Annotated in this window: 46 protein-coding genes and 1 pseudogene; 25 read left to right on the forward strand and 22 right to left on the reverse strand. The window is 72.2% G+C overall.

From position 1 onward, the window contains the following. Positions 1 to 572: 572 nt before the first annotated feature. A complete protein-coding gene (locus tag CNQ36_RS22260; RefSeq protein ID WP_121547283.1) occupies positions 573 to 1397 on the reverse strand; it encodes a purine-nucleoside phosphorylase in 825 nt (274 codons plus the stop codon). Between the two features lie 91 nt (positions 1398 to 1488). After that, on the reverse strand, positions 1489 to 1929 hold the full coding sequence (locus CNQ36_RS22265; protein ID WP_004926589.1) for a gamma-glutamylcyclotransferase family protein: 441 nt from the start codon (positions 1927 to 1929) through the stop codon (positions 1489 to 1491). 96 nt (positions 1930 to 2025) lie between these two features. Here CNQ36_RS22265 and CNQ36_RS22270 point away from each other — a divergent pair, with 96 nt between their 5' ends. Continuing rightward, positions 2026 to 3474: an NAD(P)H-quinone dehydrogenase gene (locus CNQ36_RS22270; RefSeq protein WP_121547284.1), complete on the forward strand. Its 1449-nt coding sequence runs from the start codon at positions 2026 to 2028 to the stop codon at positions 3472 to 3474. Between the two features lie 146 nt (positions 3475 to 3620). Next, positions 3621 to 4586 carry a DeoR/GlpR family DNA-binding transcription regulator gene (locus CNQ36_RS22275; RefSeq protein ID WP_121547285.1) on the forward strand — a complete coding sequence of 322 codons (966 nt, stop codon included), beginning with the start codon at positions 3621 to 3623 and terminating at the stop codon, positions 4584 to 4586. A gap of 510 nt (positions 4587 to 5096) precedes the next feature. Here the strand turns inward: CNQ36_RS22275 and CNQ36_RS22285 are convergent. Beyond that, entirely contained in the window at positions 5097 to 6869 is a 1773-nt protein-coding gene (locus tag CNQ36_RS22285) for an acetyl/propionyl/methylcrotonyl-CoA carboxylase subunit alpha (RefSeq protein ID WP_121547287.1), read from the reverse strand. A gap of 364 nt (positions 6870 to 7233) precedes the next feature. Here CNQ36_RS22285 and CNQ36_RS22290 point away from each other — a divergent pair, with 364 nt between their 5' ends. After that, positions 7234 to 7761, forward strand: a complete 528-nt coding sequence (locus CNQ36_RS22290) for a hypothetical protein (RefSeq protein WP_121547288.1) — start codon at positions 7234 to 7236, stop codon at positions 7759 to 7761. Here the strand turns inward: CNQ36_RS22290 and CNQ36_RS22295 are convergent. The 4 genes from CNQ36_RS22295 to CNQ36_RS22305 all read right to left on the reverse strand — a co-directional run bounded on the left by CNQ36_RS22295 (position 7733) and on the right by CNQ36_RS22305 (position 10468). Beyond that, positions 7733 to 8350, reverse strand: coding sequence for a Maf family protein (locus CNQ36_RS22295; RefSeq protein WP_121547289.1), 618 nt, complete (start codon positions 8348 to 8350; stop codon positions 7733 to 7735). The genes CNQ36_RS22290 and CNQ36_RS22295 overlap by 29 nt on opposite strands. A gap of 66 nt (positions 8351 to 8416) precedes the next feature. After that, positions 8417 to 8545 carry a morphogenic membrane protein MmpB gene (gene mmpB / locus CNQ36_RS35605; RefSeq protein ID WP_260868447.1) on the reverse strand — a complete coding sequence of 43 codons (129 nt, stop codon included), beginning with the start codon at positions 8543 to 8545 and terminating at the stop codon, positions 8417 to 8419. A gap of 107 nt (positions 8546 to 8652) precedes the next feature. Then, entirely contained in the window at positions 8653 to 8862 is a 210-nt protein-coding gene (locus CNQ36_RS22300; protein WP_121547290.1) for an acyl-CoA carboxylase epsilon subunit, read from the reverse strand. Between the two features lie 16 nt (positions 8863 to 8878). Continuing rightward, complete coding sequence (locus CNQ36_RS22305; protein WP_004926570.1) at positions 8879 to 10468, reverse strand: acyl-CoA carboxylase subunit beta; 1590 nt, start codon at positions 10466 to 10468, stop codon at positions 8879 to 8881. A 110-nt stretch (positions 10469 to 10578) separates the two neighbouring features. Between CNQ36_RS22305 and CNQ36_RS22310 the strand changes: the two genes are divergently transcribed. Both CNQ36_RS22310 and CNQ36_RS22315 read left to right on the forward strand, forming a co-directional pair. Continuing rightward, entirely contained in the window at positions 10579 to 11448 is an 870-nt protein-coding gene (locus CNQ36_RS22310) for a biotin--[acetyl-CoA-carboxylase] ligase (RefSeq protein WP_121547291.1), read from the forward strand. A gap of 768 nt (positions 11449 to 12216) precedes the next feature. Continuing rightward, positions 12217 to 13323, forward strand: coding sequence for an adenylate/guanylate cyclase domain-containing protein (locus tag CNQ36_RS22315; protein ID WP_004926567.1), 1107 nt, complete (start codon positions 12217 to 12219; stop codon positions 13321 to 13323). Here CNQ36_RS22315 and CNQ36_RS34815 read toward each other — a convergent pair. Beyond that, positions 13320 to 13904 carry a hypothetical protein gene (locus tag CNQ36_RS34815; protein ID WP_163013329.1) on the reverse strand — a complete coding sequence of 195 codons (585 nt, stop codon included), beginning with the start codon at positions 13902 to 13904 and terminating at the stop codon, positions 13320 to 13322. The two genes, CNQ36_RS22315 and CNQ36_RS34815, sit on opposite strands and share 4 nt — an antisense overlap. A gap of 216 nt (positions 13905 to 14120) precedes the next feature. On the opposite strand from CNQ36_RS34815, the gene CNQ36_RS22325 reads away from it, so the two are divergent. From CNQ36_RS22325 to hutH, 3 genes are all read left to right on the forward strand, one after another. After that, positions 14121 to 14921 (forward strand): enoyl-CoA hydratase/isomerase family protein, encoded by an 801-nt coding sequence (locus CNQ36_RS22325; RefSeq protein ID WP_121547293.1) that lies wholly within the window; start codon positions 14121 to 14123, stop codon positions 14919 to 14921. A gap of 56 nt (positions 14922 to 14977) precedes the next feature. After that, positions 14978 to 16144: a GGDEF domain-containing protein gene (locus CNQ36_RS22330; protein WP_163013330.1), complete on the forward strand. Its 1167-nt coding sequence runs from the start codon at positions 14978 to 14980 to the stop codon at positions 16142 to 16144. Positions 16145 to 16219: 75 nt separating this feature from the next. Beyond that, positions 16220 to 17758 carry a histidine ammonia-lyase gene (gene hutH / locus CNQ36_RS22335; RefSeq protein WP_121547294.1) on the forward strand — a complete coding sequence of 513 codons (1539 nt, stop codon included), beginning with the start codon at positions 16220 to 16222 and terminating at the stop codon, positions 17756 to 17758. 45 nt (positions 17759 to 17803) lie between these two features. On the opposite strand, the gene CNQ36_RS22340 is transcribed toward hutH, so the two are convergent. Further along, complete coding sequence (locus tag CNQ36_RS22340; protein ID WP_004926551.1) at positions 17804 to 18118, reverse strand: hypothetical protein; 315 nt, start codon at positions 18116 to 18118, stop codon at positions 17804 to 17806. A 110-nt stretch (positions 18119 to 18228) separates the two neighbouring features. On the opposite strand from CNQ36_RS22340, the gene CNQ36_RS22345 reads away from it, so the two are divergent. The 5 genes from CNQ36_RS22345 (at position 18229) to CNQ36_RS22365 (ending at position 26021) form a co-directional block, all read left to right on the forward strand. Further along, on the forward strand, positions 18229 to 18585 hold the full coding sequence (locus CNQ36_RS22345; protein WP_121547295.1) for a hypothetical protein: 357 nt from the start codon (positions 18229 to 18231) through the stop codon (positions 18583 to 18585). Positions 18586 to 18822: 237 nt separating this feature from the next. Continuing rightward, positions 18823 to 20073 (forward strand): L,D-transpeptidase, encoded by a 1251-nt coding sequence (locus tag CNQ36_RS22350; RefSeq protein ID WP_040908533.1) that lies wholly within the window; start codon positions 18823 to 18825, stop codon positions 20071 to 20073. 179 nt (positions 20074 to 20252) lie between these two features. After that, on the forward strand, positions 20253 to 21719 hold the full coding sequence (locus CNQ36_RS22355) for an ABC transporter permease (RefSeq protein ID WP_121547296.1): 1467 nt from the start codon (positions 20253 to 20255) through the stop codon (positions 21717 to 21719). Between the two features lie 79 nt (positions 21720 to 21798). Beyond that, on the forward strand, positions 21799 to 22482 hold the full coding sequence (locus CNQ36_RS22360; protein ID WP_004926540.1) for an ABC transporter ATP-binding protein: 684 nt from the start codon (positions 21799 to 21801) through the stop codon (positions 22480 to 22482). A gap of 281 nt (positions 22483 to 22763) precedes the next feature. Further along, positions 22764 to 26021 carry a S8 family peptidase gene (locus CNQ36_RS22365; protein WP_228313146.1) on the forward strand — a complete coding sequence of 1086 codons (3258 nt, stop codon included), beginning with the start codon at positions 22764 to 22766 and terminating at the stop codon, positions 26019 to 26021. 52 nt (positions 26022 to 26073) lie between these two features. Here the strand turns inward: CNQ36_RS22365 and CNQ36_RS22370 are convergent, their stop codons facing one another. Beyond that, complete coding sequence (locus CNQ36_RS22370) at positions 26074 to 26985, reverse strand: helix-turn-helix transcriptional regulator (RefSeq protein WP_004926534.1); 912 nt, start codon at positions 26983 to 26985, stop codon at positions 26074 to 26076. Positions 26986 to 27158: 173 nt separating this feature from the next. Here CNQ36_RS22370 and CNQ36_RS22375 point away from each other — a divergent pair, with 173 nt between their 5' ends. Further along, positions 27159 to 28202 (forward strand): NAD(P)-dependent alcohol dehydrogenase, encoded by a 1044-nt coding sequence (locus CNQ36_RS22375; RefSeq protein WP_121547298.1) that lies wholly within the window; start codon positions 27159 to 27161, stop codon positions 28200 to 28202. A 78-nt stretch (positions 28203 to 28280) separates the two neighbouring features. On the opposite strand, the gene CNQ36_RS22380 is transcribed toward CNQ36_RS22375, so the two are convergent. From CNQ36_RS22380 to CNQ36_RS22390, 3 genes are all read right to left on the reverse strand, one after another. Beyond that, positions 28281 to 28964 (reverse strand): SAVMC3_10250 family protein, encoded by a 684-nt coding sequence (locus tag CNQ36_RS22380; RefSeq protein WP_163013331.1) that lies wholly within the window; start codon positions 28962 to 28964, stop codon positions 28281 to 28283. Positions 28965 to 28998: 34 nt separating this feature from the next. Further along, positions 28999 to 30258 carry a translation initiation factor IF-2 N-terminal domain-containing protein gene (locus CNQ36_RS22385; protein ID WP_121547300.1) on the reverse strand — a complete coding sequence of 420 codons (1260 nt, stop codon included), beginning with the start codon at positions 30256 to 30258 and terminating at the stop codon, positions 28999 to 29001. Between the two features lie 131 nt (positions 30259 to 30389). Further along, on the reverse strand, positions 30390 to 31508 hold the full coding sequence (locus tag CNQ36_RS22390; RefSeq protein ID WP_004926520.1) for a hypothetical protein: 1119 nt from the start codon (positions 31506 to 31508) through the stop codon (positions 30390 to 30392). 142 nt (positions 31509 to 31650) lie between these two features. Between CNQ36_RS22390 and CNQ36_RS22395 the strand changes: the two genes are divergently transcribed. Further along, on the forward strand, positions 31651 to 32808 hold the full coding sequence (locus CNQ36_RS22395) for a cystathionine gamma-synthase (protein ID WP_121548551.1): 1158 nt from the start codon (positions 31651 to 31653) through the stop codon (positions 32806 to 32808). 7 nt (positions 32809 to 32815) lie between these two features. On the opposite strand, the gene CNQ36_RS35345 is transcribed toward CNQ36_RS22395, so the two are convergent. From CNQ36_RS35345 to CNQ36_RS22410, 3 genes are all read right to left on the reverse strand, one after another. Continuing rightward, positions 32816 to 33064 carry a hypothetical protein gene (locus tag CNQ36_RS35345; protein WP_121547301.1) on the reverse strand — a complete coding sequence of 83 codons (249 nt, stop codon included), beginning with the start codon at positions 33062 to 33064 and terminating at the stop codon, positions 32816 to 32818. Next, a complete protein-coding gene (locus CNQ36_RS22405; RefSeq protein ID WP_163013332.1) occupies positions 33061 to 33564 on the reverse strand; it encodes a sigma factor-like helix-turn-helix DNA-binding protein in 504 nt (167 codons plus the stop codon). The genes CNQ36_RS35345 and CNQ36_RS22405 overlap by 4 nt, the downstream gene beginning before the upstream one ends. A 141-nt stretch (positions 33565 to 33705) precedes the next feature. After that, a complete protein-coding gene (locus CNQ36_RS22410) occupies positions 33706 to 34200 on the reverse strand; it encodes a MarR family winged helix-turn-helix transcriptional regulator (RefSeq protein WP_040908531.1) in 495 nt (164 codons plus the stop codon). Between the two features lie 174 nt (positions 34201 to 34374). Between CNQ36_RS22410 and ilvA the strand changes: the two genes are divergently transcribed. The 3 genes from ilvA to CNQ36_RS22425 all read left to right on the forward strand — a co-directional run bounded on the left by ilvA (position 34375) and on the right by CNQ36_RS22425 (position 37687). Further along, positions 34375 to 35604, forward strand: coding sequence for a threonine ammonia-lyase (gene ilvA, locus CNQ36_RS22415; protein ID WP_004926502.1), 1230 nt, complete (start codon positions 34375 to 34377; stop codon positions 35602 to 35604). 188 nt (positions 35605 to 35792) lie between these two features. Then, entirely contained in the window at positions 35793 to 36845 is a 1053-nt protein-coding gene (locus CNQ36_RS22420) for an ATP-binding cassette domain-containing protein (protein WP_121547302.1), read from the forward strand. Beyond that, entirely contained in the window at positions 36842 to 37687 is an 846-nt protein-coding gene (locus CNQ36_RS22425) for an ABC transporter permease (protein WP_004926495.1), read from the forward strand. The genes CNQ36_RS22420 and CNQ36_RS22425 overlap by 4 nt, the downstream gene beginning before the upstream one ends. 58 nt (positions 37688 to 37745) lie before the next feature. Here the strand turns inward: CNQ36_RS22425 and greA are convergent, their stop codons facing one another. Together greA and CNQ36_RS22435 are read right to left on the reverse strand one after the other, a co-directional pair. Further along, positions 37746 to 38243, reverse strand: coding sequence for a transcription elongation factor GreA (gene greA, locus CNQ36_RS22430; protein WP_004926494.1), 498 nt, complete (start codon positions 38241 to 38243; stop codon positions 37746 to 37748). Positions 38244 to 38415: 172 nt separating this feature from the next. Continuing rightward, the gene (locus CNQ36_RS22435) at positions 38416 to 38814 is read right to left on the reverse strand and encodes a DUF4307 domain-containing protein (RefSeq protein WP_121547303.1); all 399 of its coding nucleotides are present in this window, start codon (positions 38812 to 38814) and stop codon (positions 38416 to 38418) included. Between the two features lie 147 nt (positions 38815 to 38961). Here CNQ36_RS22435 and mca point away from each other — a divergent pair, with 147 nt between their 5' ends. After that, entirely contained in the window at positions 38962 to 39843 is an 882-nt protein-coding gene (mca, locus tag CNQ36_RS22440; RefSeq protein WP_004926492.1) for a mycothiol conjugate amidase Mca, read from the forward strand. Then, a complete protein-coding gene (locus CNQ36_RS22445) occupies positions 39836 to 40090 on the forward strand; it encodes a hypothetical protein (protein WP_163013333.1) in 255 nt (84 codons plus the stop codon). The genes mca and CNQ36_RS22445 overlap by 8 nt, the downstream gene beginning before the upstream one ends. Positions 40091 to 40294: 204 nt before the next feature. Here CNQ36_RS22445 and CNQ36_RS22450 read toward each other — a convergent pair whose 3' ends face one another. The 4 genes from CNQ36_RS22450 to CNQ36_RS22465 form a co-directional block, all read right to left on the reverse strand. Next, positions 40295 to 43495, reverse strand: a complete 3201-nt coding sequence (locus CNQ36_RS22450; RefSeq protein ID WP_121547305.1) for a tetratricopeptide repeat protein — start codon at positions 43493 to 43495, stop codon at positions 40295 to 40297. Between the two features lie 95 nt (positions 43496 to 43590). Next, positions 43591 to 45570 carry a pentapeptide repeat-containing protein gene (locus CNQ36_RS22455; protein WP_121547306.1) on the reverse strand — a complete coding sequence of 660 codons (1980 nt, stop codon included), beginning with the start codon at positions 45568 to 45570 and terminating at the stop codon, positions 43591 to 43593. A 37-nt stretch (positions 45571 to 45607) separates the two neighbouring features. Beyond that, a complete protein-coding gene (locus tag CNQ36_RS22460; RefSeq protein WP_121547307.1) occupies positions 45608 to 46990 on the reverse strand; it encodes an esterase/lipase family protein in 1383 nt (460 codons plus the stop codon). Between the two features lie 45 nt (positions 46991 to 47035). Then, complete coding sequence (locus CNQ36_RS22465; protein WP_121547308.1) at positions 47036 to 51523, reverse strand: peptidase C14 caspase catalytic subunit p20; 4488 nt, start codon at positions 51521 to 51523, stop codon at positions 47036 to 47038. Positions 51524 to 51582: 59 nt separating this feature from the next. Between CNQ36_RS22465 and CNQ36_RS22470 the strand changes: the two genes are divergently transcribed. The 5 genes and pseudogenes from CNQ36_RS22470 (at position 51583) to CNQ36_RS22490 (ending at position 57085) form a co-directional block, all read left to right on the forward strand. Continuing rightward, positions 51583 to 52575 carry a hypothetical protein gene (locus CNQ36_RS22470; RefSeq protein WP_040906258.1) on the forward strand — a complete coding sequence of 331 codons (993 nt, stop codon included), beginning with the start codon at positions 51583 to 51585 and terminating at the stop codon, positions 52573 to 52575. A 79-nt stretch (positions 52576 to 52654) separates the two neighbouring features. Beyond that, positions 52655 to 52813 (forward strand): annotated as a pseudogene (locus CNQ36_RS22475) (DUF255 domain-containing protein); the annotation flags it as partial. A gap of 318 nt (positions 52814 to 53131) precedes the next feature. Next, positions 53132 to 54394, forward strand: coding sequence for an AAA family ATPase (locus CNQ36_RS22480; RefSeq protein WP_121547309.1), 1263 nt, complete (start codon positions 53132 to 53134; stop codon positions 54392 to 54394). Further along, positions 54384 to 55409, forward strand: a complete 1026-nt coding sequence (locus CNQ36_RS22485) for a hypothetical protein (protein ID WP_121547310.1) — start codon at positions 54384 to 54386, stop codon at positions 55407 to 55409. Before CNQ36_RS22480 ends, CNQ36_RS22485 begins: the two co-directional genes overlap by 11 nt. Before the next feature lie 2 nt (positions 55410 to 55411). Then, positions 55412 to 57085, forward strand: coding sequence for a DUF262 domain-containing protein (locus tag CNQ36_RS22490; protein WP_121547311.1), 1674 nt, complete (start codon positions 55412 to 55414; stop codon positions 57083 to 57085). Positions 57086 to 57188 lie beyond the last annotated feature (103 nt).

A 57188-nucleotide genomic window follows, 5' to 3' on the forward strand; every position in this document is an offset into this window, starting at 1 on the left:
CAAGCTGCCATGTGCACAGGGCGCGGACGCGCCAGCCACTGCGGGCGGCCACCCCCGCCCCGTCCCCTCCGCGCCGTGGGCGGCTGTCCGCCGCCCACGCCGCCCGCCTGCGGACAGCTGCACCCGCGCTCTTTGCAGGCAGCCGCACCCGCGCTCTTTGCAGGCAGCCGTACCCGCGCTCTTTGCAGGCAGCCGCACCCCGGCTTTCCGCGAGCAGCCGTACCTCGCACTCCGAACTCCGAACTCCGCGGGCAGTCGTACCGGCCGCTGGGGCGGCAGCCCACCCCCGCCCCGCCGCCCTCCGCGGGCAGTCGCACTCCCGTTCTCCGCGGGCAGTCGTGCCGCAGGGCGGCACGGGTGGGCGCGACGGCACCCCGTGGGCGCCGGGCTGCGCGACTCACCCCCGGCCCGCACCCACGCCGGGCAACCCGGCAGGCACCGGGCCGCAGGGCCGCTCCCGGCACACAGCGATGGGGGGCAACCTGCCGGGTGCCGGGCGGCGTGCGGCGTGCTGGGTGAGTGGCTGCGCGGGGCACCCGGACCGCACCGGCCCCGGCTCGGGCTGCCGCTGGCTACAGGCGACCGAGGACCTGCGCCAGCAGGGACCCCATCCGCGTCGCGGAGTCCCGCCCCGCCTGGAGGACCTCCTCGTGGTTGAGGGGCTCGCCCGTCATACCCGCGGCCAGGTTGGTGACCAGGGAGATCCCCAGCACCTCCGCCCCCGCCTCCCGCGCGGCGATCGCCTCGAGGACCGTCGACATGCCGACCAGGTCCGCCCCGATCACCCGGGCCATCCGGATCTCCGCCGGAGTCTCGTAGTGCGGGCCGGGGAACTGGGCGTAGACGCCCTCCTCCAGGCTGGGGTCGATCCCCTTGCACAGCGCCCGCAGCCGCGGGGAGTACAGGTCCGTGAGGTCGACGAAGTTCGCGCCGACGATCGGCGAGGTCGCGGTGAGGTTGATGTGGTCGCTGATCAGGACCGGCTGGCCGGGGCGCATCCCCGCGCGCAGACCCCCGCAGCCGTTCGTCAGGACGATCGTCTTCGCGCCCGCCGCCACGGCCGTACGGACGCCGTGGGCCACCGCGGCGACCCCGCGGCCCTCGTAGTAGTGGGTGCGGCCCAGGAACACCAGGGCCCGCTTCGCGCCGATGGCGTACGAGCGGACCGTGCCGCCGTGGCCCTCCACCACCGGCGGCGGGAAGCCGGGCAGCTCGGTGACCCGGAGCTCGGCCTCGGGCGTGCCGAGGGCGTCCACGGCCGGGGCCCAGCCGGAGCCCATCACGAGGGCGACGTCGTGGGTCTCGGCGCCCGTGAGTTCGCGCAGGCGCGCGGCGGCGGCGTCGGCGGCGGCGTAGGGGTCGCCCTGGATGTCGTCCGGAAGAAGAGAAGCGTTCACGCGATGAGGGTAGCCCGTATTCGCCTACGCGCGTAGATGTCGTTGCCGATGCGTTGGCCATCGTTGTCTTGTCGTTTCCGGCGGGCGGTTCTCAGCAGGGGCGCTTGCGCAGTTCCATCACGTAGTCGTGGGGCGCGCCCGCGGACTCCGCCGCGTCCGCGATCTCGCCCAGGTAGCGGGCCGAGGGGAGGCCGCCCTCGTAGCTGTTGAGGACGTACGTCCAGGCAGGCTCCTCGCCGTCCAGGGTGTGCACGCGCACCCGCGTGCGCCGGTAGAGGTCCAGGCCGGCCGCGCCCTCCCAGCGGTCCAGGGCCTCCTCGTCCATCGGCGCTATGTCGTACAGGGCCACGAAGACCTGCGAGATCGGGTCCTCGACGAGCGTGGCCAGCGCGCCCTCCCAGCCCATGTGCTCGCCGCCGAAGGTCAGCCGCCACCCGTTCAGCCAGCCGGTGGCGCGCAGCGGCGAGTGCGGGGCGCGGCGGGACATCAGCCGCGCGTCGAGATGGCCGGCGTACGCGGCGTAGAGCGACATGGGGGAAGGGTACGGCAGGGGGAGGCGGGCCACTCCGGTAACAGGGGGGCCACGGCTCGGGCCCCCGGGCGGTCGCACGCTGAGGTGTGCGGGACAATGGAGCATGTGACTCGGATCGTGATCATCGGTGGCGGACCCGGCGGATACGAAGCGGCGCTGGTCGCCGCTCAGCTCGGCGCGGAGGTGACCGTCGTCGACTGCGACGGTCTGGGCGGGGCGTCGGTGCTCACCGACTGCGTGCCGTCGAAGACCCTGATCGCCACGGCCGAGGTGATGACCACCTTCGACTCCTCGTACGAGGAGCTGGGCATCATCGTCGCCGACGACACCCCGCCCATGGAGCAGGCCGCCCGGGTGGTCGGCGTGGACCTGGGCAAGGTGAACCGGCGTGTGAAGCGCCTCGCGCTGGCCCAGTCGCACGACATCACCGCCTCCGTGACCCGGGCCGGCGCGCGCGTGCTGCGCGGGCGGGGCCGGCTGGAGGGCATGCAGGCGCTCGACGGCTCCCGGAAGGTCGTGGTGCGCGCCGCGGACGGCACCGAGGAGACGCTCACCGCGGACGCCGTGCTGATCGCGACCGGCGGGCACCCGCGCGAGCTGCCGGACGCCCGCCCCGACGGCGAGCGGATCCTCAACTGGACGCAGGTGTACGACCTGAACGAGCTCCCCGAGGAGCTCATCGTGGTCGGTTCCGGTGTCACGGGCGCCGAGTTCGCCGGCGCCTACCAGGCCCTCGGCTCGAAGGTGACGCTGGTGTCGTCGCGCGACCGGGTGCTGCCGGGCGAGGACCCGGACGCCGCCGCCGTGCTGGAGGACGTCTTCCGGCGGCGCGGCATGAACGTCATGGCGCGCTCGCGTGCGCAGTCCGCGAAGCGGGTCGGGGACCGGGTGGAGGTGACGCTCGCCGACGGCCGCGTCATCACCGGGTCACACTGCCTGATGGCCGTGGGCGCCATCCCGAACTCCGAGGGCATGGGCCTGGAGGAGGCCGGGGTCAGGCTGCGGGAGTCGGGCCACATCTGGACCGACAAGGTCTCCCGGACCACGGCTCCGGGTGTGTACGCCGCCGGTGACGTGACCGGCGTCTTCGCGCTGGCCTCGGTGGCGGCGATGCAGGGCCGTATCGCCATGTACCACTTCCTGGGCGACGCGGTGGCCCCGCTCAACCTCAAGACGGTCTCGTCGAACGTCTTCACCGACCCCGAGATCGCCACCGTCGGCTACTCGCAGGCCGACGTCGACGGCGGCAAGATCGACGCCCGCGTGGTGAAGCTGCCGCTGCTGCGCAATCCGCGCGCGAAGATGCAGGGCATCCGCGACGGCTTCGTCAAGATCTTCTGCCGCCCCGGCACCGGCATCGTGGTGGGCGGCGTGGTCGTCTCGCCCCGCGCCTCGGAACTCATCCACCCCATCTCGATCGCGGTCGACAACAACCTGACGGTGGAGCAGATCGCGAACGCCTTCACGGTCTACCCCTCGCTGTCGGGCTCCATCGCGGAGGTGGCGCGGCAGCTGCACACGCGGAAGGCGGACGGGGAGGCCTGACGGCCGGAAACGGCCCCCCGCCGGTCACGGGGCGTCGTCACTCGTACCTCAGCCCTATACCACCTGACATGGGGCTGCGCGAACAACTTCTGCTATTCAGCGCAAACTGCTGAAAGCAGACGGTCGTCGGCGTTACTGTCAGTTTCGTGTTCGCTGCAGAACGTCGCCAATTGATCCTCGAAATGGTGCGAGCGAACGGAGCCGTGTCGCTCCGTGAGCTCGCCCGCGTCGTCCAGACCTCCGAAGTGACCGTACGGCGGGACGTGCGCGCGCTGGAGGCAGAAGGACTCCTCGACCGCCGGCATGGCGGTGCGGTATTGCCGGGCGGTTTCACGCGAGAGTCCGGTTTTCCGCAGAAGTCACATCTCGCGACCGCCGAGAAGACCGCGATCGCCGACCTCGCCGCGAACCTGGTGGAAGAGGGCGAGGCCATCGTGGTCGGCGCGGGTACCACCACACAGGAGCTGGCCCGCCGGCTGGCCCGGGTGCCCGGACTGACGGTCGTCACCAACTCCCTCCTGGTCGCCCAGGCGTTGGCCCATGCCAACCGGGTGGAGGTCGTGATGACCGGCGGCACGCTCCGCGGCTCCAACTACGCCCTGGTCGGCAGCGGTGCCGAGCAGTCCCTGCAGGGACTGCGGGTGTCGCGGGCGTTCCTCTCCGGCAGCGGGCTCACCGCCGAGCGGGGGCTGTCCACGTCCAACATGCTGTCGGCGTCGGTCGACCGGGCGTTGGTGCAGGCCGCGGCGGAGGTGGTGGTCCTGGCGGACCACACCAAGCTCGGGACGGACACGATGTTCCAGACGGTGCCCACGGATCTGATCACGCGGCTGGTGACGGATGAGCCGCCCGCGCACGACGACCGGGCGGGGACGGAGCTTCAGGCGCTGGCCGATCAGGGTGTGCAGATCGCTGTCGCGGGGGCGGGGAACGAGGGGGGTTCGTCGGCGGGTGCGGCGGGCGGGCGTCAGCGCCGGGATGTTCCCCTTCCCGGGCCGCGGAGGCAGGGGCCTGGCGGGTTGCGGGCCGCTGTGGGGCTGGGGGCGGCGGGGGAAGCGGTGCAGGGGGCTGAGCGGGGGGCTGCGCGGGTTGCGGACCTGAGGAGACGCTGAGGCGTCGTCCGGGTTTCACCCCTGGCGGGGTGTGCGGCAGGGTGCGGTACGCGTACCCGGTGGGCTGTGTGCCGGGCGCGGCCCTGCGGCCCGGTGTTTGCCGGGTGCCCGGCGTGGGTGTGGGCCGGGGGTGTTGCGCAGCCCGGCGCTTGCGGGGTGCCGTCGCGCCCACCCGTGCCGCCCTGCGGCACGACTGCCCGCGGGAACGGCGGGGCGGCTGCGCGCGGAAACGGCGGGGCGGGGGTGGGCTGCTGCTCTGCGGCACGACTGCCCGCGGAGGGCGGAGTGCGGGGGTGCTGTCCGGAGGCTCGCGGGGGAGACGGCGGGTAGCCGTCCACGGCGCGGAGGGGGCGGGGTGGGGGTGGTCGCCCGCAGTGGCTGGCGCGTCCGCGCCGGGCCACTGCGTAGCGGGGGCAGTCGCGCCAGTCCGAGGACGGCCACCCCCACCCCGGCACCGACTCACCCACCGGCGTCAGGCGCTACGCCCACCCCCACCGGAGATCAGCCGCGTCAGTCCTTGATCTCGCAGATCGCCGCGCCGGACGTGACAGACGCTCCCACCTCAGCGCTCAGACCCTTGATCGTGCCCGACCGGTGCGCGTTGATGGGCTGCTCCATCTTCATGGCCTCCAGGACGACGACCAGGTCGCCCTCCTTGACCTCCTGCCCCTCCTCCACCGCGAGCTTCACGATGGTGCCCTGCATCGGAGAGGCGAGCGTGTCACCGGAAGCCACCGGACCGGACTTCTTCGCCGCCCGCCGCTTCGGCTTGGCGCCCGCCGCCAGCCCCGTACGGGCCAGCGACATCCCCAGCGAAGCCGGAAGCGAGACCTCCAGACGCTTGCCGCCGACCTCGACGACGACCGTCTCCCGGTCCGCCTCGTCCTCGGCGCCCGCGTCCACGGCGGCCGCGAACGGCTTGATCTCGTTGACGAACTCCGTCTCGATCCAGCGGGTGTGTACCGTGAACGGATCCGCAGAGCCCGTGAGCTCGGGAGCGAACGCCGGGTCCCTCACCACCGCGCGGTGGAACGGAATGGCCGTCGCCATGCCCTCGACCTGGAACTCGTTCAGCGCACGCGCCGCCCGCTCCAGTGCCTCCTTGCGCGTACGCCCGGTGACGATCAGCTTGGCCAGCAGCGAGTCCCACGCCGGCCCGATCACCGAGCCGGACTCCACACCCGCGTCCAGCCGCACACCCGGCCCCGACGGCGCGGCGAACGTCGTCACCGTGCCCGGCGCGGGCAGGAAGTTCCGCCCCGGGTCCTCACCGTTGATGCGGAACTCGAACGAGTGACCGCGCAGCACCGGGTCGCCGTACCCCAGCTCCTCACCGTCCGCGATCCGGAACATCTCCCGGACGAGGTCGATACCCGCGACCTCCTCGGTCACCGGGTGCTCCACCTGCAGACGCGTGTTGACCTCGAGGAACGAGATCGTGCCGTCGAGGCCCACCAGGAACTCGACGGTGCCGGCGCCGACGTAGCCGGCCTCCTTCAGGATGGCCTTCGACGCCGAGTACAGCTCGTCGACCTGCGCCTCGGACAGGAACGGCGCCGGGGCCTCCTCGACCAGCTTCTGGTGCCGCCGCTGGAGCGAGCAGTCACGCGTGGACACGACGACCACGTTGCCGTACTTGTCGGCCAGGCACTGCGTCTCCACGTGCCGCGGCTTGTCCAGGTAGCGCTCCACGAAGCACTCCCCGCGACCGAAGGCGGCGACCGCCTCGCGCACCGCGGAGTCGTACAGCTCCGGCACCTCTTCGAGGGTCCGGGCGACCTTCAGACCACGCCCGCCACCACCGAACGCGGCCTTGATGGCGATCGGCAGCCCGTGCTCCTCGGCGAAGGCGACGACCTCCTCCGCGCCGCTCACCGGATCGGGCGTGCCCGCCACCAGCGGAGCGCCCGCGCGCTGCGCGATGTGGCGGGCGGCGACCTTGTCGCCGAGGTCGCGGATGGCCTGCGGCGGCGGGCCGATCCAGATCAGGTCGGCGTCCAGTACCGCCTGGGCGAACTCGGCGTTCTCGGAGAGGAAGCCGTAGCCCGGGTGGATGGCGTCCGCGCCCGACTCCTTCGCGGCCTTCAGCACCTTGTCGATGTCGAGGTAACTGGTGGCCGGAGTGTCACCGCCCAGGGCGAACGCCTCATCCGCGGCGCGGACATGCAGAGCGTCCCGGTCCGGGTCGGCATAGACGGCAACGCTCGCGATTCCGGCATCCCGGCAGGCCCGGGCAACGCGGACAGCGATTTCGCCACGGTTGGCGATGAGCACCTTGCGCACGATTGAGGCTCCCTCCTTGAAACAAGCCGAGTTTAGGGACTGCCGACACGGCACATCGACCCGTCCCCCGTGGTGAGCTTGCCCACACGGAGCGTGATGCGAGGCTTGCTCGACCCGGGAAATCCCTTGTCGCACCTCGGTACGCAGGACTCCTCCCGAAAACCCTAGCCGTCCCGTGTGGTCAAGGTCTCTGTGAGAGCGTGCTGCGGCCCACTCGGTTTCTTTGTGGAGTCCCTACGAATGGCCCAATGATTCTTTGCCTTCCACGGGACCCTTGTCCCGAGGTTTACCCGTTAGTAGCCTTCGCGTCGGCCCGAACATACTCGGGGTAACCACAGTCGTGCTCGAAAGTGGGTGGGGGCCGGTGGCGCGCAGACCGGTGGCGTGGGTCGTGTCGCTCGTACTGTTCGCCGAGGCGCTCGGCGTGGCGGCGCTGAACTGGTTCCTGGGCGTCGTCGTCGACCGGCAGAACATGTCGCTGGCCGGGCTCGACCCGGACATGATGTCGACGTCCTCGAAGATCGGCGGGGTCGTCTTCGGACTCTACTTCGCCCTGTGCGGCCTGGTGGCCCTGCTGGTCGCCCTGCGCGACCGGGCGCCCGCCGGCCTCGGCAGGGTGCTGCTGATCAGCGCGGCGGTGGTGCACGCGCTGCTGGGCGCCGTCACCTGGGGGCTGGTCGGCTGGACGGCGTTCCTCTACATGGTCGTCGTGTTCGGGCTCGTCGTGCTGCTCCTGATGACGTACGACGGCCGTCCGGAGCAGCCTGCCGATGCCGCGCCCGGGGTGTCGCCCGGCGTCCCGCCCGGCGCCGCTCCCGGGGGCGGTGGCGCGGGCGGCGGCGCCGGTGGTGACGGTTCCCCGGTCACGCCCCCGGCGCCCACAACTCCGTGATGCCGACGCCGAGGCCCGAGAGCAGACGCCGGACCAGGGGCAGGCTGATGCCGATGACGTTGCCGTGGTCGCCGTCGATGCCGTCGATGAACGGGGCCGAGCGGCCGTCCAGGGTGAAGGCGCCGGCGACGTGCAGCGGTTCGCCCGAGGCGACGTAGGCGGCGACCTCCTCGTCGGTGGGCTCGCCGAAGCGGACCACCGTGGAGGCGGTGGCGGAGACGTAGCGGCCGCTGAGGGTGTCGTAGACGCAGTGGCCGGTCTGCAGGGTCCCCGCACGGCCCCGCATGGACTTCCAGCGCGCGGTGGCCTCCTCGGCGTCCGCGGGCTTGCCGAGGGCCTGGCCGTCCAGTTCCAGGACCGAGTCGCAGCCGATCACCAGGGCGCCCTTGACCTCGGGCTTCGCGGCGACGACGGACGCCTTCGCCTCGGCCAGGGCGAGCGCCAGCTCGGCGGGGGTGGGAGCGGTGACGGCGTCCTCGTCGACCCCGCTGACGATCACCTCGGGGTCCAGTCCGGCCTGCCGGAGCAGTCCGAGCCGGGCGGGGGACTGGGAGGCGAGCACGAGTCGGCGGCGCGGCTGATCTGTCATGCGGTCAGCGTATCGACGTCGCCCGGATGCCTCATCCGATGCCCGGCCGACGCCTCGCCCGGCGCCTCACCTCACGCCGATGACGAGCATGGCGAACACCATGGCCAGAGCCACCAGAACGCCCAGCCGCCGGAGCATGTCCTGCGTGTCCCGCAGGTCCTCGGGCGGCTCGTTGTCGGGGTCGGACCACAGCATGTCACCAGCGTGGGGCCTGGCAGGTGAAGGTGCCTGAGTACGCGTACTCAACTGGGGGCGTGGGGCCGTACCGAGGTACGGCCCCACGCCCCCAGGCGAGGGTCTCGCTAGGCCGGCCAGTACGTGCGCGACCAGGACACCGGGCCCGGGCGCGGGACGCTGTGCGCGGCGATCCGGGACGGGTCGGACCACGCGTCACGGGGCGCGGGCGCGCCGGACGGCTCGGCCGACGCCGCCGCGGCGCGCGCCCGGACCACCGCCAGTGCGGCGGCCAGCTCCTCCGGGGTGGGGTTGCCCCGTACGACCTTGATCGTCATGGTGGCTCCAACGGGCCTAGAGGGGGATGTTGCCGTGCTTCTTCGGAGGCAGGGATTCCCGCTTCGTACGCAGCTGACGCAGGCCGCGGACGATGTGCCGGCGGGTGTCCGACGGCATGATCACCGCGTCGACGTAACCGCGCTCGGCCGCGACGTACGGGTTGAGCAGGGCGTCCTCGTACTCCCGCATCAGGCGGGCGCGGGCCTCCTCGGGGTCGTCCGATTCGGCGATGGTGCGGCGGTGCAGGATGTTGACCGCGCCCTGCGCGCCCATCACCGCGATCTGGGCGGTCGGCCAGGCCAGGTTGAGGTCGGCGCCCAGGTGCTTGGAGCCCATGACGTCGTACGCGCCGCCGAACGCCTTGCGGGTGATGACCGTGATGAGGGGGACGGTGGCCTCGGCGTAGGCGAAGATCAACTTGGCGCCGCGGCGGATGATGCCGTCGTGCTCCTGGTCCACGCCGGGCAGGAAGCCGGGGACGTCGACGAAGGTGATGACCGGGATGTTGAAGGCGTCGCAGGTGCGGACGAAGCGGGCCGCCTTCTCGGACGCGGTGATGTCCAGACAGCCGGCGAACTGCATCGGCTGGTTGGCGACGATGCCGACGGGGTGCCCCTCGACGCGGCCGTAGCCGGTGAGGATGTTGGGCGCGAACAGGGGCTGCGTCTCGAAGAACTCGGCGTCGTCGAGGACGTGCTCGATGACGGCGTGCATGTCGTACGGCTGGTTCGCCGAGTCCGGGACGATCGTGTCGAGTTCGCGGTCCTCCTCGGTGACCGTGAGGTCCGCCTCCTCGGGGAAGACGGGGGGCTCGGAGAGGTTGTTGGAGGGGAGGTAGGAGAGGAGCTGCTTGACGTACTCGATCGCGTCCTTCTCGTCGCCGGCCATGTGGTGGGCGACGCCGGAGGCGGTGTTGTGGGTGCGGGCGCCGCCGAGTTCCTCGAAGCCGACGTCCTCGCCGGTGACGGTCTTGATGACGTCGGGTCCGGTGATGAACATGTGGGACGTCTGGTCGACCATGATCGTGAAGTCGGTGATCGCGGGGGAGTAGACCGCGCCGCCCGCGCAGGGGCCGACGACCAGGCTGATCTGCGGGATCACGCCGGAGGCGTGGGTGTTGCGGCGGAAGATCTCGCCGTACGCGCCGAGGGAGGCCACGCCCTCCTGGATGCGGGCGCCTCCGGAGTCGTTGATGCCGATGACGGGGCAGCCGGTCTTGAGGGCGAAGTCCATCACCTTGACGATCTTCTGGCCGTAGACCTCGCCGAGGGCTCCGCCGAAGACGGTGAAATCCTGGGAGAAGACGGCGACCGGGCGGCCGTCGACGGTGCCGTAGCCGGTGACGACGCCGTCGCCGTAGGGGCGGTTGGCGTCGAGGCCGAAGTTTGTGGAGCGGTGCCGGGCGAACTCGTCCAGTTCGACGAAGGAGCCCTCGTCGAGCAGGAGGTCGATCCGCTCACGTGCCGTCAGCTTGCCCTTGGCGTGCTGCTTCTCCACGGCGCGTGCGGAGCCGGCGTGCGTCGCCTCTTCGATACGACGCTGGAGATCCGCGAGCTTGCCCGCGGTCGTGTGAATGTCAGGCTGCTGCTCTTCCGGCTCGGACATCGGGATGCGGCTCCCTGCCTGCTCAAAAGGGGGGACGGTTACTCATCCGTAGCGTAGTGGGGGGCCTGGGGATCGGCAGTGCGGTGTTTCCCACACCTAGTGTGGGTTGCATGACGCCCCGAGATGCCTCTGAATCCCCTCGCAACCGGTGGTCCGACCTGGACCGGCCGCCGCTCAACGTGACCGCCCTGCGGCGGGGGCTGGTGCGGGAGGGGTCGTTGTGGCGGGAGGTGGACGTGGTGCAGAGCACCGGGTCGACGAACTCGGACCTGGTGGCGCGTGCCGGTGGGGGGCGGGAGGTGGCGGAGGGGGTTGTTCTCGTCGCCGAGGAGCAGACCGCCGCCCGGGGGCGTCTTGACCGGCGGTGGACCGCTCCTGCCCGGTCGGGGCTGTTCTTCTCCGTGCTGCTGCGGCCGGCGGAGGTGCCGGTGGCGCGGTGGGGGTGGCTGCCGCTGCTCACCGGGGTGGCGGTGGCGACCGGGCTGTCCCGGGCGGCGGGTGTCGACACGGCGCTGAAGTGGCCGAACGATCTGCTGGTCACCGTGGGCGGTGAGGAGCGCAAGGCGGGCGGGATCCTGGCCGAGCGGGCCGGTGACGACGGGGTGGTCGTCGGGGTCGGGATCAATGTGAGCCTGCGGGCCGATGAGCTGCCGGTGCCTACGGCGGGGTCGCTGGCGCTGGCCGGGGCGGTGAGCACGGACCGGGATCCGTTGTTGCGGGGGGTGCTGCGGGCGCTGGAGGACTGGTACGGGCGGTGGCGTGGTGCGGGAGGCGACGCGGGGGCGTGCGGGCTCCAGGAGACGTACGCGGCGGGGTGCGCGACGCTCGGGCGGGTGGTGCGGGCGGAGTTGCCGGGGGATCGGGAGCTGGTGGGGGAGGCGGTCGCGGTGGACGGGGACGGGCGGCTGGTGCTGGCCACGGGGGAGGGTGTGCAGGAGCCGGTGGGGGCGGGGGACATCGTTCATCTGCGGGGGCGGTGATGTGCGCCTGATGGTGGTGGGTGGGGCGGGGCCGGGTCGGGGGTGGCCGTCCTCGGACTGGCGCGACTGTGCCCGCTGGAATGCGTCGGGGGCGCGGACGCGCCAGCCACTGCGGGCGGCCACCCCCGCCCCGTCCCCTCCACGCCGTCAGCGGCCATCCGCCACACACGGCCGCCAGCACCTCAGCTTCCGCCCTCCACGGCCAGCACATCCGCTTCCGCCTTCCGCGGCCAGCACATCCGCTTCCGCCTTCCGCGGGCAGCCGCCGCCCCGCCGCCCTGCGCGGGCAGCATCACCGCTTCCGCGCTCCGCGGGCAGCCGCCGCTCCGCCCTGCCGCGCTCCGCGGGCAGCCGCCACTCCGCCCCGCCCCGCCCCGCTCCGCGGGCAGCCGCGCCGCCGCTCTCCGCGGGCAGTCGTGCCGCTGGGGCGGCACGGGTGGGCGCGACGGCACCCCGTGGGCGCCGGGCTGCGCAATCTCCCCCCGGCCCACACCCGCGAGGGGCGCCGGGCTGCGCGAACCCGCCCCCGGCCCGCACCCGCGAGGGGCGCCGGGCTGCGCGAACCCGCCCCCGGACCGCACCCACGAGGGGCGCCCGTGCGGCGCAGGGCACCGGGTTGCACGCACCCCCCGCCGGGCGGAACGTGGCCCCGGGTGGGACACCTCGCGCACCCCACCCCCGGCCCAACCTGACCAAGTGAGCTGGCGCACACCTGCCGTAGAGTTGAGCCCGGTCGATACCTGGCCATGGCAGATCGGAAGGGCACGCGTGACCGTCGACGACTCGGGTTCCACGGACGCGCAGGGCGCCGGCGAGGATCCGCTTGCCCTGCGCCTCGAACAGCTCATCCTGGGCGCCGAGCGCCGTTACACACCGTTCCAGGCCGCGCGCAGCGCCGGCGTCACCATGGAACTCGCCACCCGTTTCTGGCGGGCGATGGGTTTCGCCGACGTGGGCCAGGCCAAGGCCCTCACCGAGGCGGACGTACTCGCACTGCGCCGCCTCGCCGGTCTGGTGGAGGCGGGGCTGCTCAGCGAGGCCATGGCGGTACAGGTGGCCCGGTCCACCGGACAGACCACCGCACGGCTGGCCGAGTGGCAGATCGACTCCTTCCTGGAGGGGTTGACCGAGCCGCCCGAGCCGGGCATGACCCGTACCGAGGTGACGTACCCGATCGTCGAACTGCTCCTGCCCGAGCTGGAGGAGTTCCTCGTGTACGTCTGGCGGCGCCAGCTCGCCGCCTCGGCCGGGCGGGTCGTGCAGGGCGCCGATGACGAGGAGATGGTCGACCGGCGGCTGGCCGTCGCCTTCGCGGACCTCGTGGGCTTCACGCGGCTGACCAGGCGGATGGAGGAGGAGGAACTCGGCGAGCTCGTCGAGGCCTTCGAGACCACCGCCGCCGATCTGGTCGCCGCACGGGGTGGACGGCTCATCAAGACGCTGGGCGACGAGGTGCTCTACGCGGCCGACGACGCCGGTACGGCCGCCGAGATCGCGATGCTGCTGATCGAGACCATGGCGAACGACGAGACCATGCCGGAGCTGCGAGTGGGCATGGCGTTCGGCACGGTGACCACCCGGATGGGCGATGTCTTCGGTACGACCGTGAACCTGGCGTCCCGGCTCACCTCCATAGCCCCCCGTGATGCCGTGCTGGTCGACAGCGCGTTCGCCGAGGAGCTGATCCGGAACGGGGACGCCCCTGCCTCCGAGTCGGCGGCGGCCGAGGCTGTCGCGGCGGCGGAGAAGGAGGGCGAGGAGCCGCCTGGCTACCGGTTCGCGCTCCAGCCGATGTGGCAGCGGCCCGTGCGTGGTCTGGGTGTGGTGGAGCCGTGGCTGCTCAACCGCCGGAACGGGGCTTCCTCCGCCCCTTAGCGCTGGTCGCCGCCTATGCAGAGTCCGATGATCGGTACGCACAGGCGAGGGTCCGGAGTGGCCGCGGGATCGTCCGGTGGGTGGGGTGCGGGTGGTTGCCCGTCGGACGGTGGGGTCGGCTTCGGGGTGTTCGACGGGCGGGATGTGGTCGGGCGGGGCTGCCCGCTCGGGGTGGTGCTGTGGGGTGGTGCGGGTTCCCGGGTGGGTGGGTCCGGGGTGGTGGTGGAGGGTCGGAGTGTGGGGGTGGCCGGTCCGGGTGGGGTGAGGGGGATCGGGTTCTTGCCGCCCAGGGCGGTGGGGGAGGACGGGCTCGCGTCGGGGGTGGGGGACGCGGTGGGTTGTTCGGTCTCGGACGGGGTGGTGGCCGGGGTGGTGGGCGTGCTGGTGCGGGTGGGGAGGGGGCCTGCCTCTGTGCTGGTGTCGCCCTGGAGGGTGGCCAGGTGGAGCAGGGTTGCGGTGCCTGCGGCCAGGGTCAGGACGCCCGCGGCCGGCAGGGCCTTGCGGGGGCGGGGCTTGCGGTGGCGGCCGCGCAGGTGGAAGCGGCGGGACGGTGGCTCGTCGGTGGGTGTGGTCCGTGGCATCGCGATTCCCTCCCCCTGCGTGCGCGCCCCCGGCGCGCCGCGGTGTGCGCACGGTATGGCGCTCCCGTGGGCGGTGGGGCGGGAGTGGGTGGGATGTCACTCGAACGGGTGGACGGGGGGTGACGGGGGAACCGGGCGTGCGCCCTTTTCTCCGGTGGGCGTCGGCTGCGATGATCGGGGCGAGTGCAGTTAACCCGCGTTAACCGGAGGGCGTCGATGAGTGAGCAACGGTTCGGGGAGTTCGTGCTGGTGCGCCGGCACGAGCGGGGGCATGTCGCGGAGCTCGTCCTCGACCGGCCCAAGGCTATGAACGCCGTGTCGACCGGGATGGCCCGCTCCCTCGCCGGCGCCTGTGCGGCGCTGGGGGAGGACCGGAGCGTGCGGGCGGTGGTGCTGACCTCCTCGCACGAGCGGGCGTTCTGCGTGGGCGCCGACCTCAAGGAGCGGAACTCGTTCACCGACGCCGATCTGATGCGTCAGCGGCCGGTGGCCCGCGGGGCGTACACGGGGGTGCTCGAGCTGCCGGTGCCCACGGTCGCCGCGGTGCACGGGTTCGCCCTCGGGGGCGGGTTCGAGCTGGCCCTGTCGTGCGACGTGATCGTGGCGGACCGTACGGCGGTGATGGGGCTGCCCGAGGTGTCCGTCGGGGTGATCCCGGGCGGGGGAGGCACCCAGTTGCTGCCCCGGCGGGTGGGGGCGGCGCGGGCCGCCGAGCTGATCTTCACGGCGCGGCGGGTGGAGGCCGCCGAGGCACGGGAGCTGGGGCTGGTCGACGAGCTGGTGGAGCAGGGGAAGGACCGGGAGGAGGCGCTGGCCATGGCCTCCCGGATCGCCGCCCACTCGCCGGTGGGGCTGCGGGCCGCCAAGCGGGCGCTGCGGCTGGGGCACGGGCTGGATCTCGCCGCCGGGCTCGAGGTCGAGGACGCGGCCTGGCGGTCGGTGGCGTTCTCGGGCGACCGGGCGGAGGGGGTGGCCGCGTTCAACGAGAAGCGCAGGCCGGAGTGGCCCGGGGAGTAGGCCCCGTTCGCGCCCTTGATATCCCGGTTGGTCCTGAATCTCCTTAATCTGGAGAGATGGGTGAGGACAGCCGGCTGGCGGCCGTGGTGGCGCTGGCCCAGGGCATGGCAGCCGCGCACAGCTCCCGGGGCGCCTGGCGGGCCGCGGCCCGCGGCGCCTGCCGGGCGCTGGGCGGGACCTTCGCGGCGCTGTCGGTGTGGGAGCGGGAGCTCGGACGGCTGCGTGTGCTGGTGAACGTCGGGGAGCTGGCCGAGGGGGAGGAGGAGTTCCCCGAGGACGAGTCGTATCCGGTGTACCAGTTCGCGGAGATCACCGAGTTCCTGCACGAGCGGTGGGCGGGGGGCGGTGAGCCCGACGCCTGGGTGGAGACGGCGGAGGGGCCCCCGCCCGGCCGGGCGGGCTACCGCCATCAGCGGGTCGCCGCGCTGCGGCGGCGCGGGCGCGGGTGCTGTGTGGTCGCCCCGATCGTGCTGCACGGGCGGGCGTGGGGCGAGCTGTATGTGGCCCGGCCGGTTGGCGCGCCCGTCTTCGGCCGGGGTGACGCCGACTTCGCCACGGTGCTGGCCGCCGTGGTGGCCGCCGGGATCGCGCAGGCCGAGCGGCTGGAGGAGGCCCGCCGGCTGGCGTACACGGACGCGCTGACCGGGCTGGCCAACCGGCGCGCCGTGGACGCCCGGCTCGACGAGGCGGTCGAGTGCCACCGGCGGGACGGGGCCGTCGTCAGCCTGGTGGTCTGCGACCTGAACGGGCTGAAGCGGGTCAACGACACACAGGGCCATGCCGTGGGGGACCGGCTGCTGGAGCGGTTCGGGATGGTGCTGTCGCTGTGCGGGGCCATGCTGCCGGGGGCGCTGGCGGCGCGGCTCGGCGGGGACGAGTTCTGTCTGCTGGCGGTGGGGCCGTCCGCCGACGAGGTGGTCAAGGCCGCCGACGAGGTCTGCCGCCGGGCGGTGGAGCTGGGGATCGGGGACGGTGTCGCGTGCGGGGTGGCGTCCACCGAGGACCCCGTCGGGCCGGTGCGCTCGGCCCGCCGGCTGTTTCGGCTGGCGGACGCGGCGCAGTACCGGGCCAAGGCGGAGCGTGCCGAGCACCCCGTGGTGGCCGGGCGGGAGGGGCCGGGCGATCCCGTCGTGCGGCTCGCGGACGAACCCTCGCGGGCGGCGGACGGGGAGCGGCGCCGTTTCCGGGGCCGGCACTCCCCGGAGCGCCCGGAGCCGGGGTGACGTGGCGGTAAGGGGTGAGGTGGGCGACCGGTGGTGACATCATTGAATTCAGTGCGTACGCTCCTGAATATGGATATGCACACTGTGGTGGTGGGGACCTCCGGCGTGACCGCGTCCGACGTGCTCGCCGTGGCGCGCGGCGGCGCCCGCGTCGACCTGTCCGCGGAGGCGGTGGCCGCCCTCGCCGCGTCCCGCGAGATCGTGGACGCGCTGGCCGCCAAGCCCGAACCCGTGTACGGGGTGAGCACCGGCTTCGGCGCCCTGGCGACCCGGCACATCAGCCCCGAGCTGCGTACGCAGCTGCAGCGCAACATCGTCCGCTCGCACGCCGCGGGGATGGGGCCGCGGGTGGAGCGGGAGGTCGTCCGCGCCCTGATGTTCCTGCGGCTCAAGACGGTCTGCTCCGGACACACCGGCGTCCGGCCTGAGGTGGCCCGGACCATGGCCGACGTGCTGAACGCCGGGATCACCCCGGTCGTGCACGAGTACGGCTCCCTCGGCTGCTCCGGCGATCTGGCCCCGCTGTCCCACTGCGCCCTCGCGCTGATGGGCGAGGGCGAGGCGGAGGGGCCCGACGGCGTCGTGCGGCCCGCCGGCGAGCTGCTCGCCGAGCACGGCATCCGGCCCGTCGTGCTGCGCGAGAAGGAGGGCCTCGCCCTCCTCAACGGCACCGACGGCATGCTCGGCATGCTGGTCATGGCCCTCGCCGACCTCGACATCCTCTACAAGTCGGCCGACGTCACGGCCGCCCTCAGCCTGGAGGCGCTGCTCGGCACCGACCGGGTCCTCGCCCCCGAGCTGCACGCCATCCGCCCGCACCCCGGACAGGCCGCCAGCGCCGCCAACATGCTGGCCGTGCTGAAGGGTTCGGGGCTGACGGGACATCACCAGGACGACGCGCCCCGCGTCCAGGACGCCTACTCGGTGCGCTGCGCCCCGCAGGTCGCCGGCGCCGGACGGGACACCCTGGCCCACGCCCGGCTGGTCGCCGAGCGCGAACTCGCCTCCGCCGTCGACAACCCGGTGGTGCTGCCCGACGGCCGGGTGGAGTCGAACGGCAACTTCCACGGGGCCCCGGTCGCGTATGTGCTGGACTTCCTGGCCATCGCCGTCGCCGATCTCGCCTCCATCGCCGAGCGCCGCACCGACCGGCTGCTGGACAAGAACCGCAGCCACGGGCTGCCGCCGTTCCTCGCCGACGACGCGGGCGTCGACTCCGGCCTGATGATCGCCCAGTACACCCAGGCCGCCCTGGTCAGCGAGTTGAAGCGGCTCGCCGTACCGGCGTCGGCGGACTCGATCCCGTCCTCCGCGATGCAGGAGGACCACGTCTCCATGGGCTGGTCGGCGGCGCGCAAGCTGCGGACGGCGGTCGACAACCTCACCCGGGTCGTCGCCGTGGAGCTGTACACGGCCACCCGGGCCGTGGAGCTGCGCGAGGGGCTGACCCCGGCGCCGGCCACCCGGGCGGCCGTCGAGGCCCTGCGGGCGGCGGGTGCGGCCGGACCCGGCCCGGACCGTCACCTCGCGCCCGACCTGGCGGCGGCGGACGCGTTCGTCCGGGACGGGCGGCTGGTGGCGGCCGTCGAGACGGTCACCGGGCCGCTGAACTGAACCCTGCGGGGCCCGGCGGCAGTTCCCGCCGGGCCCCGGAGCGCTTCAGAACCCCAGGCGTTCCCGGCGCACCGAATAGACCACGAAGCCGGCGCCCAGCGCGAGGAAGCCGGTGCCGCCGACGATGTACGGCGTGCTGTCGAAGCTGCCGGTGTCCGCGAGGCGCACGTCCTCACCCGGACCGTCGACGGACGTCGACATGACTCTCGCCTGCTGCGTGACCTGCGGGGACGGGCTCGCCGAGACCGTGGCGGCCATCGGTGTGTTCGAGGTCGCGTTGGCGGACGGGACGAACCACAGGGCGCACAGCAGCGTGCCCGCGGCGGTGGCGGTCAGCAACGGACGGAGCGCGGATGACACGGAATATCGATCCCCTTGTGGCGCTGGCGAATTGGCCGTGTGGGGGCGATGTTAGTGAAAGGCGCGGGTCACAGGAAAGTCACGGGAGCCGGGGGCCGTACGCTCCGGGCATGAGCACTCCAGAGACATCACGTTTTGTACGGGTTCGGGTGGAGATCGTCCTCGAGGTCGACGACGAGGACGCGGTGGCCAAGGCCGCGTTGGACAGGATCGCGGCGGACGGCGATATGCCGGACGCCGAACGGGTACACGCCGAGAACGCTGTGACGGAGGACACCGCGGAGGCCCTCGCCCATCTGGTGGACCCCTTTGCCCTGGTGGGAGAGGTCCCGGGCGCGGAACTGCTGCAGGCCTCCTGGAGCAGCGAGGAGATCGACTACGACCCGGACTCGCCGGAATGGGATCTCGACGACGATGATGACGACGAGTCCGACGACGGCGACGACGGGGCGGACCGGACCGGCTGAGGCGGCTTGGGGAAATCGTGACCCCGGGCGGCAACCGCCGCCCGGGGTCACGGCGTCTCAAGCGGCGCACGGACCGGCACCCTCACCGTGCGCCCCGGCGGACGTGGCGAGCCCCACACTTACGGGCCGTGGGGAACGGGGGGACCCGGTCGTAGCGTTGAAGGTTGTGACGAGGTCCTCCGGCTTCGGGCCGGGGACTCGTGGGGTTGGGATTCGGCAACGATGGAGAAGCGTGTGATGACGGACGGTAAGCGGCGCAGGAGTCTGGCGGCCGCGTCCGCTCTGCTCGGCGGAGTGCTGGTGCTCTCGGCGTGTTCCGGCGGTGACGGCGGTTCGGCCGGCGACGACGGCAAGGACACGTCACAGGCGCAGGTCGACGAGGCCGCGGCGAAGAAGTCCTCCGAGGCCCAGATCAAGATCACGCCGAAGGACGGCTCGAACAACGCCTCCATCAACAACTCGGCCGCCGTGACCGTGGCCAAGGGCACGCTCACCGAGGTGAAGATGACCACCGCGGACGGCACCGCCGTCTCGGGTGAGATATCCGCCGACAAGAAGAGCTGGAAGCCCAGCGCGCAGCTGGAGCGGGCCACCACCTACAAGCTGACGGCCACCGCCGAGGACGCCAAGGGCCTCGCCGCCCACGAGAACGCGTCGTTCACCACGGTCGCCCCGGACAACAGCTTCATCGGCTCCTTCACCCCGGACGACGGCACCACGGTCGGTGTCGGCATGCCGGTGTCGATCAACTTCGACAAGGCGATCACCAACAAGGCCGACGTGCAGAAGGGCATCACCGTCTCCTCCAGCAGCGGCCAGGAGGTCGCCTGCCACTGGTTCAACGCCAACCGCATGGACTGCCGGCCCGACGAGTACTGGCAGGAGGGCTCCACCGTCACCCTGAAGCTGGCGCTCGACGGGGTCCAGGGCGCCGAGGGCGTCTACGGCGTCCAGCAGAAGACGGTCACCTTCAAGATCGGCCGCAACCAGGTCACGTACGTCGACGCCAAGACCAAGCAGATGAAGATCACGCAGGACGGCAAGACCGTCCGCACGATCCCGATCTCGGCCGGCTCGCCCGACAACAAGACGTACGAGGGCCAGATGGTGATCTCCGAGAAGTTCAAGGAGACCCGGATGAACGGCGCGACGGTCGGCTTCACCGACGACGACGGCAAGGGCGAGTACGACATCAAGGACGTGCCGCACGCCATGCGGCTGAGCACCTCCGGCACCTTCATCCACGGCAACTACTGGGGCGCCAAGTCCATCTTCGGCAGCGTCAACACCAGCCACGGCTGCGTGGGTCTGCAGGACGCCAAGGGAGCCGGCGACCCGAACATGCCGGGCGCCTGGTTCTACAACAACTCGATCATCGGTGACGTGGTCGTCGTCCAGAACACCGGCGACAAGACCATCGCCCCGGACAACGGCCTCAACGGCTGGAACATGAGCTGGGAGCAGTGGAAGGCGGGCTCGGCCGTCTGACGCCAGCCGCGCACGCGGCGCCCCGTCCCACCACCCCGGCCGATGCCGCCGTCCGCCCCCTCGGGGGGAGCGGGCGGCGGCATCGGCGTTCTCCGGGCGGCCGACGCCCCGGCGGTCTTCTCATGCGGCTCTTATCCCGGGCTTAACACTTCATCACGGACCGTCCCTAGCTTGCCGCCATGTTCTTCACCTACCTGAGGCGCGAGCTGCGCCGCCGCAGAAAGGCGGCCCTCGTCGTCGCCTCCGGCCTCGCACTGGGCATCGCGCTGGTCGTCGTGGTCAGCTCCGTGTCCTCCGGCATGAGCAAGGCGCAGGAGAAGGTCCTGCAGTCCCTGTACGGGCTCGGCACGGACATGACGGTCACCAAGGCCGCCGGGGCCCAACAGACCGGCGAACGCCCCCGCTTCGAGTTCGACGCCCAGGACGACGACTCCGGCGAGGAGCAGAGCAGCGACCGCGTCATGGTGCAGGGCTTCCAGACCCTGGCGAGCTCCACCGTGGGCAAGGTCGGCGAACAGGACGGTGTCGCCGACGCGGTGGGCGGGCTGAGCCTCCAGGTCATGAAGGTGAGCGGCGAGTTCACCCGGGGTCAGTTCCAGCAGGGCGGCCAGGGCGGCGAGGGCGGTCAGGGCGGCGGTCCCGGGGCCGGCGGCCAGTCCGCGCCGGAGGGCCGGGTCGAGGGCGGTGGCGCGAGCTTCGACGTCAACAGCTACTCCGTCTACGGCACCGACGTCACCGAGCCCGCCCTCGGTCCGCTGACCTCCTCCGAGATCACCGACGGGCGCGCCTTCAAGGCGACCGAGACCGACGCGAAGGTCGCGGTCGCCGACTCCGCCTACGCCAAGGAGAAGGAGCTCGAGACCGGTGACACCGTCACCGTCAAGGGCACCAAGTACAAGGTCATCGGCATCGCCACCGCCTCCAGCGGGGACGCGGCGGCCAACCTCTACCTTCCGCTGAAGCAGGCGCAGACCCTCGCCGACGCCAAGGACAAGGTCACCACGATCTACGTCAAGGCGACCGACTCCCAGCGGATCGACAGCGTCAAGTCCGGTATCCAGAAGAACATTTCCGGTACGACCGTCACGACCTCCGCCGACCTCGCGGACACCGTCTCCGGCTCCCTGTCCACCGCCTCCTCGCTCGCCGCCGGCGTCGGCAAGTGGCTCTCGGTCGTGGTGCTGGTGGCCGCGTTCCTCGTCGCCGGCCTGCTCACCTCCTCGGCGGTCTCCCGCCGGGTGCGCGAGTTCGGCACGCTCAAGGCGCTGGGCTGGAAGTCCGGCCGGGTCACCCGGCAGGTGCTCGGCGAGTCGATGGTGCACGGTCTGGTCGGCGGTGTCCTCGGCATCGCGCTGGGCCTGGCGGGCGCGTACGCCGTGACCGCGGTCAGCCCCACCCTGCAGGCCCAGCTCGGCGGCGGCGGTGGTGGCGGCATGGGCGGCGGTCCCGGAGGCGGCGGCACGGGCGGGCCCGGCCGGCAGGCCGCCGCCAGGACCCTCGACGTGGCGCTCACCGCGCCGGTCAGCGTCACCACCCTCGCCCTCGCGGTCGGCCTCGCGGTGGCCGGAGGTCTCGTCGCCGGCGCCTTCGGCGGCTGGCGCGCCTCCCGGCTGCGGCCGGCCGACGCGCTGCGCCGCGTCGAGTAACCCCCGTCCGGCAACCGGCCCCGGGGCCCGCCCGCGACGGGCGGGCCCCCACCCCCGTACGCGATCCAGGAGCAGACCCATGTACGAACTCAGAGGCGTCACCCGGCGCTACACGCGAGGCAAGGAGACCGTCAACGCCCTCGACGGCATCGACCTGACCATCCCCGACGGCGACCGGCTCGTCATCCAGGGCCCCACCGGCGGCGGCAAGTCCACGCTGCTGCAGATGCTGGGCGGGCTGGACCGGCCCAGTTCCGGCGAGATCGTCCTGGACGGCACCGACCTGGCCGCGCTGCCCGAGGCGAGGCTCACCCGGGTCCGCAGCGAGAGCATCGGCTTCGTCTTCCAGTCGTTCAACCTGATTCCCACGCTCACCGCGCAGGAGAACGTCGAGACCGCGCTCGTCCCGCTCGGCGTGAAGGCCGGGCAGCGGCGGGAGAAGGCCGCCGAGGCGCTGGCGTCGGTCGGCCTGGGCGAGCGGCTCGGGCACCTGCCCGGCGAGATGTCCGGCGGTCAGCAGCAGCGGGTGGCCATCGCGCGGGCGCTGGTGAAGGAGCCGAAGGTGCTGCTCGCCGACGAACCCACCGGAAACCTCGACGAGTCGATGCGCGACGAGATCATGGACGTGCTGATCCGCATGTGGAAGGAACTGGGTCTCACCTTCGTCATGGTCACCCATGACTCGGCCATCGCGAAGGCCGCGCCGCGGCTGGCGACGATCCGCAAGGGGCGGATCACCGTGAAGGAGAACACCCGCGCCTGACGAGAAGGACGCCAACCCCGCGGTTGTGTAACGGAGTTCCGGCGGAGGTATTACAGCCTCCCGTCGACTTCGGCACCCTTTCCGGTGTCCCTTGAGACGCTTGATCACCCCTCGGCATACTTCGTGATCCGGGGGGTGCGCGCATGCGTACGAGACCACCCCCGGCCGGGTGATGTCGAGTTCGCCCGGCGACTTCGCTAGGGGGAACCTTGCGCAGACAAGTGAAGAGAGCGTGCGTGGGCACGGTCGCCGCGGCCGCCGCCGTGGCGCTCGCCGCGGGCATGGCCGGCCCGGCGTCGGCGAACGGGGAGGGAACGGCCGCCGCCGCGGCCTCGAAGGCGTCCGCGCCGAAGGCCAAGCACCGGATCACGCTGATCACCGGTGACCGGGTCGCGGTGGACGGCAAGGGCCGCGTGGTCGGCCTGGAGCGGGCCGAGGGCCGGGAGCACATACCCGTCCAGGTCCGCAGGAGCGGCGGACACACCCTCGTGGTGCCGGCGGACGCCGCCCGGCTGATCGCGAGCGGCAAGCTGGACCAGCGGCTCTTCGACATCACCGAGCTCAACAAGGCCAGGACCCGCAGCTCCCAGAAGCAGGGCCTGAAGGTCATCGTCGGCTACAAGGGCACCGCCCAGGCCACCAAGGCCGACGTCCGCGACGCGGGTACGGTCCGCCGGACCCTGAAGACCCTGAACGCGGACGCGGTGCAGACCCCGCACGAGGCGACGCCGCAGCTGTGGGACGCCGTCACCAACGGCGACCGCACCGCCTCCGGCGTCGCCCACGTCTGGCTCGACGGCGTCCGCAAGGCCGGCCTCGACAAGTCGGTGGCGCAGATCGGCACGCCCAAGGCGTGGGCGGCCGGTTACGACGGCAAGGGCGTCCGGATCGCCGTCCTGGACACCGGTGTCGACGCCACCCACGCGGACCTGAAGGGCCAGGTGACCGCGTCGAAGAACTTCACCTCCGCGGCCACCGCCGGCGACAAGGTCGGCCACGGCACCCATGTCGCGTCCATCGCGGCCGGCACGGGCGCCAAGTCCGGCGGCAAGTACAAGGGTGTCGCGCCGGGCGCCAAGATCCTCAACGGCAAGGTCCTCGACGACTCCGGATTCGGCGACGACTCCGGCATCCTCGCGGGCATGGAGTGGGCGGCCGCGCAGGGCGCGGACGTCGTCAACATGAGCCTGGGCGGCGGTGACACGCCCGAGATCGACCCGCTGGAGGCGGCGGTCAACAAGCTGTCCGCCGAGAAGGGCGTCCTGTTCGCCATCGCGGCCGGCAACGAGGGCCCGCAGTCGATCGGTTCGCCCGGCAGCGCGGACGCCGCCCTCACCGTCGGCGCCGTCGACGACAAGGACAAGCTCGCCGACTTCTCCTCCACCGGCCCCCGCGTCGGCGACGGCGCCCTCAAGCCGGACGTCACCGCTCCCGGCGTGGACATCACGGCCGCCTCGGCGAAGGGCAACGAGATCGCCAAGGAGGTCGGCGAGAGCCCGGCCGGCTACATGTCCATCTCCGGTACGTCGATGGCGACCCCGCACGTCGCGGGCGCGGCGGCGATCCTGAAGCAGCAGCACCCGGAGTGGACGTACACGGAGCTGAAGGGCGCGCTCACCGGCTCCACCAAGGACGGCAAGTACACGCCGTTCGAGCAGGGTTCGGGCCGGATCCAGGTCGACAAGGCGATCAAGCAGACGGTGATCGCCGAACCGGTGTCGCTGAGCTTCGGTGTGCAGCAGTGGCCGCACACCGACGACAAGCCGGACACCCGGCAGCTCACCTACCGCAACCTGGGCACCCAGGACGTCACGCTGAAGCTGACGTCGACCGCCACCGGCCCGAAGGGCAAGGCGGCCCCGGCCGGCTTCTTCACCCTCGGCGCCACCACGGTGACGGTCCCCGCGGGCGGCAAGGCCGCCGTCGACCTCACCGTCGACACCCGGCTGGGCGGCACGGCCGACGGCGCGTACTCGGCGTACGTGGTCGCGACGGGCGGCGGGCAGACCGTGCGCACGGCGGCCGCCGTGCAGCGCGAGGCCGAGTCGTACGACGTGACGCTGAAGTTCCTCGACCGCGCCGGCAAGCCGGCCGTCAACTACGTGGCCGGCCTGGCCGGTCTCTCCGGCCTGGGCGCCGACCGGTACTACCAGCCCTACGACCCGGACGGCACCGTCACCGTGCGCGTCCCCAAGGGCGGTTACGTCCTGGACACCGGGATCTTCGTCAGCGCGGACCCGGAGAAGTACGAGGGCGCCGACTGGCTCGCCCAGCCCAAGCTGAACGTCACCAAGAACACGACGGTCACGCTGGACGCCCGCAAGGCCAAGCCGGTCAGCATCACCGTGCCGGAGAAGTCGGCCAAGCCGGAGTTCGCCTCCGCCGACTACACCGTCGAGACGAAGAACTCGGCCTTCGCCTTCGGCTGGTGGCTGGACTCGTACGACAACTTCCGGTCCGCGCACCTCGGTCCCGAGATCACCGACGGCTCGCTGAGCCAGCAGTGGGACGCCCACTGGACCAAGGGCTCCAAGGAGCAGTACGACACCGTCAGCGGCGCCAAGGTCAAGAAGGTCGCCACCGGCTACACCCGGCACTACAAGGCGGGCGACCTCGCCACCGTGAAGGTCGGCATGGGCGCCGCGGCGAGCGGCAAGAAGGGCTCCGTCGGCGCCATGGGCATGCTGCCCGGCAGCATGAGCGGCTCCGCGATCGCCATTCCGCAGAAGCTGCCCGGCACCCGCACGCTGCACCTGTCCACCGCGGGCGGCGTGAGGTGGGACCTCGACTTCGAGCAGCAGGGCGGCGTCGACGAGGACGGCTGGCCGGTCGGCGACGCCGGCTACCTCATCGGTTCCGAGAAGGCCTACAAGGCGGGCAAGTCGTACAAGGAGACCGTGAACACGGCGGTCTTCGGGCCGCGGATCACCTCGGACTACGGCATCTTCCGTGAGGGCAACAGCATCTCCGGGCTCCTCCCGCTGTTCGCCGACGGCAAGGGCCACCTGGGCTCCTCGGTGTACACCTCGGTCACCACCAGCCTCTACCGCAACGGCAAGAAGGTCGGCTCGCACAGCGACCCGCTGGAGGGGGAGAAGGAGTTCAAGGTCCCGTCCGCGGACGCCTCCTACAAGCTGACCACCTCGGTCAAGCGCAGCGTCAAGGTCGCGGCCGCGTCCACGCGGATCGACGCGAGCTGGACCTTCCGCTCCAAGAAGACCACCGGCCTCAAGCAGCTGCCCGCCTCCACCGTCCGCTTCAACGCGGCCACCGGACTGGACAGCAAGGTGACGGCCGGCAAGAAGGCCACCGTCCCGGTCTCCGTGGAGGGCGCCGCCAAGGGCAAGAACCTCAAGTCCCTGTCGGTGTACGTCTCCTACGACTACGGCAAGACCTGGAAGAAGACCACGGTCAAGGGCGGGAAGATCACCGTCAAGAACCCGGCGAAGGGGAAGGCCATCTCCTTCCACGCCAAGATCGCCGACAAGAAGGGCAACAAGTCGACGATCTCGATCTACAACGCCTACTACGGCAAGTAGGCGCTGAACGCACGGCCCGCCGGGAGCACCGCTCCCGGCGGGCCGTGCCGCGTCAGCCGGCCGACGCGGACGTCCCCGACCGCCTCGCGTCGGCGCCCCAGCTGCCCAGCAGCCGCAGCGCCTCGGCCGACGGGGTGTCCGGCTCCGCGAAGTACGTGACCAGCGACTGCCCGCTGTCGTCCCCGGAGGGGCGGAACGACTCCCAGAGCAGGGTCAGCTCCCCGACCAGCGGATGCCTCAGGCGCTTCACGCCGTGGCTCTTCTCCTTGACGTCGTGCGCCGCCCACAGCCTGCGGAACTCCTCGCTCTTCACGGAGAGCTCGCCGACCAGGGCGGACAGCTGCGGGTCCTCCGGATGCAGGCCCGCGTCCATGCGCAGATAGGCCACCATGTCGGCCGCCTTCTGGTCCCACTCCACGAACAGCTCCCGGTGGTCCGGGTTCAGGAACACCAGCCGCGCCCAGTTCCGCTCCTGCGCCGGAAGTTTCTCCCAGTCGCCGAAGACCGCCGCCGCCATCCCGTTCCAGGCGAGGATCTCCGAGCGCCGGCCCACGACGTACGCCGGGACCGTGTCCATCGACGCCAGCAGGTGCCGCAGCGCCGGGCGGGGCCTGTCGGTCCGGGCCGCCGGCTTCCTCCGCTGCCGCTTCGGCTTCGCCAGATGCGTGAGATGGGTCCGCTCGGCGTCGGTGAGACGCAGGGCACGCGCGATCGAGTCCAGCACCTCCACCGAGACGTTCTGCCCGTTGCCTTGCTCCAGGCGCGTGTAGTACGCGACGGACACCCCGGCGAGCTGCGCCAGCTCCTCGCGGCGCAGGCCGGGCACCCGGCGGTGCCGTCCGAAGTCCGGCAGGCCCATGTCCTGCGGCTTCAGCCGGGCCCGCCGGGTGCGCAGGAACTCGCTCAGTTCCGCTCGCGGGTCCAGACCGCCGGGGCCCGTCGGTGAGGTGTGCTGCTCGTCCATGTGTCCAGTATTCCCGGTCGTACGCACAACAGCCTGTCCCCGCCAGTGGTACGCACGGCCAACGTAGGCAGAGCCGTGGGCTGGGTGAATGTCCGCGGACGTCGCAGGCTGGAGGCTGCTCCCGGCCGGACAGAAGGCGGCCGGGCGTACCACCCCACGAGGAGAGCCCCGCCATGACCACTGTTGCCGCGTACGCCGCACCCGCCGCCAAGGCTCCGCTGGAGCGGACGACCATCGAGCGGCGCGAGGTCGGCGAGCACGACGTGCTGATCGACATCCGGTTCGCCGGGATCTGCCACTCCGACATCCACCAGGCCCGCGAGGGCTGGGGCGACGCCATCTTCCCGATGGTCCCCGGCCACGAGATCGCCGGCGTGGTCTCCGAGGTCGGGCCCGGTGTCACGGCGTTCCGGGCGGGCGACCGGGTGGGCGTCGGCTGCATGGTCGACTCCTGCCGCGAGTGCGAGAACTGCCGGGCCGGCCGGGAGCAGTACTGCACCGGCGGCGGCATGGTCGGCACCTACAACGCCCTGGGCAAGGACGGCGAGCCGACCTACGGCGGCTACTCGCAGAAGATCGTCGTCGACGAGAACTACGTCGTCCGCATCCCCGACGGCCTCCCGCTCGACGTGGCCGCCCCGCTGCTGTGCGCCGGCATCACCACCTACTCCCCGCTGAAGCGCTGGGGCGCCGGTCCCGGCAAGAAGGTCGCGGTGCTCGGCATGGGCGGCCTCGGCCACATGGGCGTCAAGATCGCGCACGCGCTGGGCGCCGAGGTGACGGTGCTCTCGCAGTCCCTGCGCAAGAAGGACGACGGCCTGAAGCTGGGCGCCGACCACTACCGGGCCACCAGCGACCCGAAGACCTTCGAGGAGCTGCGCGGGAGCTTCGACCTCATCCTGTCGACCGTGTCGGCCCCGCTGGACTTCGACGCCTACCTGTCCCTGCTGAGGACGGAGGGCACGCTGGCCAACGTCGGCGCCCCCGAGGAGCCGGTCTCCCTCAACCTCTTCTCGGTGCTCGGCGGCGGCAAGACCCTCGCCGGATCCATGATCGGCGGCATCGCCGAGACCCAGGAGATGCTGGACTTCTGCGCCGAGCACGGCATCGGCGCGGAGATCGAGCTGATCGACGCGGCCGGGATCAACGAGGCGTACGAGCGGGTCCTGAACAGCGACGTCCGCTACCGCTTCGTCATCGACACGGCGACGATCTGACGCCCGGCGCCGCCCCCGCCGCCCCCGCCTCCCCCCGGGCCCGGGGGGAGGCGGGGGCGAGCGCGCTCCGGGGCGGGCTCAGCCGTCGCCGTACTCCACGTACAGCGGGCTGGCCACGATCAGTCCCGTGCCGCCGCGGCTGGTGAACCCGGTGGTGACGCGCGCGTAGCCGCGCATGGCCGCCGCGGTCTCCGGGTGCGTCTGTCCGTCGATGCGCTCCAGCAGGCCGCGCAGCGCCGTGATCAGCGACGGACGCCGTCCGTCCACGCCGGCGCCGAGGTCGTCGGAGAGGGCGGCCAGCAGTGCGCCGGGGGCGCTGGCATGGGTGCCGAGGAGGTTGCGCACCAGCGCGCCGGACTCCGGGGTCCCCTCGGTGACGCGCGGCAGCAGTCCCGTGATCAGGTGCTCCGCGGAGCCGTGCAGCAGCAGCCGCACGGGCCGGTCCGGGGCCGGGGTGTCCGCGAAGAACACCATGGCGGGATCGACGGTGTCCAGGGCGAAGTAGTTCAACGGCGCCTCGAAGGCCACCCATTGACCCGGCCGCAGGCCCTCCTCCGCGTACCAGCGGGCCGACTCCTCGACACGGCGCACGACCCGCGTCAGGTGTCTGCCCCTGAGGTCGGGGCCGGTGCCGGCCGGGGGGTCCACCTCCATGCCGCCGAAGGGCGTCGAGAAGCTGACCCGCTGGCGGGGCCAGGCGGACCGGAGTCCGGACAGGAACTGCGAGAGTTTCCGGTCGGACAGGTAGATCACTTCCTGCACTCCTGCTCCGTTCGTCAGAAGCCGAGGGGCCGTTTCACACGTCCTGCAGTCCGAGGAACTCGAACGCCGCCGTCGGCAGCAGTTCCGACGGCCGGTACATCCCGTCCGGTCCCGGTTCCATGTCACGCGCGATCCGGCGCAGCAGTTCCCCGAGTTCGGGGCGGACCGCGGGGTCCCGGCGCAGGCACTGCGCGACCACGCCGGCGAACTCCTCCGGCACGCCGGTCAGGTCGGGCTCCTCGGACTGCATGCGGATCATGGTGCGGACGGGGTCGCCGCCCGGGTAGGGGCTGCGTCCGGTGGCGGCGAAGACCAGCACCGCGCCCAGCGCGTACACGTCGCTCGCGGGCGTCACCTTCCGGGCGTCCTCCGCCTGCTCCGGCGACATGTACGCGGGGGTGCCCAGCGTGGTGTGGGCGACCGTCAGCTTGCTCGCCGCGACCGCGGCCGCCAGGGCGAGACCGAAGTCGATCACCCGCAGCCCGTCGACGCCGACCAGGACGTTGGACGGCTTGAGGTCCCGGTGGACGATCGCGGCGGCGTGCACGGACCGCAGCGCCTCGGCCAGCTGGGCGGCGACCCAGCGCAGGGCCCGCAGCGGCAGCGGACCGCACGCGTCGACGAAGTCCTGGAGGGAGGGCGCCGAGACGTAGGCCGTGGCCAGCCAGGGGATGTCCCCGGTGGTGTCCGCGTCCACCACCGGTGGTGCGTAGAACCCGTTCACGCCCCGGGCCGCGGCGACCTCCCGCTGGAAGCGTCTGCGGAACTCCGGGTCGTCGGCCAGCTCCTCCTTGACGACCTTGATCGCGAGCAGTCGGCCGGCCGGCGTCTGGCCCAGGAACACCCGGCCCATGGAACCGCTGCCGATCCGCCGCAGCACGGTGTAGGGCCCCACCGTCCGAGGGTCGAAGGACTGCAGGGGCTTCCAGCGGGAGGTGGGGTCCCACTCGTGGTGCTGCGGCCGGAGCACCGAGCCCGGCGGAGGGTTCCCCGCGGGCCGTCCGGGCCGGGGGAGGACGAAACGCTGCTCCGGCATGCGCTCGGGCGCGTACTCCACGGCGCCGGACACGGGATGCCCGGCGGTCACCGGTCCGGCGTCCGGGTCCGTGGCGAGCGCCCGGACGGTCCTGGCGGAGCCGGCGCCGAGCGCGTCCTTCAGCCTGCGGGCGACGGGCGCCTCGACCGTGGACGCGGCCGACCGCACGACCTCGCCGAGCTCCCGCATCCTGGCCATGACGACCTGGTCCTCGACCCCGAGCTCCCTGGCCAGTTCGTAGACCCGTACTTTCGGCACACTCGACTCCTCGACCGGAGGCCCGGCTCGTGTTCGCAGGAGTCAAGACTATGTGGCCGGACGGGGCATTCTCCGGACGGACGCGGGGGCGTCGCGCGGGTGTTGGCGCTCGGTGCGCGGTCGGTGCGCGCTCAGTGCGGCAGGGTCGCCGGGCTGCCGCCGTTCGCCTCGTACCCGGCCACCGCCAGGGCGCGGTGGACGGCGAACACGGCGGCCGGGTCGGGGGACAGCGTCCAGGGGAGGGCGCCGACATGGCCGTCGACCTGTATGAGCTGGCTCATGGCCTCCGCCCAGCGCTCGCCGCGGACCAGGAAGAAGATCAGCAGGTGCCGCACGTGCGCCGACATCGGGTCGTCGGGGCGGGCGGAGTGCACCGCGTGCAGCGCGCCGTGCACCGCCTTGGTGACGACCTCGCTCTGGTGGAAGCCGGAGACCAGGTTCACCTCGGGGAGGTGCTCGAACACCGCGAAGAGCGGCATGGCCGCGAGGAGGGAGCCCTGGGGCGCCCGCGCCGCCGCGGCCTCCGCGAACGCGTACGCCTGCTGCCGCGAGCCGTGCCACTTCTCGCACCAGTAGTGCAGCGCGGCCAGATGCGCCCCCATGTGGGCCGGGGCGCGGTCCAGGATCTTCAGCCAGACCTGCTCGAAGTCCGGCTGGGAGTAGCCCAGTCCACGGGCCACCGACAGCTCCACGATGTACGGGATCGGGTCACCGGGGGCGAGCAGCGCCGCGTCGCCGCACGCGGCCTTCGCCTCCTCCATGATGATCCGGAACTCGTCCGTCCCGGGCGCCGCCGTCCGCCACGCCTGCTGCACCAGGAACTCGGCGTGCACCGCCGCGCCGCCCGCGTCCTTGGGCGCCTCGGTCCGCCACACCCGCAGCCACTGACCGCCCGGCGCCTCGCTCACCCCGCCGGGCCGCTGGGCCAGCTCCAGCGAGGCCGCTCCCGCGAACGCCTGGACGCGCTGCCAGCGCACCTCGCTGCCCGCGTCCGTGCCGGCCAGCAGCTGCTGCGCCGCCCGGTAGTCCTGCGTGCGCTGCACCAGCTCCAGGACGTCCAGCAGGTCCTGGTCGGGGCCGGGCATGCGGATGTCCAGCTCCTCCTCGCGGGCGAAGCCGTAGTCCGCCGGGTCCGCGGCGTCCGGGTGGCCGGCGGGGACCTGCGTGATCGCCCCGCGCCTGCGCCTCAGGTACGGCACCACCACGAAGCCGAGCATGACGAGCGCGATCAGGACCCAGAGAATCTCCATGTCACAAGCGAACCAGACCGCGCCGACAATTGGCCAACCCGGTGCCGCACCTGTGGAAAACCTCCCGCGTCCGCACCCCGCCGCCCGTCCGGCCCCCTCCGCGTCCGTCATCCGCACCGTGGGCGCACTACCCTCGGTGCCCATGAGCGACAGGCACATCAGTGAGCACTTCGAGACGCTCGCGATCCACGCGGGCAACACCGCCGACCCCCTGACGGGCGCGGTCGTACCGCCCATCTACCAGGTGTCGACCTACAAGCAGGACGGCGTCGGCGGGCTGCGCGGCGGCTACGAGTACAGCCGCAGCGCCAATCCGACCAGGACCGCGCTGGAGGAGAACCTCGCCGCCCTGGAGGGCGGCCGTCGCGGACTGGCGTTCGCGTCCGGACTGGCGGCCGAGGACTGCCTGTTGCGTACGCTGCTGAGCCCCGGCGACCACGTGGTGATCCCGAACGACGCGTACGGCGGCACGTTCCGCCTCTTCGCCAAGGTGGTCTCCCGCTGGGGCGTGGAGTGGTCGGTGGCCGACACCAGCGACCCGGCCGCCGTCCGCGCCGCCCTCACCCCCCGGACCAAGGCGGTGTGGGTGGAGACCCCCTCCAACCCGCTGCTCGGCATCACCGACATCGCCGCCGTGGCCCAGATCGCCCGGGACGCGGGCGCCCGGCTCGTCGTCGACAACACCTTCGCCACGCCCTACCTCCAGCAGCCGCTGGCGCTCGGCGCGGACGTCGTCGTGCACTCCCTGACCAAGTACATGGGCGGCCACTCGGACGTCGTCGGCGGCGCGCTGATCACCGGCGACGCGGAGCTGGGCGAGGAGCTGGCCTTCCACCAGAACGCCATGGGCGCGGTCGCCGGGCCCTTCGACTCCTGGCTGGTGCTGCGCGGCACCAAGACCCTCTCGGTCCGCATGGACCGGCACAGCGAGAACGCCACGAGGATCGCCGACATGCTGACCCGTCACGCGCGCGTGACGAGCGTCCTGTACCCGGGGCTGCCCGACCACCCCGGTCACGAGGTCGCCGCCAAGCAGATGCGGGCCTTCGGCGGCATGGTCTCCTTCCGCGTGGAGGGCGGCGAGGAGGCGGCCGTCGAGGTCTGCAACCGCGCCAAGGTGTTCACGCTCGGCGAGTCCCTGGGCGGCGTCGAGTCGCTGATCGAGCACCCCGGCCGGATGACGCACGCGTCCGCGGCCGGTTCCGCGCTGGAGGTCCCGGCCGACCTGGTGCGCCTGTCGGTGGGCATCGAGAACGTCGACGACCTGCTCGAGGACCTTCAGCAGGCGCTCGGCCGGTAGTCCCCGGTCACCAGCCCGTGAGCGGTGGAGTCGTCTCCGACGGCGGCTCCACCCACGGGCGGGCGGTCAGCGCCCACACCACGAACGCCACGGCCACCGCCAGCGACAGCAGCCACAGCGCGCGGCGGGCGAGCGTCCTGCGGCGCAGGACGCGGGCGCCGCGCCGCACGGCGTCCGCGTGGAGCTCGGGCGGCAGGGGCGGCGGCGACTGCTCCAGCATCCGCCGTACGGTCGCCTCGCGCTTCATCCGGGTCATGACGGCACCGCCTCGACGCCGCCCACCGCGGGGGCGGCCTTGGGCGGAGGGCGCAGCATGGCGGCCATCGCGCGGTTGAAGACGCTCCGTACGCGCTCCGCGGGCAGGCCGAGCAGCGCCGCCGTCTGCTCCTCGGCGACCCCCTCGTGCAGCCGCAGCACCAGGACCAGGCGTTCCTGGGGGGTGAGGCGGGCCAGCGGTCCTCCGGTCCGGGCGTGGAGGCGGAGCAGGCCGCCGCGGCGGTGCCAGGCGCCGCCCGCGAAGCGGGTCGCCAGGTACTGGCGGGTGTGGTCGTAGGGGTCCTCGCCGTGCAGGCGGTCCCAGCCGGCGTAGGTGTGCGCGAGCGCCAGGGTCAGCAGGCGCCGGGCGCGCGGGTTGGCGGCGCGGGGCTCGGCGGTGAGCAGCGTCGCGGTGTGCAGCAGGCGTCCGCCCGCGCCCGCCACGTACGCCTCGAACTCGCGGGCGCGGAGGTCGTCGCGGGACGTGTGCCGTGGTCGCAATCCGCGCCTCCCGTCGCCCGTGCGAGAGCCGGTCCCCGGCCGTGTCCGACGGGACCCCCGTCTCATATCAGGCCAGGTCGGCCCCCGCGGTCAAGAGCCGCGCACGTGGCGGCGGTTCCCCGGCCGGCCGCGGTGCGGCGGTCAGGAGGCGGGGCGGTCCTCCGGACCCGCCGACATCCGGGCGGACAGCGCGCTGTTGAAGCGCGTCAGGAGCGCGCAGAACGTCTCGCGCTCCTCCGGGGCCCAGTCCTGGGTCAGGTCGGCCATCAACTGACGCCGTGAGGAGCGCACTTCGTCCAGGCGGGTCTGCCCGCGCGGGGAGAGCTGGAGCACGACCGCGCGGCCGTCCTCGGGGTGGGAGGTCCGCTTGACCAGGCCGGTGTCCACGAGCGGAGCCACCTGCCGGGTGACCGTCGAGGAGTCGATGCCCATGCTCGCGGCGAGCGCCTTGACGCCCATCGGGCCTTCCTTGTCGAGGCGGTTGAGCAGCAGGTACGCGGCGCGGTCCATCGAGGTGCGCACCTGGCCGACACCGCCGAGCCGGGTCTGTTCGGCACGGCGGGCGAACAACGCCACCTCGTGCTGCAGCGTGTCGAGAAGACCGGTGTCACCGACGGCCGTCAGGTCCGTCCTCATGTCCATCGACATGTCGGGTGTTGTGGGCATGACCGGGGGCTCACTTCGTGGAGGGCTGCCAATTGGGGGACAGGTTACGCGGCCGGACGGCGGGCCGTACCGGCGCTGCGCAAACCCGGGTCCGCGGGTTGGTCACACCGGTCGCCTCCGGCGGTGAACTGCGATGCTGGAGTCATGGGCTACAGCACGGCTGACTCCTTGCGGACCGTCACGCTCGACGATGTGCGAGGCGCTCAGAAGATGCTCTCGGGTGTGGCACGGACGACCGCCATGGAGGGCAGCAGATACCTGTCCCGCCGGGTGGGCACCCCGGTGCACCTGAAGTGCGAGAACCTCCAGCGCACGGGGTCCTTCAAGCTGCGCGGCGCGTACGTCCGGATCGCCGGGCTGCTGCCGGAGGAGCGGGCCGCCGGGGTCGTCGCGGCGAGCGCGGGCAACCACGCGCAGGGCGTCGCGCTGGCGTCGTCGCTGCTCGGGGTGCGGTCCACGGTGTTCATGCCGAGGGGCGCCCCGCTGCCGAAGATCAGCGCGACCCGGGAGTACGGCGCGCAGGTGCGCCTGCACGGCCAGGTGGTCGACGAGACGCTGGCCGCGGCGACGGACTACGCGTACGAGACGGGCGCGGTGTTCATCCACCCGTTCGACCACCCGGACATCATCGCGGGCCAGGGCACGGTGGGCCTGGAGATCCTCGAGCAGTGCCCCGAGGTGCGCACGATCGTGGTGGGTGTCGGCGGGGGCGGGCTGGCCGCCGGGATCGCGGTGGCGGTGAAGGCGCTGCGGCCGGACGTGCGGATCGTCGGTGTGCAGGCGGCGGGCGCGGCGGCGTATCCGCCCTCGCTGGCGGCCGGGCGCGCGGTCTCGGTGCGCCACCCGGTGACGATGGCCGACGGGATCAAGGTGGGGCGGCCCGGGGACGTGCCGTTCGGGATCGTCCGTGAGCTGGTCGACGAGGTGCTCACGGTCACCGAGGACGAGCTGTCGGCCGCGCTGCTGCTCTGTCTGGAGCGGGCCAAGCTGGTCGTCGAGCCGGCCGGGGCGAGCCCGGTGGCGGCGCTGCTGAGCCGGCCCGGGGCCTTCGAGGGGCCGGTCGTCGCGGTGCTGTCCGGCGGCAACGTGGACCCGGTGCTGATGGAGCGGGTGCTACGGCACGGGATGGCCGCGCAGGGCCGCTACCTGGCGGTACGGCTGCGTCTGACGGACCGGCCGGGCGCCCTCGCCTCACTTCTCAGGGCGTTGTCAGTGGTCGATGCCAACGTTCTCGACGTGAGCCACGTACGGACCGATCCCCGGCTCGGGCTCACGGAGGCGGAGGTGGAGCTGCACCTGGAGACGAAGGGCCCGGAGCACTGCACCGAGGTCAACCAGGCCCTGCGCGAGGCGGGTTACACGGTCATGGACTGACGCCGGACCGGGTGTCACTCCTTCGGGTAACCCCCATTGTGAGACGCGATACATCGCGTTATGGTGTGTGTCACGCCACCGTCCGGCCGTCGTGCGCCCCGCCGCCCGCGCCGGGTGAAAAGCCGAGCACACCAAAGCGCCCAAACCCTAGGCTTTGCGAAGAATCACACGACGACGTGGAGGCTCATATGCCAGGCGCCATCTACGCCGAAGGTCTGGTCAAGACCTTCGGGAACGTCAAGGCGCTGGACGGCGTCGACCTCGAGGTCCCCGAAGGCACCGTCCTGGGCCTGCTCGGGCCGAACGGCGCGGGGAAGACCACCACCGTCCGCTGCCTCACCACCCTGCTGCGTCCCGACAGCGGCAGAGCGGTCGTGGCCGGCCTCGACGTGCTGAAACAGCCCGACGCGGTGCGCCGCTCCATCGGGCTGTCCGGCCAGTTCGCGGCGGTCGACGAGTATCTGACCGGCCGCGAGAACCTGCAGATGGTCGGGCAGCTCTACCAGATGCGGGCGAAGGCCGCCAAGGTCCGCGCGGACGAGCTGCTGGAGCAGTTCCACCTCACGGACGCCGCCGACCGCACCGCCAAGACGTACTCCGGCGGCATGCGCCGTCGCCTCGACCTCGCCGCCGCCCTGGTCGTCTCGCCGCCCGTGATGTTCATGGACGAGCCGACGACCGGACTCGACCCGCGCAACCGCCAGCAGCTGTGGGAGGTCATCAAACAGCTCGTCTCCGGCGGTACGACGCTGCTGCTCACCACCCAGTACCTGGAGGAGGCCGACCACCTCGCGCACGACATCGCGGTCGTCGACCGCGGCAGGGTCATCGCGCAGGGCACCTCCGACCAGCTCAAGGCCCGCACCGGCGGCGAGCGCGTCGAGGTCGTGGTGCACGAGCGCGAGCACATCGCGTCCGCCTCGGCGCTCCTCGACAGGTACAGCCTGCGCGGTGCCGACACGGGCGACACCACGGTCGAGGACCACATGCGCAAGATCACCACACCGGTCTCCGGCGGGGCCAAGCTCCTCGCCGAGATCATCCGCGACCTCGACGCCGACGGGATCGAGATCGACGACATCGGTCTGCGCCGCCCCACCCTCGACGACGTCTTCCTCTCCCTCACCGGGCATGTCGCGGAGGCCGGGGACACCGGGGACGACGAGGACGCCGACGGCGCCGACGGCGCGCAGGGCGGCGGGGACCGCGGACAGCGCCACGACAAGGAGGCCGCGAAATGAGTGCCGTCACCGACGCCGTCCGGGTCACGGCACCCGGCAACCCCCTCGGCCGGTCGATCCGTGACTCGCTGGTCGTCGCCAAGCGCAATCTGATCCGGATGGCCCGGATCCCCGAAGTGGTGATCTTCGGCCTCATCCAGCCGATCATGTTCGTGGTGCTGTTCTCGTACGTGTTCGGCGGCTCCATGGACATCGGCGGCAGCACGAGCCCGCAGGTCTACCGCGAGTTCCTGATGGCCGGCATCTTCGCGCAGACCGTCACCTTCGCCACCGCCGGAGCCGGGGCGGGCATCGCCGAGGACATGCACAAAGGGCTCATCGACCGTTTCCGCTCCCTGCCGATGGCACGCGGCGCGGTGCTCACCGGCCGCACCCTCGCCGACATGGTGCAGACGGCGCTCACCCTGCTGGTGCTCGCGGTCGTCGCCCTGCTCGTCGGCTGGCGCACCCACACCAGCGCCGGCGAGGTGCTCGGCGCCTTCGGGCTGCTGCTCCTGACCGGGTACGCGTTCACCTGGATCGGCGCGGTCATCGGCCTCTCGGTGCGCACCCCGGAGGCGGCCACCTCCGGCGGACTGGTCTGGCTGTTCCCGGTCACCTTCGTGTCGAACGCGTTCGTGGACTCCAGCAACATGACGCCCTGGCTGCGCCACATCGCCGACTGGAACCCGTTCAGCGCCACCGTCCAGGCCTGCCGGGAGCTCTTCGGCAACCCCGGAGTCTCCACCTCGGACGCCTGGCCCATGCAGCACCCGGTGTGGGCCTCGCTGATCTACTCGGTACTGATCATCGCGTTCTTCCGGACGCTCGCCGTGCGCAAGTACCGCTCGGCGGCGGCATGACGAAGCCCCCGGCGCCGCACAGGGTGCCGGGGGCACGTCGGGGACTCGCGGGGGCGGGTCAGCCGTCGTACGGCTTGGCCTCCAGGATCTTCACCATGGCCTTCTTGCCGTTCGGCAGCTCGTACTCCGCGTCCTCGCCGACCTTGTGGCCCATCACGCCCGAGCCCAGCGGGGACTGCGGCGAGTAGGTCTCGATCTCGGAGCTCGCGTACTCGCGCGAGGCGAGCAGGAAGGTCAGCGTGTCGTCCTCGTCGCCGTCGAAGGCGATGGTCACGACCATGCCGGGCGCCACGGCGCCGTCGGCCGCCGGGGCCTCGCCGACCTTGGCGCTCTCGAGGAGCTGGGTGAGCTGGCGCACACGGAGCTCCTGCTTGCCCTGCTCCTCCTTGGCCGCGTGGTACCCGCCGTTCTCCCGCAGGTCGCCCTCCTCGCGCGCGGCGGCGATCTTGGCGGCGATCTCGGTGCGCGCGGGACCAGTAAGGTACTCAAGCTCGACCTTGAGCTTGTTGTACGCCTCCTGGGTCAGCCAGGTGACGTTCTCGCTGGTCTGGGTCACAGGGTGCTCCTCGTAGGTACTGGGAATACAAAGCATCGCCCTCTCCCAGGAGCATGTTCCTCCAGGGATGGGCGAAACCACGAGCCTAACAATTGAGTGCCCGCGGGGGGAGGACATAAGCCACAGGACTTACGGTCAGCGCAGGTCAGTGGCGAGGTATTCCCCGCGGAAGTCAGTCCGTGTGACAGCCGACGAGCTGGGCCGTCGTACCCGGGGAGGTCGTACGCAGCGTGACGACCTCGTCGATGCGTGTGGCGTCCGCGTCGAAGCGGAAGTCCGCGCGGCCCACCTCGGCGCCGTCCTCGGCCTGCGAGCGGACGGTGCAGTAGCCGGCGACGCCCGCGTCCTTGTGCACCTCCAGGTGCACCTTCACCGCGTTCTGCGAGGTGTCGAAGCTGATCACCTCGCCGCTGATCTCGTTCTCGGCGACGTAGTGGTAGCCGAACCAGCCGACCAGCCCGAGCAGCAGCACCGACAGCACGGCGCCGACGACCTTGAGTGTGCGGTCGGCACGCTGGTCCGAGGAGCGGCCGTAACGGCCCTCGGGCAGCCGCGTGCTCGACGTGCTCATGATCGTCTCCTCGGCAGGAGGGGACCGGCGTCCCCCGTCGGGTTCCGCGGCGGAACCGCGGAATTTTTCGTCCCCCGATTCGGTCACTATAGAAGCCTGCGACTGCGCCGCCGCACACAGGGCGCCTAACGACTTGAGGATTGAGTCTTGACTGACCAGCTGCGACTGATGGCCGTGCACGCCCACCCCGACGACGAGTCGAGCAAGGGCGCGGCCACCATGGCGAAGTACGTGTCCGAGGGGGTGGACGTGCTGGTGGTGACCTGCACGGGCGGGGAGCGCGGCTCCATCCTCAACCCGAAACTGCAGGGGGACGCGTACATCGAGGAACACATCCACGAGGTGCGCAAGAAGGAGATGGACGAGGCCCGGGAGATCCTCGGGGTGAAGCAGGAGTGGCTCGGGTTCGTCGACTCCGGGCTGCCCGAGGGCGACCCGCTGCCGCCGCTGCCGGACGGCTGCTTCGCGCTGGAGGACGTGGACAAGGCCGCCGGTGAGCTGGTGCGCAGGATCCGCGCGTTCCGCCCCCAGGTGATCACCACGTACGACGAGAACGGGGGGTACCCGCACCCCGACCACATCATGACCCACAAGATCACGATGGTGGCCTTCGAGGGCGCGGCCGACACCGCGAAGTACCCGGAGGAGGAGTACGGCCCGGCGTACCAGCCGGTGAAGGTGTACTACAACCAGGGCTTCAACCGGCCGCGCACCGAGGCGCTGCACCAGGCGATGCTCGACCGGGGCCTGGAGTCGCCGTACGGGGACTGGCTGAAGCGGTGGAGCGAGTTCGAGCGCAAGGAGCGCACGCTCACCACGCACGTGCCCTGCGCGGACTTCTTCGAGATCCGTGACAAGGCGCTGATCGCGCACGCCACGCAGATCGATCCCGACGGGGGCTGGTTCCGGGTGCCGATGGACCTCCAGCGGGAGGTCTGGCCGACGGAGGAGTACGAGCTCGCGAAGTCTCTCGTCGATACCTCCCTCCCCGAGGACGACCTCTTCGCGGGCATCCGGGACAATGCCTGATATGAGCGCAAGCGCAAGTTTGGCAATGACCCACCTGGTTCCTCTGGCCAAGGAGCTCGACGAGGACAAGGTCACTCCCGGTGTCCTCGGTTTCATCGTGTTCGCGGTGATGGCTCTGGCGGTGTGGGGGCTGATGAAGTCGATGAACCGGCACATGGGGCGGGTGGACTTCCCGGAGTCCGAGGACCCCGGGGGCCGTGGCGGGCGTGAGGGTGCCGAGGTGGCGGGCGCCGAGAAGCGGGGCTGAGGGCTGAGGCGGGCGGCCCTCCGGGGGGTCCGGAGGGCCGTGCGGTGCGTCGGCGCGACGTGTCGGTGTGGGCCGGGGGAGGTTGCGCAGCCCGGCGCTTCCGGGGTGCCGTCGCGCCCACCCTCCCCCACTCTCGGCTTCGCTCGAGCGGGAGGTACCCCCATCGCCCTGCGGCACGACTGCCCGCGGAGGGCGGGGGTGGGGTCAGGTGGGTTCGGTTATGGGGACGCCCATTACCTCTCGGGCGTGGCGGGTGGGGGTCATGCCCAGGTGCCAGGCCTGCCAGCCTGATTCCAGGGTGACGCCGCGCTCCAGGAGGAGCTGGTACGCCTCGACGCAGTCGGCCAGCTTGCCGTCCCGGGTGGCGTGCCCGGCGCGGCCCAGCTGGGAGAGCTCCTCCTGCGCCACCGCCGTACCGACCTCCGTGCCGCCCGGTGCCGCGTACGGCAGCAGCGTGCAGCGCAGGAAGCGCGCCCAGTCCTCGCCGCGCCGGTCGCCGTAGGACGCGAACAGCGTCACTGCCTCGTCGCACAGCGCCAGCGCCTGCTGGGTGCGCGCGTTGCCCGCGTCGACGACCGCCAGCTCCAGACACGTCCACGCCTCGCCGTGCGCCACCCCGATCCGCTGGAAGTCGGCGCGGGCGTCGACCAGGAGCTGGCGGGCGAACCCGGAGTTCCGCAGCGACCCCGTCCGGGCCGCCCGCTGGTCGCGGGTCACCCGGGCCGAGTGGTGCCGGGCGCAGGCCAGCCCGTAGACGTCCCGCATCCGGGAGAACATCGTGCGGGCCCGTTCCAGCTCGCGCACGGCCCGGTCCAGGTCCCCGGTCTCCTCCAGCGCCTGCCCGAGGTAGTACAGGGTCCACGCCTCGCCCCGCGCGTCCTCGTTGTCGCGGTGCCGGGCGGCGGCCCGCCGCAGGTCCTCCACGGCGGGGCCGGCGTCCCCATCCACCAGCCGGGCCCGCGCCAGCTCGGTCAGCGCCCACGCCTCGCCGCGGGCGTCGCGGGTGCGGCCGTACAGTTCCAGGGCGGTGCGCAGCTCGCTCTCGGCGCGCGGGACGTCGCCCCTGCGCAGGTTGAGCTGGCCGAGCTGGAAGTGCGCCCACGCCTGCCCGTGCACGGACTCGCCCGCGCGGTGCAGCACCAGTGACTCGGTCAGCAGGTCCAGTGCCTCGGACAGCCGGGCCCGGTCCCGTTCGACGGCCGCCAGCGCGTGCATGGTCCAGGCGCGGTCCGTGGCCAGCTCGGGAGCCGCCTGCAGATCCAGCGACTCCCGGAGCTTCGCCGACGCCTCCGTCAGGTTGCCCTGGTGGTGCAGGGTGATGCCGAGCGAGGTCAGCGCCCGCGCCGCGCCCGCGTGGTGCTGCGCCTCCCGGTACAGGTCCACCACCGACGTCAGCGTGGTCCGCGCCTTGTCCAGCTCGCCGAGCTGACGTGCCGCGATACCGGTGCGCCACTGCACCGAGCGGACCAGCAGCCCCTCGTCCACGGCCTGCGCCAGCTCGTTGATCTCCCCGAGCCGGTAGAGGTCGCCGCGCAGCAGGCAGTAGTCGCACAGCGCGCCGAGCAGGTTCAGCACCGCACGCCGGTCGACGCCCTCCGCGTGCCGCAGCGCCGCCGTGATGAAGCTGGACTCGTCGTCCAGCCAGCGCAGTGCCTCGTCCAGCGAGGTGAAGCCGTACGGGCTGAAGCGGTCCGAGCGGGTCGACATGTTGCCGTCGACCAGCCGCAGCACCGAGTCGGCCAGCTCGGCGTAGTTGACGATCAGCCGCTCCTGCGCCGCCGTGCGCTCGGCCGGGTCCTCCTCGTCGAGGAGCCGGGCCAGCGCGAAGGCGCGGACCAGGTCGTGCAGCCGGTAGCGGCTGTGCCGTACGCGGTCGATCAGCCCGGCGCGGTTCAGCGCGGTCAGGTGCCGGGTCGCCTCGGCCTCGTCGGTGGCGAGCAGCGCGGCCGCCGCGGCCGCGCCCAGCGAGGCCCGGCCGGCCAGGGCCAGCCGGCGCAGCAGCCGCCGTACGGTCTCCGGCTGGTCGGTGTAGCGCAGCCACAGGGCGCGCTCCACGGGCTCGACCGGCCCGTAGGCGCCCAGGTCGGCGGCGAGGACGAGCGGGGAGCGCGGGCCGAGGGCGGCCCCGGCGATCCGCAGCGCCAGCGGCAGCCCGCCGCACAGCTCCCGCACCCGCTCGGCGGAGTCGGCGTCGTAGGGGCCCGAGGAGTCCTGTGCGGCGGCGGAGAGGAGTTCCTCCGCGCCGGCCGGGTCCAGCGGCTCCACGGGCAGCTGGTACACCCGGGCCGGCAGGTCGTCGGGCAGGCCCAGGGGCGCGCGGGAGGTGACCAGGACCAGGCTGTCGGACCGCTCCGGGATCAGCGTGCGGACCTGCTGCGGGTCGGAGGCGTCGTCCAGGACGACGGTGACCGGCATCCCGGTCAGATGCTGGTGGTACAGCTCGCTCAGCCGCCTGACCTGCTGGTCGGGGGAGGAGCGCTCACGGAACAGCAGCTGTTCGCGGGGCGCGCCGAGCCGGTTCAGCAGGTGCAGCAGCGCGTCGCGGGTGGACAGCGGGGGCTCGCCGGGGCTGTCGCCGCGCAGATCGACGACGCAGGCGCCGCGGAAGTGGTCCTTCAGGTCGTGGGTGGCGTGCAGTGCCAGGGTCGTGCGGCCGCTGCCGGACGCCCCGTGCAGCACGACCACCGTCGGCTGGGTCTCGGTGCTCGCCCGGGCCGACTGCACCCACTGCCGGATCCGCGCCATCTCCTGCCGCCGCCCCGCGAACGGGCCCAGCGGTTCGGGCAGTTGCCCGAAGGACTGCTCCAGCACACTGCGCCCGCGGGCCGCCGCGCTCTTGTCGGCGCCGCGCAGCCGGGGCCCCGCCTTCTTCGGACCGGTGGACGCGGTCAGCACCCGCTGCTGGTCCAGGAACGGGCGGATCCCGCGCACCTCCAGGGCCGTGAGCCACTGCAGCCGCAGCTGTTCCGGCCCGCCCGGCTGGCTCACCGCGCCCGCCCGGTGATGGGCGGCCGGGACATGCGCGCCTGCCACCTTCACCACGGTCGCCGCCGCCCCGACGACGCCGACGGTCACCCCCGCGCCGAGGGCCGTGCCGGTGCCCGTGCCGAGCGCCACGTCGGCGACGACGGCGGCCACCCCGGCCACCCCGGCGACGAGCAGCGGCGTACCGGCACCCTCGCGGGCGTAACGCTGCCGGAAGGTGAGCTGCCCGGCCTCCGCCTCGTCGAGGGCGCGGGTGTACGCCTCGTACTCCTCGGCGGACGTCGAGGCCATCGCGTCGAGCGCCCCGCGCGCCCGTGCCAGCAGCACCTTGCCGTCCGTGCGCCCGCCCGACCGGCGCACCTCCTCCTCCACGGCCCGCGCCAACAGCCGCTCGGCGTCCGACCGATGACTGTCCCGCATGACATGTCCCCCTCCGGCGGCAACTCCCATGCCCACGAGTGTCCTTCGTGCGGGCCGTCAGCGCGAGGGGGCGACGATCAACGGGCGTGCCGGCGCTACCGCTTCACCCGGCTGCGGACCGCGAGGACGGCGAGTCCGAGCAGCGCCGGCTCGGCGACGCGGGAGGCCATCTCGACGTAGGTGCCCGCCGTGGTGAGCTCCTGCCCGGAGGACCGGAAGACCACGGAGTTGATGACGACCCGCAGCGACTTCTCGAACCGCTCGGACGACAGCCGACTGCCGTACGAGCCCTGCGGGTTGACCGGGTCGGGCTTGTCCGTGGTCATGGTGACGCGGCTGCCGGTGACCGTCCCGGTGCTCACCGGCTCGGGGTCGTCCTGGGGCAGGCCCCACAGCATCATCGCCAGCACGGTGGCGACGACGGCCAGGAGCAGCCAGCCGAGCGCCCGCGTCGCCCGCAGGCCGTATCCGGACGCCGCCCAGTACAGGGCGAGGAGGGCCCGTTCGCCCGGCGGCGTGTCGGGGTCGAGGCGGCGCATCTCCATCTCGCCGTAGTAGAAGTCGGCCGCTCCCGGCTCGTCCTTGCCGTCCTCCAGGGCTTTGCGCAGTTGCCGGTACACCGGCGCCAGCGCCGCCGGTCCCCATACGTCCGTGTTACCAGGCGCCCTCGTCCATCCGTCCGCGCCCTGCCGTTCCGCGCGCCAGTGGTGTTCCTCGGCCAGGGTCCTGCGGCGGGTCCAGCGGACCGGCCGCCGGCCGATCCGGCGCAGCCCGGGGGGCGGCGACGCGAGCGGGCAGCGTCCGTCCAGTCTCAGCTGGTCGAGGTGGACCGTCTCCACGAACTGGCAGCCGGTCAGGTCCACGTCGGTCAGGACCAGGTGGGCGGCGTCCGCGCCCCGCAGGGAGGCGACGCGCACAGGGGCGTCGGAGAGCTCCGGCACCTCCAGCTCCCGCCCGTCCGCGACGAACGGGTGGGACCGGCCGGCGATGCTCACCGGGAACTGCAGCACGGCGTCGCTGACGTCGACCTCGGCATGGCGGAGCCGGAGCGCCGCCGTGGAGCTCCAGCGAGTCCTCCGGCAGTGCAGGGTCCCGACCGCCGCCTCGATCGTCACCGCGGACTGGAACTCCGCGTCGGACAGGTCCAGCAGCCGGGGGAACACCAGCGGGCCCAGCACCGTCGTGCGCTGGAAGGTCGCCTTCCGGAAGGTGACGTCGCCGCCGATCTCGTTGCCGCCGAACTCGACGTCGCCGCCGATCGTCGCCCCGGGGAAGGCGGCGCCCTCGACGAAGCGCGTGCCGTTGAACGAGACGTCCTCGCTTAGCGTCGCCGAGTCGAAGCGGGCGTCGTGGTGGAACTCCGCCCCGTCGAACCACGCCTTGCCCGCGATCCTCGCCCCGTCGAAGCGCACGTCGCTCCGGAACAGGGCCCCGTCGAACCATGCCGTGCCGTTGATCTCCGTCTCCATGAAGACGGCCGGCTCGATGAACTCGATGCCGCTGAAGGTCGCGTCACCCCCCACGACCAGTCCCCGGAACACGGCGCTCTTGGTGATCGTCCCGGTCTCGAGCCGGAGTTCGCCGTCGATCCGGGTCTTGTTGAAACAGACGCCGCCGCCGCACTCCACGCCGTCGAGCCAGACGTTCCGGGCGACGGTCGCCCCCACGAAGCCGAGGTCCGCCTCGAACCTGGCGCCGGTGAAGTAGGCGCCGCCGCCGAACGCCGCCCCGTCGAAGGAGACGTCACCCGTGAAGTCCACCCGGGCGAACTGCGCGTCACCGCTGAACTCCGCCTCCTCGAAGTCGGCGGGGCCCAGGCGGTGTCGTCCCGTCGCCGGATCGGTGAGCGCGGCGAGCAGTTCGGTCAGCAGGTCCCGGGTGAACGGCGTGCCCCGGAGGTCGAGTCCGGCGCCGGGCTCCAGCGCGGCCAGGTGACCGGCGCGCCGGTCCACGCCGATGTGGGCGAGGCAGGCGGCGTACGGTTCGACCGGCCGGCCGCGGCAGCGCCGGCCGTCGGCCTCGTGCGCGCACTGCGGCCAGTCGGGCGCTTCGGACGAGGGCGAAGTGATGGTCATCCTCCTGTGGCCGTCGGGGTGACGCCGGGGACGGGACTCATGCGCTGTAGAGGGTGATGACCCTCCGGTCGGCGCCGTTCGGCCCCTCGACCCTCGCCTCCACCAGCCATCTCCCCGGCCCTCCTCTCAGCTCCGCCCGGAACCGGCCCGTCGGGTCGGGGGCGAAGACCACCTCGTCCCCGGCCCGGCTTCCGATGCGCCGCATGACGGCCCGCAGTCTGCGGTCCGCCAGGTTGACGCCCAGGACGGAGGCCTCGAACGGCCGGCCGGCGACGGCCTCCGAGGGGGCGTGCAGGGTGATCCCCTCGTCCCCGGCGAGCATGGCGCTCGCCGGGAGGCCCCTCCTGATGGCGGAGAGCCTCGCCCCGACGGCCGCGGCGCCCGCCAAGTCGGCGTGCCGGACCTCCGTCCACAGCACGTCGTCCCGGTCCTCCAGGGCCCACTCCGCGACGGCGGACTCCCGCGGGACCGTCCCGTCGCCGGGCCCGAGCACGTCGCTCTCCGCCGCGAGGCGCAGCCCGTCGGACGAGAGCCCGAGGGAGTGGACCGTCGGGTGGGCGGTGCCCGCCACGCAGTGCACGCCGTACGGGAGCCGGCCGCCGGCGTCGGTGCGCCGGTGCGCCTCGCGCGCGCCGAGGAACTCCCTGTGGAACGCGAAGGCGTCCTCGACGAGTGCGCCGGGCAGGCCGGGGACGGGGTACCGGCGGTCGGTGAGGGTCCGCCGGCGGCTCTTCCCCGAGACCCGGACGGCGTCGTAGTACGGCAGCATCTGCGCCACCGACGGCAGGCCGAGGGCGAAGTCGCGCAGCACCTCGTTGAGCGGGCCCGCGCCGTCCGCGACGGCGTGGCCGGTCAGCAGCCGGACGGCCCGGGCGAAGCCCTGGTGGGGCGTGCCCAGGGTGACCAGGGCCCTGGCCGACTCCCGGCCGCCCAGGCACTCCAGGTAGTACCGGCCGGCCAGGCCGCCCGTCGAGTGGCAGACGAGGACGACCCTCGGGTCGTCCGGGCGGTCCGGGTAGTGCGCGCCGACCCGCTCGCCCCACCGGGCGAGCTCCCGCTCCACCCGGGTCCTCAGCCGTTCGGCGATCAGCCGGTGGGACAGGCGCCAGTCGTACGCGAAGGGGACGAACTGGTCCTCGGCCGGATCACCGAGCGCCGCCCGGATGTCGGGATGGCCCATGGAGGAGAGCAGCCCCGGCATCGCGTCCGGGGCCGTGCTCAGCGCGTCGGCCGCCACCCGGTGCGGCTCCCCGGGCGGCGCGTCACCGAGACCCGGCGGAAGGGCCAGCTCCGCCAGCGCGGCGGAGGAGGGCCGGGACCGGAGCAGGGCGTCGCCGGCCTCGCCCCACAGGTCACGCCCGGCCCTGGTCAGCCGGCTGCCGAGGAATCCGGGTACGAAGACCACGAGGTCGTGCTCCATCTGCGCCCTCCCGAGTCGCACTGGCCGTAGGTGTCGTACGTGTCGTCACGGGCGGGCGGGGTCCGGCGCGAAGAACGCGTGCGGCAGCCGGATCAGATCGCACCGGTCGTTCCCCTGGAGCGCCACCACCAGGCCCCGCGGATCCGGCGCGGCGTCCACCGCGTGCACGGTGTAGCCGCGCCACGGGACGCCCTCCCCGTGCAGCCACGCCCTGGCCCGCACGTCCCACACGCGCGGCGCCGTCCACTCACCGCAGACCAGCAGCACGGGCCGCTCCGGAGGGCCCGCGAACACCAGCGAGGTCACCGCGGGGAACTCGCCCGGCAGCCGCTCCGGCGGCTTGGCGTACCCGGCCGAGCAGTCCTTCACGTGGACCCCGCCGTCCACCCAGGCCAGCAACGGGAAGGACTCCTCGTCCTCCGGGTCGTACAGCTCTCCGAGCGCCAGATGGGCGGGGAACACGTCCGGCACCCGGTGTGCGAGCCGCGGGCGCTCCCCGTCGTGCTCCCACAGCCGGATCTCGTCACCGACGTCGGCGGCCAGCCAGTACGTCCCGTCCCGCATGGACCGGGCGTCGAGGGAGCAACAGCGCAGGCCCGCCGGGGTCGGCTCCCCGGTGCGCCAGCCGCGGGACGCGTCAACGGGCATGTCCCCGTGGACGATGCGCCCCTCGTCCGGCACGTAGACGCGCAGCCGGGTCGCGGCGCCGTCGACGACGAGACCGAGGGAGGGGACCTCCTCCCCGGCGTCCCCGCCGAGCGTGAGGTCGTGGTGCCTCCCGGCGGTCAGGTCGGCGGACAGACGCCACAGCCGTACGGTGCGTTCCGCCGCCGCGACCACGAACCAGGCGCCCGCCGCGTACACCGCGTCGACGGCGGTCACCGGCTTCCGGTGGGTGAGCACGGTGGCCGGGGCGTCCGCCGGGGCGCCGGCGCCGGGCCGGGACACCAGGATCCGGTCGCCCCGGGTGCGGCACAGCAGCGGCGGCCCGTCCGGCGCCCCGGCCAGGGCGACCACGGGTCTCTGGTTGCTGGGGCGCCGCCGTGTGCCGCGCCCGGCCGTGAGGGCGGGACCCACGTCGAGCATGCGGATGTCGGCGCCGTCGGCCACGGCGAGCAGTCCCTGTCCGCCGGGTTCGAACGCCATCGCCTGATCGCGGGGCGCGGTCATCCGGAACGCCGCTTCCCGTCCGGGGTCCTCGACGGCCCAGACCCGCACGGTGACCCCTTCGTAGCCGGCGAGGAGCAGGTCGTCCCCGTGGCGTCCGAAGACGAGCCCGCGCGCCGGGGAGTCGAACCGCCGGACGAGTTCCACGGCCGGCGGCGCGAGGGGCGCCGAGTCGTCCGTGCGGCAGCGCCAGACCCGTACTTGGCTCCCGTCGGCGACCGCGATCCAGCCGTGCCGCGCGCCGCCGGGCGCGGACACCGGCGCGGCGGTCGCCGCGGCGGCCAGCGCGGGCGCCCCGAGCGCGTCGAGGTCCAGTTTCCCGGCGAGCAGCCCGCCGGAGCCGGCGGTGCCGCGGTCGACCTCGAGCAGCGCGGCCCGGTCCCCGGCGACCAGGGCGAACAGGCGGGGGCCCATGGGGAGCGCGGCGAGCCGCTCGGCGTCCATCATGCGGATGTCCGTCAGCGGGGTGCCGGGCCGGCGCAGGCCGCCCTTCCAGGACCACATCCACATCCGCTGCCCGTCGGCCGCCAGCACGACCGTCTCCGAGGCCCGTTCGGCGGCGGCCAGGGCGCCCACGGCCCCGCCCCAGCGGTAGACGTGGTCGGGCAGCCGGGAGCCGGAGCGCCAGAAGTAGACGGCCCGGTCGTCGCGGGCGACGGTGGTCCAGTGCGGTCCGGCGCCCACCTCGCGCACCTCGGTGAGGGCGTTCCCGCGCTCGCCGGACGTCTCCCCGGTCCGCCGGGTCAGCAGCCGTTTGCCCGACTCCGGGTGCAGGACCAGGATCTCCCCGCGCCCGCCGGCGGTCAGCGTGCCCCCGGCCACCGGTTCCGCCGCCCCCGTGCCGGCCCGCCAGCTCAGCGTCCGCGCCCCGCCCAGCGGGGCCGCGCGGCGCCATTCCAGGGGGTCGGGCGGCATGTCGGTCCAGTACTCCTGCCACGGCAGGAACCCCTCGCCGTCCAGCGCCCGGTAGGCCGCGTCCCGGTGGCTGACGAAGGCGGTGGCCCGCAGCAGCGCCCGGCGGGCCACCGGGGAGGACAGGTCACGGAAGGCGTCCCCCACCCGCCCGTAGAGCGCCGCCCCGTCGCAGTCCCGGGCCAGCGCGGCGGCCGGCGGCAGCATCACGTCCGGGTCGGTGCGCAGCAGGAAGCCGACGTCCTCGAAGAGGCCCCGCAGCTCCTCCGGCCCGACCTGGGCGGCGTGCGCCCCCAGGTAGTCGAGGGTGTAGGGGTCCGCGCCCGCCCAGCCGTCCCCCGCCTGCGCGCGCAGCGCCGTCACCACCCTGCGGTGGGCGGCCCGTACGTCGAGTCCGGCGCCGGTGAGGAAGAACTCCCCGTAGCTGGGGTGGGCCAGGTGGTAGGCCGTCCCTCCGCCGTGCGGGGCGGTCTGGGAGGCGATGATGCCGCCGTTGGCGCTGCGGCACACCTGCCGCAGGTCACCGAGGGTCAGCTCGGTACGGTCCGGGTCCCGTAACGCGTTGGCGAGGGAGAGCCAGGTGCGGCCCGGGGCCAGTCCGCGGCCCTGGATGACCGCCAGCGGGCGCAGGACCTCGTGCGCCCGCTCCGCTCCCCGCTGCGAGGAGAGGTGGCCGACCTCCTCGGCGAGGCGGCGGTGCAGGTCCATGCCGCCGGACGCCATCCACGACGACAGTTCCGCCTCGGTGGCGATCAGCGGCCGGCGGGCGAGCTCCGTCGCGGCGAGACGGGCCACCAGGAACGAACCCTGGCTGCCGGACGCGACGAGGCCCGCGGTCCACACCCGGTCGGCCTCCCGCTCCGGCCCCCGGTACGGGGAGCCCTCCGTGCCGAGCACGGACCGGGTCATCGCCGCGATGCTCGACCTCGCCTCCTCGTCGTCGCCCAGCAGCACCGGCTCCACGCTCTGGTCCAGGGTGGACAGCAGCGACTCCTCCTCCGAGGGCGCCGCGGAGCGTCTGCGGGGCTGCGGCCGTGTGCCGACGACCACCCGTACGCCCCACAGTTCCGACAGCGGGTTCAGCAGGTGCCGCGCGATGTCGTGGGCCTGGTCCGGGAGCGCCTCGTCGAGCGCGTCGAAGAGCAGGTTCAGCGAGCCCGCCCGGGAGACGAGGGCGTCGACCGCCGTGCGGCACTGCTCCGGGGTGACCGGTCCGGCGGGCGGCGCAGCCATGCCCTCCAGGGGTGACAGGACCGTCCACAGGGCGGTGACCAGCGAGTGCAGCGACTGGCCCTTGCAGCTCAGGGCGGCGTGGACGGTGCCGGGACGCGGCAGCGTCGACGGGTCGACCTCCGGGCCGAGGGTCTCCCGCCATTCCGGCAGCGAGGTGAGGGCGAGCCGGCCGAGCAGGGCCGTCTTGCCCGTCCCCGCGAGACCCGTCACGGCGAGGAGCCCCCTCGGGTGGGTGTCCATCCAGCGCACCACCCTGCCCAGGGCCCGGTGCCTGCCCGCGAAGTGACGGCTGAGGTGGCCGCCCTCCTCGACCCCGAACTGCGCCGCCGCCTCCCACGACTGGCGTCCCGTCAGCACCGCGGGGGTGTGCACCCGCCGTTCGCCGTCCTGGAAGTGGGGGTTGTCCAGGAAGCTGTTCGGCAGCGACCGGATCTCCGTGTGGCCGGGGCGCTGCGCGGTCTCGTCGAGTCCGGAGGCCGCGGCCACCGCGTCCACCCCGTCCAGCAGGTACGGCAGGGGCAGATAGAGGGCGGAGGGTTCGAAGGGGCGGGCGTGGTCGGGGGCCACGAAGTCCGGCTTGGCCAGCGCCTCCTCCAGCCACCCCACCCAGCGCCCCTCGGGGACGTCGGCCTCGAACCCCGAGGTGCCGACGACGACGAATCCGGTGCGCCGACTCTGCCGCGCCCGCTCCACGCTCTCCCGCTCCAGGCGCAGCGCGTGGCGCAGGGCGTCGGAGAGGTGGCCGCCGTGGGAGGAGCAGGCGTCGACGACCAGCAGGGTGTCGGTCTCGCACTCGGGGTGCAGCAGCCGGTCCACGAGATCGGTCAGGGCGAGGGCGCGCTCCGGGGCGAAGCGGCCGTCCTCCCAGGAGTCGGCGCAGGCGAGGAAGTAGCCGTCGTCCCCGCGGTGGACCCCGTGCCCCGTCCAGTAGAGGATCTTCCGCTCGGCGTCGTGGGCCAGGAAGTCCTCCAGCCCCTCCCACAGCCGCCTGCGTCCGGCTCCCGCCCCGTCGACGCGGACGCTCTCCCCGAAGCCCAGCGAGCCCTGCGCCACCCGGGTGAACCGGCCGCGCACCTCCGCCACGTTCCGCAGCCGCAGCCGCCGACGGGTGTCCGGGTCGGGATGCGCGTAGTCGGACACGGCCACGGTGCCCACCAGGGAGGAGGACCGCCGTGCGGACTTGACCAACGCCAGGTGAACGCCCACATCACTCCGTATCATGACGAGGTCCTGCAGCCAGTTACCTGCTTCAACGAAGCTTACTGAAAAGGGTGTTGATAATGCGTCGGGACAGGTTCACGGTGATCGGCAGGGAAACCGGCTGTCATATCTTCGAGGGTGACGGAACCCGTCCCATCCGCGAGGCCGACATACGCGTCAAGTACCGCGGGACGCGGGTGGAGTTCCCGGAGGAGATCGGCGGCTGGCGGCACGCCGTCCAGGAGGAGGAGCGGCGCAAGGAGGCCCTCGGCCTGCCGCACCGCTGGAACAACGACCGCTTCGCCGTGGAGCGGGTCGTCGTGACCCGCACCCACCTGGCCGAGGAACCCGTCGTCACTCTCACCCTGCAGGACGCCGACTACTACGACTTCCTCACCACCTCCCTCAACCTGGAACGCAAGCAGCGCAACGGTCTGACCCTGCGCAAGCAGTACCTGGAGAGCGAGGACCCGGTCCACGCCCCGGCGTGGATGAACTGCAGCTTCGGGGTCAACGTGGCGCTGGAGACCGGCAGGGACGGCAAGATGCTGTTCTCCCGGCGCAGCGCCCATGTGGCCGGGCCCAACAGCAGCCGCTGGAACTCCTCCGCCAACGAGGGCATGGCCCGCAAGCACGACCTGCCCGAGGACGGCAGCCCGATCAGCCTGCACGCGGTGGCCCGCCGTGCCCTGTTCGAGGAGCTGGCCGTGCACGCCACCGACGAGCTGGACCTGGAGCTCCTCGGCTTCGGCCTGGACCTGGACAACCACCAGTGGGCGGCGTTCTTCCGCGCGGTGCTGCCCGGCCTGGACGAGGACACCCTGCGGCTGCGCTGGAGCCGCGGCGTCACCGACAAGTGGGAGCACGACCGCTTCGAGTTCGTGCCCGCGGATCCCGAGTCCGTGCTCGGCTTCATGGCCGGCGAGCCGGCCGAGCGGTGGACCCCGTGTGCCCCGGCCCTCTTCTACCTCGCCCTGGTGCGCGGCGCCGTACGGCGTGCGGGGGGCGACCCCGCCGCGCGCTTCGAGGTCGAGACGGCGGAGCAGCGGGTCGTCGAGGCCCGCAGGCCGTAGCGGCGTGCCCGGGGGACACGGGGGCGGCCGCGGCGTCGCCTGTTCCCCGGGGCGCGGCCGGGTGCGCGAGGATGGACGCATGGCGAACCGACTAGCGCAGGCCACGTCCCCCTACCTCCTCCAGCACGCCGACAACCCCGTCGACTGGTGGTCCTGGTCCGAGGAGGCCTTCGCCGAGGCGCGCCGGCGCGATGTGCCGGTGCTGCTGAGCGTCGGCTACTCGAGCTGCCACTGGTGCCAGTGAACCCGCAAACCGAGTAGTCCGCGGCCCGGGGAAAGCTGACCGGCTGGCTGCACTTCCTGGCGCTCAGGCCCACAGCCGCGCGGAGCACCTCTGCTGCCCAGGGGAGGATTGTTGTGTGGAGGCTGACGGTCTCGCCAGATAGCTGGAACTCCGAGGCAGGTCGGGCATATCCGGAGCTGGAAGAGCGAAACTAGGGTGCCGTCTTCCACCGTCTGAGAGTATGGCCGCGGCTGAGCCGGCGCGCCGCTGGAGCGGTGTTCGCTGAGGTCGGCACGGCCTCGCCAGACATGGTTTGACCGAACGGGAGCCCAGGTGTCGTTGGAACGGTTCTCGCTGGAGAACTATCGCTGCTTCAGGGAGAGACAGGAGGTGGAGCTTGGAAGGATCACCGTGGTGCTGGGCCGGAACAATTCCGGCAAGAGTGCGGTCGTGCGAGCGCTCCCGCTCCTTTCCCTCGGTATCCGCGGCGACTCCCCGTACCCTCTGGACCTGGACCTGATCCAGGGCTTCACTCCTTCGTTCGCCGATCTGATCCACGGCTCGTCGCCCCATGGGCACATTCGCCTGGGAGCGTCGATCGGGCGCGAGGACGGCGAGACCGTCAGTGCCACCGCCGAGGTTCAGAACATCGCCAACCAGGGAATGCAACTGGTCTCCTCGGTGCAGCTCTCCTGCAGGGCGGAGGTCGCGAACTTCTCCTGGATCCCCGGCATCGACGCCTACTCCCCGGAGAAGCGCGCGTATCTTGTCGACGGCCAGGAGGCCAAAGTCGGATTTCGCGGGCTGCTGCCCGATCCGGCCGACTGGCCGGACTCCGTCGGCGGTGTCAGCGGCGTCACTGGGCTCATTCGGGAAGGCCTCGACGAGATCCGGTATCTGGGTCCGTTTAGGAAGAGCCCGAAGCGTTTCTTCCGGTCTCCGGCCAGAAGCCTGGGCAGCGTCGGCTATAGGGGTGAGAGGGCGCTCGGCATGCTCGCCGCGGACGAGGTGTACGGGCGCGGTCTGATTGGCCGTGAGGTGAACACCCTGCTGGAAAGCATCTTGCCCGGGTGGCGCCTCGAAGTCACCGACGTCGGCTCCGGGATGTACATCCCCAAGCTGCGTTCCCTGCGCGACCCCGATCTCGTCGTCCACATCGACGACGTCGGCACCGGTGTGGTCCAGTTCCTGCCGATAGTGATCCAGCGGGCCGCGGACCGCGTGGAACCGCCCGCCGGGCCGGTGATCGAGATCGTGGAGGAGCCCGAACTCCATCTCCATCCTTCGGCGCACGCCGCGATTGCCGATCTCTACGTCGAAGCCGTGCAGGGGTCGCAGGTGCGCTTCCTGGTGGAGACGCACAGCGAGAATTTCCTCCTCAGGCTGCGCCGACGGGTCGCGGAGCGGAAGCTGGCGCCGGAGGACGTGAGGATCTACTTCGTCGAGCAGGCCGAGGGGGCCGCCACCCTGCGGAAGATCGAGGTGGACGCCCTCGGCAACCTCGACTACTGGCCGCGGGGGGTCTTCGCGGAGGACTTCGAGGAGGTGCGCGCCCTCGCGGACGCGCAGGCGAATCGGATCGACGATGCGCGTTGAGATTCCCGTCGACCTGTTGAAGGACCATCAGGGTGACGAGAACGCGGAGCTCATATTGAAGCTGATCGCGTTCTTCAGGGAGGCGCGGCACGAGTGGGCGATCTCCCCGCATGATGTGGACGCCGTCCATACGTTCCTGGTGCGTCACCTCCCGGTCCTGGCGCAGAGCTACCTGCTGCTCGCGCAGAAGGCGAGCATGGCGCAGGCCTGGGCGCCGCAAATGGGGACCACGGGCGTGGTCAGGGTGGCCGGCGAGACGCTCGCGGCGGACATCCGCGACCTGGAGCGACCGGCCGTGCTGGTCGTGGAGAACGCGATCTACGACTGGCAGATGATTGAGGCGCTTGCACGCCTGCTCGGCTGCGAGGACGTCGTCGACGCCAAGGAGGGCAGCCGCCTCGGCGTGTATAACGGAGGTGGCAAGGATGGGGCGACCCGGCACGCCGTCGACCATGCCGCGCAGTTCTGCCGTACCAAGCGTGTGGTCCTCGTCATCGACAGCGACAGCTTTCACCCCACGGACCGGACCGGCAATCATGAGAAGGCCGAAACCGCGGCCCGCCAAGGTGTGAGGGCGCACGTCCTCAGCTTCCGGGAGATGGAGAACTACATTCCCAACCGGGTCCTGGCCCGGCAGCCGAAGAAGACGGTCGGAATGTCCTCCATGGCCAAGCGCCTGGAATCCCTCAAGACCTTCTCGTCCGAGCAGCGTGCCCACTTCGACATGAAGCACGGGTTCAAAGGGAAGCCGCAGAAGGGTGCCGACCAAAAGGGGCGCCACTCCGGGAAGGCCGGAACCACCTACGTCATCCCGCCGCGCCACGGTGATCTGTACGACGAAGTGGCGGAGCAGGATCTCATCACCCTGCAGGAGGGATTCGGGACGGACTTGCCGGATCTGTTCCTCCAAGAGGTGAAGCGCGGCGGCATATCGGAGCGGGACCTGGACGGCCTGGGCCCTGGAGCGAAACAGGAATTGCGATCGATGTTCGAAACGATTCGGGGCGTGATCTGAGCATGGGAGACATCGAGGTGGTCAAAGATATCTCCGTAGTGCCGGAGGTCCACTTCTTGGAGCAGGTCCTGGAGCGGATCGCGCAGGGCGAGCTGCGGGTGCCGAAGTTCCAGCGTCCGTTCCTGTGGCGCCCCGAGCAGATGCTCCAGCTCTTCGACAGCATGGAGCGCGGCTACCCGATGGGCAGCCTGCTCATCTGGGAGACCACCATGCCGCTCGAAAGCCTCGACACCATCGGTGGGCGAAGGATTCCGCCGGCACCGGAAGGGGCGAAGGTCGCTTATGTCTTGGACGGTCACCAGCGGCTCTCAACGCTCTTCGGCGTCCTCCATCGCTCGGCCGAGGCCCCGCGGTCCGTGCGTCAGGAGGACTGGATGTGGTGGGTCTACCGGCCGCTCGTCCGGTCGGAACACGACGGCGTGCGCTACCGCCACTGGAAGAGCGGCGAGCCGGTGCCCAGCCACTTCCTGCCCATGCGGTCCGTACTGGGGACCCTGGACTTCCTCGAATATGCACGGACGCTGTCCGACGTCTCCCACTCCCGTGAGGAGGCCGACCGCCTCACCAAGGAGAGCGAGCGCATCGCGAAGCGGGTGAAGAATTACAAGGTCTCCGTGGTGCGTATGGAGGGCGGCACTCTCCAGCAGGCCATCGAGGTCTTCTCCAGAATCAACAGCAGCGGTCAGAAGATGCGTCCCGACCAGATGGTCTCCGCACTGACCTACGGGACCATCGGCTCGGAGACGCTCAGCGACAAGATGGAGGAGATCAAGGGGCGGATCGCCGCTTCGGGCTTCGGCGAGATCCCGATCATGACGATCTTCCAGACCGTCCTCGCGCTGTCTGGCGAGGAGGACGTGCAGCGGGACACATCCTGGGAGACGATGGCCCGCAAGGTCCAGGGCCAGCTCATGACCGCGGTGGAGGACACCGACCTGATCCTTCAGCAGGTGGTCGAGTTCCTACGGCAGGAGGTCCAGGTCCCGCTGGCTCGCCTGGTTCCCTACAACATCCAGATCATGCTGCTCGCCGTCTTCTTCCACTTCTCCGACAAAGTCGAAGCGGAGCAGCGGGTCAAGCTCCGGCACTGGTTCTGGACCACGTCCCTGGCGGGCACCTTCGCCGGGTCCACCACCACCCAGGTCCGGAACTTCATCAAAGAGGTGAAGGCCTTCGCCCGGGGCGAGGGTGGGCTCAGCTACTCCGCTGAGCGGGCCCGTTCCTTCCCCGAACGCTTCGACCTGCGCAGCGCGCGCGTGCGCGCCTACCTCCTCTGGGACCTGCAGACGTTCCCGGACCGGAAGAACCTCGACGGCGGTACCGCCAACGTGCTGGAACAGCTTGCGACGGCGCACAGTGAGACCTATCGACACGTGATCACCCAGAGCGGGGTCCCTGAGGCTTCCAGTCCTGCCAACCGGATCGTCATGACGACGCCGCCGGGCGTGTCGATCCGGCAGGCGCTCATCAGGCTCGCGGAGGACGGGCGCACCGACATCCTGGACTCGCACGGAGTCAGCCTTGCGTCCATCGAGCACCTCAAGGCCGACGAGTTCACCGAGTTCATCCTCGTCCGGCAGCAGGAACTAGCGGCGCGGGAGAAGCAGTTCATCGAGAGTCTGGGTATCAAGTCGGCCGACAAGGAGGTCGGTGAGGCCGACATCGACACCGAGTGAGGGGTAGCGAGCCCAGGCTTGTACAGCCTCGAAGGCGCAATGCGGCTTCACCGCCACCGCCCTGGAGCGGCAGCCGGCATGGGATCACCACCTGCCTGTGTCT

Origin of the sequence: Streptomyces fungicidicus (assembly GCF_003665435.1) — a bacterium.
GTDB classification, from domain to species: domain Bacteria; phylum Actinomycetota; class Actinomycetes; order Streptomycetales; family Streptomycetaceae; genus Streptomyces; species Streptomyces fungicidicus.

Coding starts and splice junctions, on each gene's coding strand:
- CNQ36_RS22265 (WP_004926589.1), bottom strand. CDS start 1,929: ATGTCGCTCTACGCCGCGTACGCCGGCCATCTCGACGCGCGGCTGATG.
- CNQ36_RS22270 (WP_121547284.1), top strand. CDS start 2,026: ATGGAGCATGTGACTCGGATCGTGATCATCGGTGGCGGACCCGGCGGA.
- CNQ36_RS22295 (WP_121547289.1), bottom strand. CDS start 8,350: ATGACAGATCAGCCGCGCCGCCGACTCGTGCTCGCCTCCCAGTCCCCC.
- mmpB (WP_260868447.1), bottom strand. CDS start 8,545: ATGCTGTGGTCCGACCCCGACAACGAGCCGCCCGAGGACCTGCGGGAC.
- CNQ36_RS22300 (WP_121547290.1), bottom strand. CDS start 8,862: ATGACGATCAAGGTCGTACGGGGCAACCCCACCCCGGAGGAGCTGGCC.
- CNQ36_RS22305 (WP_004926570.1), bottom strand. CDS start 10,468: ATGTCCGAGCCGGAAGAGCAGCAGCCTGACATTCACACGACCGCGGGC.
- CNQ36_RS22310 (WP_121547291.1), top strand. CDS start 10,579: ATGACGCCCCGAGATGCCTCTGAATCCCCTCGCAACCGGTGGTCCGAC.
- CNQ36_RS34815 (WP_163013329.1), bottom strand. CDS start 13,904: ATGCCACGGACCACACCCACCGACGAGCCACCGTCCCGCCGCTTCCAC.
- CNQ36_RS22325 (WP_121547293.1), top strand. CDS start 14,121: ATGAGTGAGCAACGGTTCGGGGAGTTCGTGCTGGTGCGCCGGCACGAG.
- CNQ36_RS22330 (WP_163013330.1), top strand. CDS start 14,978: ATGGGTGAGGACAGCCGGCTGGCGGCCGTGGTGGCGCTGGCCCAGGGC.
- hutH (WP_121547294.1), top strand. CDS start 16,220: ATGCACACTGTGGTGGTGGGGACCTCCGGCGTGACCGCGTCCGACGTG.
- CNQ36_RS22345 (WP_121547295.1), top strand. CDS start 18,229: ATGAGCACTCCAGAGACATCACGTTTTGTACGGGTTCGGGTGGAGATC.
- CNQ36_RS22350 (WP_040908533.1), top strand. CDS start 18,823: ATGACGGACGGTAAGCGGCGCAGGAGTCTGGCGGCCGCGTCCGCTCTG.
- CNQ36_RS22355 (WP_121547296.1), top strand. CDS start 20,253: ATGTTCTTCACCTACCTGAGGCGCGAGCTGCGCCGCCGCAGAAAGGCG.
- CNQ36_RS22360 (WP_004926540.1), top strand. CDS start 21,799: ATGTACGAACTCAGAGGCGTCACCCGGCGCTACACGCGAGGCAAGGAG.
- CNQ36_RS22365 (WP_228313146.1), top strand. CDS start 22,764: ATGGCCGGCCCGGCGTCGGCGAACGGGGAGGGAACGGCCGCCGCCGCG.
- CNQ36_RS22370 (WP_004926534.1), bottom strand. CDS start 26,985: ATGGACGAGCAGCACACCTCACCGACGGGCCCCGGCGGTCTGGACCCG.
- CNQ36_RS22375 (WP_121547298.1), top strand. CDS start 27,159: ATGACCACTGTTGCCGCGTACGCCGCACCCGCCGCCAAGGCTCCGCTG.
- CNQ36_RS22390 (WP_004926520.1), bottom strand. CDS start 31,508: ATGGAGATTCTCTGGGTCCTGATCGCGCTCGTCATGCTCGGCTTCGTG.
- CNQ36_RS22395 (WP_121548551.1), top strand. CDS start 31,651: ATGAGCGACAGGCACATCAGTGAGCACTTCGAGACGCTCGCGATCCAC.
- CNQ36_RS35345 (WP_121547301.1), bottom strand. CDS start 33,064: ATGACCCGGATGAAGCGCGAGGCGACCGTACGGCGGATGCTGGAGCAG.
- CNQ36_RS22410 (WP_040908531.1), bottom strand. CDS start 34,200: ATGAGGACGGACCTGACGGCCGTCGGTGACACCGGTCTTCTCGACACG.
- ilvA (WP_004926502.1), top strand. CDS start 34,375: ATGGGCTACAGCACGGCTGACTCCTTGCGGACCGTCACGCTCGACGAT.
- CNQ36_RS22420 (WP_121547302.1), top strand. CDS start 35,793: ATGCCAGGCGCCATCTACGCCGAAGGTCTGGTCAAGACCTTCGGGAAC.
- CNQ36_RS22425 (WP_004926495.1), top strand. CDS start 36,842: ATGAGTGCCGTCACCGACGCCGTCCGGGTCACGGCACCCGGCAACCCC.
- CNQ36_RS22435 (WP_121547303.1), bottom strand. CDS start 38,814: ATGAGCACGTCGAGCACGCGGCTGCCCGAGGGCCGTTACGGCCGCTCC.
- CNQ36_RS22445 (WP_163013333.1), top strand. CDS start 39,836: ATGCCTGATATGAGCGCAAGCGCAAGTTTGGCAATGACCCACCTGGTT.
- CNQ36_RS22450 (WP_121547305.1), bottom strand. CDS start 43,495: ATGCGGGACAGTCATCGGTCGGACGCCGAGCGGCTGTTGGCGCGGGCC.
- CNQ36_RS22455 (WP_121547306.1), bottom strand. CDS start 45,570: ATGACCATCACTTCGCCCTCGTCCGAAGCGCCCGACTGGCCGCAGTGC.
- CNQ36_RS22460 (WP_121547307.1), bottom strand. CDS start 46,990: ATGGAGCACGACCTCGTGGTCTTCGTACCCGGATTCCTCGGCAGCCGG.
- CNQ36_RS22465 (WP_121547308.1), bottom strand. CDS start 51,523: ATGATACGGAGTGATGTGGGCGTTCACCTGGCGTTGGTCAAGTCCGCA.
- CNQ36_RS22470 (WP_040906258.1), top strand. CDS start 51,583: ATGCGTCGGGACAGGTTCACGGTGATCGGCAGGGAAACCGGCTGTCAT.
- CNQ36_RS22485 (WP_121547310.1), top strand. CDS start 54,384: ATGCGCGTTGAGATTCCCGTCGACCTGTTGAAGGACCATCAGGGTGAC.
- CNQ36_RS22490 (WP_121547311.1), top strand. CDS start 55,412: ATGGGAGACATCGAGGTGGTCAAAGATATCTCCGTAGTGCCGGAGGTC.